At 54.6% G+C, this 57,671-nt stretch carries 37 protein-coding genes and 2 pseudogenes (2 of these 39 only partly in view); 27 read left to right on the top strand and 12 right to left on the bottom strand.

Annotated elements, in window-relative coordinates:
• The 9 genes from J4617_RS14895 to shdA form a co-directional block, all read left to right on the top strand.
• Positions 1–73, top strand: the final stretch of a protein-coding gene (locus J4617_RS14895; protein ID WP_000409190.1) for a YfgM family protein. The gene continues 548 nt to the left of window position 1, outside the view; 73 of the gene's 621 nt are visible here — the last part of the coding sequence; its start codon lies off the left edge, out of view; the stop codon is at positions 71–73.
• A 10-nt stretch (positions 74–83) separates the two neighbouring features.
• Positions 84–1,262 carry an outer membrane protein assembly factor BamB gene (gene bamB, locus J4617_RS14890; protein WP_001177072.1) on the top strand — a complete coding sequence of 393 codons (1,179 nt, stop codon included), beginning with the start codon at positions 84–86 and terminating at the stop codon, positions 1,260–1,262.
• Between the two features lie 116 nt (positions 1,263–1,378).
• Positions 1,379–2,851: a ribosome biogenesis GTPase Der gene (gene der, locus J4617_RS14885; protein ID WP_000249411.1), complete on the top strand. Its 1,473-nt coding sequence runs from the start codon at positions 1,379–1,381 to the stop codon at positions 2,849–2,851.
• Between the two features lie 88 nt (positions 2,852–2,939).
• Entirely contained in the window at positions 2,940–3,161 is a 222-nt protein-coding gene (locus tag J4617_RS14880; RefSeq protein ID WP_017466002.1) for a zinc ribbon domain-containing protein, read from the top strand.
• A 345-nt stretch (positions 3,162–3,506) separates the two neighbouring features.
• Positions 3,507–5,699 carry an intimin-like inverse autotransporter SinH gene (gene sinH / locus J4617_RS14875; RefSeq protein WP_000252217.1) on the top strand — a complete coding sequence of 731 codons (2,193 nt, stop codon included), beginning with the start codon at positions 3,507–3,509 and terminating at the stop codon, positions 5,697–5,699.
• A 57-nt stretch (positions 5,700–5,756) separates the two neighbouring features.
• Entirely contained in the window at positions 5,757–6,716 is a 960-nt protein-coding gene (locus J4617_RS14870; RefSeq protein WP_001149065.1) for a SinI family autotransporter-associated protein, read from the top strand.
• A 119-nt stretch (positions 6,717–6,835) separates the two neighbouring features.
• Complete coding sequence (gene ratA / locus J4617_RS14865; RefSeq protein ID WP_071844044.1) at positions 6,836–12,433, top strand: DUF823/DUF824 repeat adhesin RatA; 5,598 nt, start codon at positions 6,836–6,838, stop codon at positions 12,431–12,433.
• Between the two features lie 165 nt (positions 12,434–12,598).
• A complete protein-coding gene (gene ratB, locus J4617_RS14860; RefSeq protein ID WP_017465999.1) occupies positions 12,599–19,906 on the top strand; it encodes a DUF823/DUF824 repeat adhesin RatB in 7,308 nt (2,435 codons plus the stop codon).
• Between the two features lie 660 nt (positions 19,907–20,566).
• Positions 20,567–26,719 carry a fibronectin-binding autotransporter adhesin ShdA gene (gene shdA, locus J4617_RS14850; RefSeq protein WP_071844045.1) on the top strand — a complete coding sequence of 2,051 codons (6,153 nt, stop codon included), beginning with the start codon at positions 20,567–20,569 and terminating at the stop codon, positions 26,717–26,719.
• 161 nt (positions 26,720–26,880) lie between these two features.
• Here shdA and xseA read toward each other — a convergent pair whose 3' ends face one another.
• Complete coding sequence (gene xseA, locus J4617_RS14845; RefSeq protein ID WP_017465489.1) at positions 26,881–28,230, bottom strand: exodeoxyribonuclease VII large subunit; 1,350 nt, start codon at positions 28,228–28,230, stop codon at positions 26,881–26,883.
• Between the two features lie 160 nt (positions 28,231–28,390).
• Here xseA and guaB point away from each other — a divergent pair, with 160 nt between their 5' ends.
• The 3 genes and pseudogenes from guaB to J4617_RS14830 form a co-directional block, all read left to right on the top strand.
• On the top strand, positions 28,391–29,857 hold the full coding sequence (gene guaB, locus J4617_RS14840) for an IMP dehydrogenase (protein WP_000944174.1): 1,467 nt from the start codon (positions 28,391–28,393) through the stop codon (positions 29,855–29,857).
• 69 nt (positions 29,858–29,926) lie between these two features.
• On the top strand, positions 29,927–31,504 hold the full coding sequence (gene guaA / locus J4617_RS14835; protein WP_000138296.1) for a glutamine-hydrolyzing GMP synthase: 1,578 nt from the start codon (positions 29,927–29,929) through the stop codon (positions 31,502–31,504).
• A gap of 123 nt (positions 31,505–31,627) precedes the next feature.
• A pseudogene (locus tag J4617_RS14830) lies at positions 31,628–31,957 on the top strand (DDE-type integrase/transposase/recombinase); the annotation flags it as partial.
• Positions 31,958–32,036: 79 nt separating this feature from the next.
• On the opposite strand, the gene J4617_RS14825 reads toward J4617_RS14830, so the two are convergent.
• A complete protein-coding gene (locus J4617_RS14825; RefSeq protein ID WP_023994424.1) occupies positions 32,037–32,366 on the bottom strand; it encodes a DUF1493 family protein in 330 nt (109 codons plus the stop codon).
• Entirely contained in the window at positions 32,351–32,812 is a 462-nt protein-coding gene (locus tag J4617_RS23195; protein ID WP_000381628.1) for an STM2901 family protein, read from the bottom strand. Before J4617_RS23195 ends, J4617_RS14825 begins: the two co-directional genes overlap by 16 nt.
• Before the next feature lie 139 nt (positions 32,813–32,951).
• Here J4617_RS23195 and J4617_RS23045 point away from each other — a divergent pair.
• A pseudogene (locus J4617_RS23045) lies at positions 32,952–33,071 on the top strand (hypothetical protein); the annotation flags it as partial.
• 77 nt (positions 33,072–33,148) lie between these two features.
• Here the strand turns inward: J4617_RS23045 and J4617_RS14815 are convergent.
• Positions 33,149–33,340, bottom strand: a complete 192-nt coding sequence (locus tag J4617_RS14815; protein ID WP_000075924.1) for a YfgG family protein — start codon at positions 33,338–33,340, stop codon at positions 33,149–33,151.
• 178 nt (positions 33,341–33,518) lie between these two features.
• Between J4617_RS14815 and J4617_RS14810 the strand changes: the two genes are divergently transcribed.
• Entirely contained in the window at positions 33,519–33,656 is a 138-nt protein-coding gene (locus J4617_RS14810; RefSeq protein WP_001540598.1) for a hypothetical protein, read from the top strand.
• A 96-nt stretch (positions 33,657–33,752) separates the two neighbouring features.
• On the top strand, positions 33,753–35,966 hold the full coding sequence (locus tag J4617_RS14805; RefSeq protein ID WP_000773647.1) for a sensor domain-containing phosphodiesterase: 2,214 nt from the start codon (positions 33,753–33,755) through the stop codon (positions 35,964–35,966).
• Between the two features lie 35 nt (positions 35,967–36,001).
• Here the strand turns inward: J4617_RS14805 and ppx are convergent, their stop codons facing one another.
• From ppx to purM, 4 genes are all read right to left on the bottom strand, one after another.
• A complete protein-coding gene (ppx, locus tag J4617_RS14800; protein WP_001123326.1) occupies positions 36,002–37,543 on the bottom strand; it encodes an exopolyphosphatase in 1,542 nt (513 codons plus the stop codon).
• Positions 37,544–37,547: 4 nt separating this feature from the next.
• A complete protein-coding gene (gene ppk1 / locus J4617_RS14795; protein ID WP_000529555.1) occupies positions 37,548–39,614 on the bottom strand; it encodes a polyphosphate kinase 1 in 2,067 nt (688 codons plus the stop codon).
• Between the two features lie 188 nt (positions 39,615–39,802).
• The gene (purN, locus tag J4617_RS14790; protein WP_001028589.1) at positions 39,803–40,441 is read right to left on the bottom strand and encodes a phosphoribosylglycinamide formyltransferase; all 639 of its coding nucleotides are present in this window, start codon (positions 40,439–40,441) and stop codon (positions 39,803–39,805) included.
• The gene (gene purM, locus J4617_RS14785) at positions 40,441–41,478 is read right to left on the bottom strand and encodes a phosphoribosylformylglycinamidine cyclo-ligase (RefSeq protein ID WP_000130477.1); all 1,038 of its coding nucleotides are present in this window, start codon (positions 41,476–41,478) and stop codon (positions 40,441–40,443) included. The genes purN and purM overlap by 1 nt, the downstream gene beginning before the upstream one ends.
• A 413-nt stretch (positions 41,479–41,891) precedes the next feature.
• Between purM and upp the strand changes: the two genes are divergently transcribed.
• The 3 genes from upp (at position 41,892) to J4617_RS14770 (ending at position 44,691) form a co-directional block, all read left to right on the top strand.
• A complete protein-coding gene (gene upp / locus J4617_RS14780; protein ID WP_000706208.1) occupies positions 41,892–42,518 on the top strand; it encodes a uracil phosphoribosyltransferase in 627 nt (208 codons plus the stop codon).
• An 87-nt stretch (positions 42,519–42,605) separates the two neighbouring features.
• Positions 42,606–43,895 (top strand): uracil permease, encoded by a 1,290-nt coding sequence (uraA, locus tag J4617_RS14775; RefSeq protein WP_000198337.1) that lies wholly within the window; start codon positions 42,606–42,608, stop codon positions 43,893–43,895.
• Between the two features lie 94 nt (positions 43,896–43,989).
• Complete coding sequence (locus J4617_RS14770; protein WP_061835882.1) at positions 43,990–44,691, top strand: DnaA inactivator Hda; 702 nt, start codon at positions 43,990–43,992, stop codon at positions 44,689–44,691.
• Between the two features lie 26 nt (positions 44,692–44,717).
• On the opposite strand, the gene arsC is transcribed toward J4617_RS14770, so the two are convergent.
• On the bottom strand, positions 44,718–45,077 hold the full coding sequence (gene arsC, locus J4617_RS14765) for an arsenate reductase (glutaredoxin) (RefSeq protein ID WP_000132650.1): 360 nt from the start codon (positions 45,075–45,077) through the stop codon (positions 44,718–44,720).
• Between the two features lie 39 nt (positions 45,078–45,116).
• Complete coding sequence (bepA, locus tag J4617_RS14760; protein WP_000489630.1) at positions 45,117–46,580, bottom strand: beta-barrel assembly-enhancing protease; 1,464 nt, start codon at positions 46,578–46,580, stop codon at positions 45,117–45,119.
• Between the two features lie 207 nt (positions 46,581–46,787).
• Here bepA and J4617_RS14755 point away from each other — a divergent pair, with 207 nt between their 5' ends.
• From J4617_RS14755 to J4617_RS14740, 4 genes are all read left to right on the top strand, one after another.
• A complete protein-coding gene (locus tag J4617_RS14755; RefSeq protein ID WP_000892056.1) occupies positions 46,788–47,855 on the top strand; it encodes an AI-2E family transporter in 1,068 nt (355 codons plus the stop codon).
• A gap of 276 nt (positions 47,856–48,131) precedes the next feature.
• Positions 48,132–49,319 (top strand): sugar diacid recognition domain-containing protein, encoded by a 1,188-nt coding sequence (locus tag J4617_RS14750; RefSeq protein WP_001533732.1) that lies wholly within the window; start codon positions 48,132–48,134, stop codon positions 49,317–49,319.
• 67 nt (positions 49,320–49,386) lie between these two features.
• Positions 49,387–50,655: an SLC13 family permease gene (locus J4617_RS14745; protein WP_000200859.1), complete on the top strand. Its 1,269-nt coding sequence runs from the start codon at positions 49,387–49,389 to the stop codon at positions 50,653–50,655.
• 5 nt (positions 50,656–50,660) lie between these two features.
• Entirely contained in the window at positions 50,661–51,800 is a 1,140-nt protein-coding gene (locus J4617_RS14740; protein ID WP_000706377.1) for a glycerate kinase, read from the top strand.
• 46 nt (positions 51,801–51,846) lie between these two features.
• Here the strand turns inward: J4617_RS14740 and bcp are convergent, their stop codons facing one another.
• Both bcp and J4617_RS14730 read right to left on the bottom strand, forming a co-directional pair.
• The gene (bcp, locus tag J4617_RS14735) at positions 51,847–52,317 is read right to left on the bottom strand and encodes a thioredoxin-dependent thiol peroxidase (protein WP_001068686.1); all 471 of its coding nucleotides are present in this window, start codon (positions 52,315–52,317) and stop codon (positions 51,847–51,849) included.
• A complete protein-coding gene (locus tag J4617_RS14730) occupies positions 52,317–52,889 on the bottom strand; it encodes a glycine cleavage system transcriptional repressor (RefSeq protein ID WP_000189061.1) in 573 nt (190 codons plus the stop codon). The genes bcp and J4617_RS14730 overlap by 1 nt, the downstream gene beginning before the upstream one ends.
• A 145-nt stretch (positions 52,890–53,034) precedes the next feature.
• Here J4617_RS14730 and dapA point away from each other — a divergent pair, with 145 nt between their 5' ends.
• From dapA to tmcA, 5 genes are all read left to right on the top strand, one after another.
• Positions 53,035–53,913, top strand: a complete 879-nt coding sequence (gene dapA, locus J4617_RS14725) for a 4-hydroxy-tetrahydrodipicolinate synthase (RefSeq protein WP_000494019.1) — start codon at positions 53,035–53,037, stop codon at positions 53,911–53,913.
• Between the two features lie 16 nt (positions 53,914–53,929).
• Positions 53,930–54,964 (top strand): outer membrane protein assembly factor BamC, encoded by a 1,035-nt coding sequence (gene bamC / locus J4617_RS14720; RefSeq protein ID WP_000331877.1) that lies wholly within the window; start codon positions 53,930–53,932, stop codon positions 54,962–54,964.
• Between the two features lie 174 nt (positions 54,965–55,138).
• Positions 55,139–55,852 (top strand): phosphoribosylaminoimidazolesuccinocarboxamide synthase, encoded by a 714-nt coding sequence (purC, locus tag J4617_RS14715; protein ID WP_001171630.1) that lies wholly within the window; start codon positions 55,139–55,141, stop codon positions 55,850–55,852.
• Between the two features lie 130 nt (positions 55,853–55,982).
• The gene (locus J4617_RS14710) at positions 55,983–56,846 is read left to right on the top strand and encodes a neutral zinc metallopeptidase (protein ID WP_001267523.1); all 864 of its coding nucleotides are present in this window, start codon (positions 55,983–55,985) and stop codon (positions 56,844–56,846) included.
• A 15-nt stretch (positions 56,847–56,861) separates the two neighbouring features.
• Positions 56,862–57,671 carry the beginning of a tRNA cytosine(34) acetyltransferase TmcA gene (gene tmcA, locus J4617_RS14705; protein ID WP_017465492.1) on the top strand. It continues 1,209 nt past the right edge of the window, so the window shows 810 of its 2,019 coding nt (coding positions 1–810); the start codon lies at positions 56,862–56,864; the stop codon falls past the right edge of the window.

Raw genomic sequence — 57,671 nt, 5'->3', positions numbered from 1 at the left:
GGGCGTCAATAGCGATGCTTCTCCGGCGTTGAGCGAAATGATGCAGATGAAAATCAATAATTTGTCCATCTGAGAGGGACCCGATGCAATTGCGTAAATTACTTCTGCCAGGGTTGCTTTCCGTTACCCTGCTCAGCGGCTGTTCACTGTTTAGCGGCGAAGAAGATGTCGTCAAGATGTCTCCATTACCGCAGGTTGAAAACCAGTTTACCCCGACCACTGTCTGGAGCACCTCTGTCGGTAACGGAATTGGCGAATTTTATTCTAACCTTCATCCGGTAATGGCAGATAACGTGGTCTATGCAGCCGATCGCGCGGGCGTGGTAAAAGCGCTCAATGCGGATGATGGCAAAGAGATCTGGTCTGTGAATCTGGGCGAGAAAGACGGCTGGTTCTCTCGTTCGTCCGCGCTGTTGTCCGGCGGCGTCACTGTCGCGGGCGGTCACGTCTATATCGGCAGTGAAAAGGCCGAGGTTTATGCGCTGAATACCAGCGACGGCACCACAGCATGGCAGACGAAGGTCGCAGGCGAAGCGTTGTCTCGTCCGGTTGTCAGTGATGGAATTGTCCTTATCCATACCAGCAACGGTCAGTTGCAGGCGCTAAATCAGGCGGATGGCGCCATTAAATGGACGGTGAACCTGGATATGCCTTCGCTGTCGCTGCGCGGCGAATCTGCGCCGGCAACCGCGTTCGGCGCGGCTATCGTTGGTGGCGACAATGGCCGCGTCAGCGCCGTGTTGATGCAACAAGGCCAGATGATTTGGCAACAGCGTATCTCCCAGGCCACTGGCCCAACGGAAATTGACCGTCTGAGCGACGTTGATACCACGCCGGTTGTGGTAAACGGCGTCGTTTACGCGTTGGCGTATAATGGTAACTTAACGGCGCTGGATCTGCGCAGCGGTCAGATTATGTGGAAACGCGAGCTGGGTTCGGTCAATGACTTTATCGTCGACGGCGACCGTATCTACCTGGTCGATCAGAACGATCGCGTGCTGGCGCTGACCACTGACGGCGGCGTAACGCTGTGGACGCAAAGCGATCTGCTGCACCGTTTGCTGACCTCCCCGGTGCTGTATAATGGTGATTTAGTCGTCGGCGATAGCGAAGGTTATCTGCACTGGATTAATGTTGATGACGGGCGTTTTGTGGCCCAACAAAAAGTAGACAGTTCCGGTTTCCTGACCGAACCGACGGTGGCGGATGGTAAACTGCTCATCCAGGCCAAAGACGGTACGGTCTACGCGATTACGCGTTAATCGTCACGGTTGTGCGTTTTAAAAAACGGCTCCTGGTGTAGGGGCCGTTTTCCTGTTTTTAACAATGGCGCAAAATGCGCGCGTTGTCTGATGATTTTTTTAATGAGGCTTTAAACATGGTACCTGTGGTCGCGCTTGTCGGGCGCCCTAACGTCGGAAAATCCACGCTATTTAACCGTCTGACCCGCACCCGAGATGCGCTGGTTGCGGATTTCCCGGGTCTGACTCGTGACCGTAAGTACGGTCGTGCGGAGGTTGAAGGCCGCGAGTTTATCTGTATCGACACCGGCGGTATTGACGGCACCGAAGACGGCGTCGAAACGCGGATGGCGGAACAGTCGCTGCTGGCGATTGAAGAAGCGGATGTGGTGTTGTTCATGGTGGATGCGCGCGCTGGCCTGATGCCGGCGGATGAAGCGATTGCCAAACATCTGCGTTCCCGTGAAAAACCGACCTTCCTGGTGGCGAATAAAACGGATGGTCTCGATCCCGATCAGGCGGTTGTCGATTTTTACTCGCTGGGATTAGGCGAAATTTACCCTATCGCCGCCTCACATGGTCGCGGCGTATTGAGCCTGCTGGAACATGTGCTTCTGCCGTGGATGGATGATGTCGCGCCGCAGGAAGAGGTGGATGAAGACGCGGAATACTGGGCGCAGTTCGAGGCGGAACAAAATGGCGAAGAAGCGCCGGAAGATGATTTTGACCCGCAAAGCCTGCCGATAAAGCTGGCGATTGTTGGTCGCCCGAACGTAGGTAAGTCCACACTCACTAACCGTATTCTCGGCGAAGAGCGCGTGGTGGTATACGACATGCCGGGCACCACTCGCGACAGCATTTATATCCCGATGGAACGCGACGAACGGGAATATGTGCTGATTGACACGGCAGGGGTGCGTAAGCGCGGAAAAATCACCGATGCGGTAGAAAAGTTCTCGGTGATTAAAACGTTGCAGGCGATTGAAGACGCTAACGTCGTACTGTTGGTCATCGATGCGCGCGAGGGGATCTCTGACCAGGACTTGTCTCTGCTGGGCTTTATCCTCAATAGTGGGCGCTCACTCGTTATCGTAGTCAACAAATGGGATGGCCTGAGCCAGGAAGTCAAAGAGCAGGTGAAAGAGACGCTGGATTTCCGTCTGGGCTTTATTGATTTTGCCCGCGTTCATTTTATCTCTGCGCTACACGGCAGCGGTGTCGGCAACCTGTTTGAGTCCGTACGCGAGGCTTACGACAGTTCCACTCGCCGGGTGAGCACTGCGATGCTGACCCGTATCATGACGATGGCGGTGGAAGATCATCAGCCGCCGCTGGTGCGCGGTCGCCGTGTGAAACTGAAATATGCCCACGCTGGCGGCTATAACCCGCCGATTGTGGTTATTCACGGTAACCAGGTAAAAGATCTGCCAGACTCCTATAAGCGCTATCTGATGAACTACTTCCGCAAGTCGTTGGAAGTGATGGGGACGCCGATTCGCATTCAGTTTAAAGAAGGGGAGAACCCGTATGCGAACAAGCGTAACACACTGACGCCAACGCAAATGCGCAAACGTAAGCGTCTGATGAAGCATATCAAGAAAAGCAAGTAATGCTTTTTCAGTAATATTCCAGGCCTGATAAGCGCAGCGCTATCAGGCCTTTCAAGGAAAAGCGAGTCACGCGCCTGAGGAGAATGTTATGGAAATAATCTGCCCTGTTTGCCATCACGCGCTGGAGCGCAATGGCGATACAGCCCATTGCGAGACATGCGCTAAAGATTTCTCGTTACAGGCACTTTGTCCTGACTGCCGCCAGCCGTTACAGGTTTTGAAAGCCTGCGGCGCAGTGGACTATTTTTGCCAGAACGGTCATGGTTTAATTTCAAAAAAACGGGTTCATTTCGTCATTTCCGATCAATAAAACCGCTGTCGACGTTGCGCCGCAGAGCAGAGGCGCCGACGTCTTATCCGGCTAAGGGCAAAAGCGTTATTCGATACTCCCGTAATATCAGCATAGTATCCTGCCCGGCGGTTATTTTATTCTTTTTATTGATTCAACTATTTATAGGGAATATTATTCCCGAAAATTAATATTAGAAATAAATAACAGCTTTCTTTTTATTTATTATATCAATATTATAAATCTGTTTCATATTAAACTTTTCTTTTTAGGAATATATTTAGGCCTGTTAGTTATGATTCCATCTGAATCATCCATATAATATCTTTTCATAGAGGCGTGTTTATTTAACGACAGGGATATCATATGGTGCGAAGGATTCGCATTCTGGTTTTGCTATTAGTGTCTGGAGTCTCAGTTGCGGCTTCTGGCGCAGATAACTCTGCATCTGCAAATGATGAAAGCCACTCCTCCCTGCCTGATTTAGCCAGCGAATCCGCGAAAAAAGAAGAACAGGAAAATAAAGGAAAGTCCTTTAAAGAACAGGGCGCTGACTACTTTATTAATTCCGCCACCCAGGGCTTTGATAATCTCACCCCGGAAGCGCTGGAATCCCAGGCGCGTAGCTATTTGCAAAACCAAATCACTTCCTCAGCACAGTCATATCTTGAAGGTGTAATGTCACCTTATGGCAAGATCCGTACCAGCCTGTCCGTGGGCGAAGGCGGCGATCTGGACGGCAGTTCGCTGGATTATTTTATTCCCTGGTATGACAACCAGAGCACGCTTTTCTTTAGCCAGATTTCGGCTCAGCGTAAGGAAGACCGCACCATTGGTAACTTTGGGCTTGGCGTTCGCCAGAACGTCGGCAACTGGCTGCTTGGCGGCAACGCATTCTATGACTACGATTTTACGCGCGGTCACCGTCGATTAGGTCTGGGAACCGAAGCCTGGACGGATTACCTGAAATTCTCCGGCAACTATTACCATCCTCTTTCTGACTGGAAAGACTCCGAAGATTTCGACTTTTATGAAGAACGACCCGCGCGCGGCTGGGATTTCCGCATGGAAAGCTGGCTGCCGTTTTATCCGCAGCTTGGCGCTAAATTAGTTTACGAACAGTACTACGGCGATGAAGTAGCGCTGTTTGGCACCGATAATCTGCAAAAAGATCCTCATGCCGTCACTTTGGGGCTGGAATATACGCCGGTACCGCTGGTCACGGTTGGTACGGATTACAAAGCCGGTACTGGCGATAGTAACGACTTTAGCGTTAACGCGACCGTGAACTACCAGATAGGCACGCCGCTGGCGGCGCAGCTCGATCCGGAAAACGTTAAAATTCAGCACTCCTTAATGGGCAGTCGCACCGATTTTGTCGATCGTAACAATTTCATCATTCTCGAATATCGCGAGAAAGATCCGCTGGACGTCACGTTGTGGCTGAAGGCTGACGCCACCAATGAACACCCGGAATGCGTGATTGAAGATACGCCTGAGGCCGCTGTTGGTCTGGAAAAGTGCAAATGGACTGTCAACGCGCTGATTAACCACCATTACAAAATTATTTCTGCCTCCTGGCAGGCGAAAAACAACGCCGCCCGTACGCTGGTGATGCCGGTGGTAAAAGCTAATGCGTTAACCGAAGGCAACAATAACAGCTGGAATCTGGTGCTTCCTGCCTGGGTTAATGCCGATACCGAAGAGCAGCGCACCGCCCTGAACACCTGGAAAGTACGCATGACGCTGGAAGATGAAAAGGGCAATAAGCAGAACTCCGGCGTGGTGGAAATCACCGTCCAGCAGGATCGCAAAATTGAGCTGATCGTCGACAACATTGCCGATACCGATCGCAGCGATCACAGCCATGAAGCCAGCGCGCTGGCCGATGGCGAAGACGGCGTGGTGATGGATCTGCTGATCACCGATTCCTTTGGCGACTCCACGGATCGCAATGGTAACGAACTGGTGGACGATGCCATGACGCCCGTGTTGTACGACAGCAATGATAAAAAAGTCACGCTGGCCCAGACGCCCTGCACCACGGAAACCCCCTGCGTGTTTATTGCCAGTCGTGACAAAGAAGCGGGGACGGTGACGCTTTCCAGCACCCTGCCGGGGACTTTCCGCTGGAAGGCGAAAGCAGACGCCTATGGCGACAGTAACTACGTTGATGTCACTTTTATCGGCGACAACCTGAGCGCGCTGAATGCGGTGATTTATCAGGTCAAAGCCGCCAACCCTGTCAACCTTATCGGCAAAGAAGATAAGCACCCTACGGTCAATAATGCTTACCGTTTCCTGCTGTGGCGCGACAAAAATAAAGACGGCGTATTCCAGATGTCCGAGCAGCTCACGGAAGAAGAGATGGCGCTGTACGACTACCAGTGGGAGTTTACCGGGCAGAGTACAAACGGACATACCGGCGCGCTGGCCAACACCATGAATGAAGATCTTGTCCTGCCAGTAACCAATAAAGAGGCGGCGCAGAAGTTTGCCGCCAATGTGGAAGATGGCGTTCAGGGTTACGGCATACGCGTTACGTATAGTCAGAAATAGCGTCAGCGTTGTGGCTGACCAGCCAGCCGCTGAATTTTGAGAAAAAGGAGAGTCTGAATGCAAGCAACAGTAAAACGGCGGCTGACGAAGGTCGCTTTAGCATTAGTAGTTGCCGGGTATTGCGCCGCGCCAGCGGTGGCGGCAAACGGTAATCTGAAATCGGGGCAGTGGCAGATTGTCTCTGAACAGACGGGCACCATTCAGGGTACGGTGCCGTGGATTACCCGTGCGGCGGATAAAACTGCGGATACCGACAAAGATCACGTAACGGTAACTATCGATCGCGGCGATCGTAAAATTGTGACCGAAGGCGATAAGCAGTTCCACGTTGGCGATAAGGTCACGGTGAACTGGGCGATTGGCGATACGGAAGGCGACCTGGACACCGACAACACGGCAACTAAAGCCACCGTGAAATGGGTGAGCTTTAGCGATCAGAATGGCAGCGACCCCAAAGATCTTGGTACTGGTGACAGTTATGAAATCCAGGCCGCTGATGCGGATCGTTATATCGGTATCAAAATCACGCCAACCACTACCACCGGTGACCCTGCCGTGGCAACCGAACTGCTGTTGAAAGACCTGTCGACCGATGCGGGCGGTGGTTCGGATGATGACGAAATTCCGGAAGGTCCGGTGGTGGATGAAAACGTCCATGTGGTTATTCATGAGAAAGATTCGAATACCAACCTGTTGAAGAATTCAGGGACGACACTCAAAACGAATACCACCTATCAGGTATTGCTGTGGAGCGATAAGAACGGCAACGGTACCTATGATGCCGGTGAAAACGTTACCGACCAGTATGACTACCGCTGGAAATTCGTCGGCACCAGTAAAATTGCAGGTACCGGTACCGGCGGTATCGTCAACGAAAGCTGGAACGATAAAGACCTTGTCATCCCTGTCACCAACGCCGAAGCGAAAATGGCGTTCGAGGGAGCAGACGGCGGCGTTACCGTGGGTAGCGACGGTGTCCAGGGCTTTGGTCTGTCCATCGACTACAAACGCAAATAAGTTGTCCTCAACATACCACTCCCCGCGGGGAGTGGTATTTTCCGCGCACTTTGCTTAGCCGCGCGCTAAGCAAAGTGGGTTGAATTACGACAGAGAATGAAAACGGGTGGCTATCGCTCATGGACAGGAATCGGCAAGTGAATAAAGTTGTACATTTCTTACTGACATTACTGATCATGTTTGCAGTGTCGATCGCACCTGCGCAGGCGCTATTGAAGGGCGGAACCTGGCAAGAGCTGAACTCAGTCACCGGTGCGGTTAACGGCACCGCGCCGCTGGCCGACGGCGCTATTATCCCCCTTTACCAGGGAAGTACGCTGCTTGACCCGAGCAAAACCCACGATATTGAATTCAGCGCCATGCCGCGCGATTTTAGCGCGGATGCTACCTCAACCTCGATGCGGGCGGTCAATTCCACCGATACCGAAGGCGATCTCTTTAGCGATCCGCCCACCATCGCCTGGGAAAACCGCCAGCCGCCCGCCATGGGCCTGGTATGGGCCGATGCCGCCACGCCCGACACGCCGCTCTCGCCGCAGCCGGTTCCGAACCTGACCTTTTGCGCCCAAAACCTCGCCGGGCGACAGCTGGTGGCCTGGGCGCAGGTGGAAGATGAAACCAACGTTCCCGCGCTGTGGCTCTTTACGCGTACCGGGGTGCCGAATTATGCGACCATTCCGCTGTTAAGCCCGAAAGTGGCGCTGAATATCAAACCAGCGGTGAGCGACCCTGTTTCTGTGAGCGGCGATCATGTCGATGCCAGTTTTGAAGCATCGAAAGTTAAGGTCGGAGAAAGTATTACTCTTACTGTCACCACCAAAGCGTGTGATGGCGAACCTGCGATCAATGCGCCGTTTGTGATCCGTCGCGAGGATGCAATAAATCGCCAGGGTGTGGTCAATAACGCTAACCCGGTGCGCGTTGGCAATACCGAGTTAACGACTGCGCAAACAGAATATCATGGTGTAACGGACGGGCAGGGCAACGCCACGGTGGTGGTAACGCAAGAGAACGGTCCGGGGGTAAAAACGCGACTTATCGTCTCTTCGCAAAACTATCCCACGCTGACCGACAATGTCGACGTCATTTTCACCACCATCACCAGCCCGGACAGCGATAAGGCCAGTATGTACGGCCACATGATAGAGAGCACCACCGCGACGCTGAACGGTATAACCTACACTTTTACCCGCCCGAAGCTGGCGGCGGAAGCGAGCGGCGCTGACAAAAGCGTCGTCGATACCAACGAAACCTGGGCGCTGTTCGACTGGAACGGCGCCGATAACCATTGCAATATTCTGCCGGACGCCGAACAACTGGTGCAGATGCGACATGAGCACAGCACGCTGGCAACGTACACCGGCTGGCCGGCGACGGACGATGCCGAATACTGGTCGTCGACCAAAGATCAGATGAGCGGCTACCACGCTGCCGTACATATGAACAGCGCATCGGTCGTCAGGGCCGCCGACAGCGACACGCTGCTGGTCAGTTGTGTGGATAAAGCCCAGCCTGCGGCGCACCCGCAGATTACTCTCTCCCCACAAGGGCCGTATAAAGCGCAGGTGGGGGAGTCGATTGATCTGACGATGACCGTAGTTGACCGGAACACGCAAAAACCGCTGCCTTACCGCTACATGGAGCTGTTTATCGACTCGGCGAAAAACCGCAAAGGGGAACATCAGGACGCATGGGATAACCTGCGGGTCACTGTTGATTCCGAAGGTATGAGCGCCTCGTCGCCGGAGCACTATACCGGCGTGACTGACGTCAACGGCCAGGCGCACCTGACGTTAAAACATAACAGCGGCCTGGGCGTCGAAACGCCCATCCGCATCGTGATGCCGGACGACGAAGGCGGCAACGTCGAGCTGCCCTTTAGCGTAATTTTCACCGTGGTCACCAGCCCGGACGTGGACGGCGCCAACATGTGGGGCCATATGCGCGGCGTGGTGGACGCGGGCAACCTGTACAAACGTCCGCTGCTGGCGGTGGAGGCCAGCCATAAAGACGGCCAATTCAGCGAAAATAACGAAGAGTGGGCGACGTTTAACTCCGTGGCGTCGGCCACCGCGCAGTGCGGTGTCGGCCAGGTGCCGGATCAGTCGTCGCTGGCGCATTTGTACAGCGAACATGCGGGCGGACAGATGGAAAGCGAGCACGGCTGGCCGACTGAAGATTATTTCATCGCCGCCGACAGCGACGCCTCCGGGACGGTACACGTCAACCTCGAAAACGGCGATAGCGGCAAATTTACCGATACGCCCAACTACCTGACCTGCTCGGCCAATGAAATGGTGGCGGTGCTGGACGTCTACTTCAACGACGACCCGGTGATCAAAAACGCCGACGCCAAAGTGGGTGAACAGGTTAAGATGAACATCCATTCGCGCAACGCCCTTAACGGCATGGCGATCGGCAATACCGACTTCACCATCACCATGGCGAACGGCAGGCGGCGTGACGGGCTGACGACCGGCTTTACCGATACCAGCAACGGCGAGATGCAGTTTGACGACGTGGGCTACGTTGCCGGGCAGGTTTATCACGGGATCACCGACGCTAACGGCGATGCGACCATTATCCTCACCCAGAAAAAGGGCGTGGGGCTGCTGACGCCGTTAAATATTGCGCCCGTCGATTCATTAATCAGCACGCCGGTTTCCCGCAGCGTGAAGTTTACCGTCGCCACCAGCCCGGATACGCCAGCGGCCAAAATGTGGGGCCATATGGCCGACACGATTACCGTGGGCGACTGGACTTTTGAGCGGCCCAAACTGGCGGGTGAAGTGAGCAACCCGCTGCGTACCCAGGACGAGAGCAATGAGACCTGGGCGCGCGTGGCCCATAGCGACGCGGTGGGCAACCCGGATGCGGGCGGCTGCGCGGCGAACCGCCTGCCGCGCATCGACCAGCTTGAGGCGCTGTATAACGCCAACAGCGGCGGCAAGATTCACAGCATTCAGGGCTGGCCGACCTATCTTAACTACTGGTCGTCCACCTACCAGAGCGCCACCACCTGGAAACTGATCGCGCTGACGAACGGCAGTGAATTTGCCAACAGCAACGTCTCGATTTACGCCAGCTGCCTGGCCAGCGATAACCCGGTGGCGGCGTCCATCACCATTGAACCGGTCAATCCGTCGCAGTGGTACGACGGCAGCGACGTCCACGCGGTCAAAGTGAAAAAGGGCGAGACGATGCAGCTCAAGGTGACGGTGAAGGACGCCAGCGGCAACCCGATCCCGGAAGCGCCGTTTGTGCTCACCCGCGGCGACGGTTACGATCGCCGGGGCGAAAAGTATACCGCTCAGGACGGTGACGATCTGCAAGGCATCGTGACGCCCGTGGTGATCGACGGCGAATCGCTGGCATGGACCACCACCAAAATGGGGTCGCAGACCGGCACTGACGGCACCCGTATCATCAGCGTCACCCGCCCGGACACCCACGGCACCCGCACCGCGATTAACGCGACGCTGTATGAAAATGCCGCCGTGAGTGCCAGCATCGACACTATCTTTACCGTCGTCACCAGCCCGGATGTCAGCGTCGCCCGCATGTGGGGGCATATGGCGCCATCGCTGACGGCGGCGGATGGCGCGGTGTACCAGCGCCCGCTGCTGTACGCTGAGCTGTCCAGTACGGACAATACTGCGTCTAAGCAAGAAACCAACGAAACCTGGGCGGTTTTTCATGGGCCAGCCAGTGAAGGGGCCAATCCGGCCCGTTGCGCGGCGGGCTATTACCCTGCCGTTGAGGCGCTGGATTCGCTCTACAGCAAATACCCGAGCCGAACGATAAATACCGCCCAGGGCTGGCCGGTCTACTATTCTTACTGGAGCGGATCGAACTCGACGTCATTTTCCAGCGGGGCAAAACTTGACTTCTATTACGCAGTCGATCTGGCTGATGGTTCGCGTCGGTCAGAAAACAGCGCGACCAGCACTGCCTGGCAGTATCAAATTTGCGCCACGACGCCGCTGCCGCAGGCCACGCAGATTACCCTCACCTCCCCGCAGGCGATGGATGACGCTATTCAGGCGGTGAAGGCGAAAAACAGCGAGTCGATCCCGCTACTCATCACCACTACCGATGCGATGGGCAACCCGGTGCCTTATGCGACTTTTTCGCTTAAACGCGACGCCGGGAAGGCGCGCAACCCTGACTATAATAAATTTGTAGCCACTAACGGCACCAACATGACGGTGACGCCGCTCACCGGTGCGCAGCAACAGTTTTACTATGCCACATCGGTTCTGACCGGCGCCACCGGCGCGGATGGTACGCTGGCCCTGACGCTTGCCGAACCCGGCGGCATAGGGTTGAAAAACCAGCTGACCGCGAATCTGAACGATACGCCGACGGCGACCTCATCGCTGCCGGTGGTGTTCACCGTCCTCACCAGCCCGGACAGCGACAAGGCCAACATGTACGGCCATATGCCGGAGACCTTCACCGCCAGCAACGGTGCGGAGTTTAAGCGCCCGCTGGTGGCAGGCGAGCCCTCATCGGAGGCGCACACGGATACCTATTTCGAAACCAATGAAAACTGGATCATGGTGAATAGTTTTAATACCGACAATTACGGCGGGTGTCCGATGAACCAGATGGCTGCGATAGATGATTTCACTGCGCTGTACAACGATCACCCAAGCGGCAAGGTGGCGACCGATATTGGATTGCCCGTCGGGAAGCGGTGGTGGGCGGGGGATAGCCTGCTGAAAGGCTCAACCCTTTACTGGCAGTATAAAGATCTCAAGACGGGGAAAAACTACAGCATGTCGGAAAACCCGGGTAACTACTACTTACAACTCTGCCTGACAACATCGCGCAGCGGGCTGAATATCGCGCTCTCTTCCGACGCATGGAACGCCGATAAATCGGCGGCCGTGGCGAAAAAAGGCGAAACGATACCGATGACGGTAACGGTGACTAACGACGCCGGGCAGCCGCAGGCCGGGGTGGCCGTACTGTTGACGCGTGATTACGCTTATTCGCGCGGTGCGGTGGATAAGCAATACATTGAACCAGGCGTGATTGGCGAGCCGGTTCCGTTTACAACTTCGCCTGCGAATATGATGCTGACGCCGGTTGCACCTGCGGGTACGGCAGTGGCGTTTAATAACCAGAATGGCCTCAGCACAAAATGGTCTGGCTTCACCGGCGATGACGGTAAGTTGCGGTTTACGTTAACTCAGGATAAATCGCTGGGGTTAAAAACGTCTGTCACGGCGGCGCTTGCGAATCAATTTGATGAGGCGGCGAGCGTGGATGCAATCTTTACGGTACAAACCAGCCCGGACACGCCGTATGCGTCATACTGGGGTCATATGCCGGATACCGTGCAGGTGAACGGCGTTACGCTGCGCCGCCCGTACCTGAAAGCCGAGCTCTCTGCCGCGCCCCGGGATACCTGGCCGTTTAATAATGAATTCTGGGGGACGAACTATTATTATCAGTCCGAACACGTGGAAACGTCGTTGACGCATCTTTGCGGATCGCAGGAAAATATAGCCTCGCTGGACGATCTGAAAGCGTTGCAGAGCGTTATCGGCACGTTGCAATGGCCGACGACATCATCCTGGGACTATGTGTCGCAAGATGAAGGTCAAAGCAATAAGTACTACTGTTCATTTAACGAAACGACCGGCCAGACAACCTGTACTCGTGAAAAAGCGACGACCTCGGGCTTAGGCTCGTGCCGGGTGCCGTAGTGAATGGGGAATGGGGCCGGGAGCGCGTTTGAATGTTGGGTGACGCTTTGCGGCGCCCAACCTGGGTATCCCTTGTAGCTGGCGCTGTTCCGGTAGCGATGTATTTTTACGTTTTTGTATTCATGGAATGAACTGCAACGAAATGGACTTTTCTCAGGTACGTCAGTGAAATCGAAAAAGTGTGTCGGTTTTTTACCCTGGCTGCTGCTATGCGCCCTCAGTTTAACGCCTTTCTTCGCGCAGGCCGTGCGAAGCAGCGGCGCATGGCAGGAACTCACTGAGCAAACTGCGGCTATTAATGGCACTCCGCCTCAGGCCGACAGTGTAACGATCCCGGTATATCAGGGCAGCGTGCAGTTGCGCTCTGATGCGGCGAATCCTGTTGACTACTCCGCGAAGCCCAGCCAGTTCAGCACCAGTGATGCTGGCAGCGCGCTGACCTTAACCAATCCGCACGACACCGAAGGCGATATCTTCGCCGTGCCGCCGCTGGTCTGGCAGGCTGAACGCGCGCCCACCGTCACGCTGGTGTGGGCCGACGCCGCCACGCCGGACACGCCGCTTGATCCACAACCCGTCAGCAATATAAGTTTCTGCGCGCAGAATCTGGCGGGCCGCCATCTGGTGGTCTGGTCGCAACTGGATACCTCAACCGCCATACCGCCGCTGTGGTTGCTTACCCGCACCGGCGTGCCTTATAACACGGCGGTCGAAGTGCTTGATCAAAAGTTTGCCGTGGATATCGCGCCCGCCGTGGGCGACCCGGTAACGCTCGCCGCCGATCATCTGGATGAGTCGCTCAACGCCGCGAAGGTCAAAGCGGGCGAAAGCATCATGCTGACGGTAACGACCAAAGACTGCGGCGGCGAACCGGAGGGCAACGTTGATTTCGTAATTACCCGCGGCGACGCGCAAAACCGCCAGGGCGTGGTAAACAATGCCGCGCCGGTGCGCGTCGGCAACACCGAACTGACCACCACCGCCACGGAATATCACGGTACGACCAACGCCGAGGGCGTGGCGACCGTGGTCGTCACCCAGGCGAACGGCCCGGGCGTTAAAACGCCGCTGATAGCGCACCCGTCGAGCGCGCCAGCGCTGAAAGCCAGCGTGGACGTGATTTTTACCACCCTCACCAGCCCGGACAGCAGCAGCGCCAACATGTACGGTCATATGGCAGAGACGTCCACCGCCACGGTGGACGGCGCAAGCTACACCTTTTACCGCCCCAAACTGGCGGCGGAAACCGACGGTGAAGACCGCACCGCCAGCATCAACAATGAAACCTGGGCGCAGTTCAACTGGGGCCACGCCGACGCGCACTGCGATATTCTGCCGGATGCGCGCCAACTGGAAGGGTTAAAAATTGCGCGCGGCGATCTGGCCACCACCCTCGGCTGGCCGGTGGGACTGACATCCGGTGACGAAGAGTACTGGTCCTCCTCCCAGGGATCGATTGCCACTGACCATATCAGCATTGATATGCGCAGCCGCAGCCTCACGCAGATGCCGGACGCCACGCAATCGCTGGTTAGCTGCGTGGATAAAGCCCCGCCTGCGGTCACGCCGAAATTAGTGATTAGCGCCGACAATTTTGATTCAACGGTCAATGCGGCGAAAGTGAAGGTGGGCGAGGAGATCAACATGAAGATCACCGTCACCGACAGCGCCACCAATAAACCGCTGCCTTATCGCTACTTTAACGTCTACCTGGGCGACGAGCAAAATCGCCAGAATCAAAAGAATGCCGATATTGACGCCGCCCATCAGTGGACGGATGAACCGGTGCTCATCACCAATCTGGCAGGCAGCGACGGCCACTATCATGGCGTGACCGACGCCAACGGCCAGTTCTCGCTGGTGTTGACTCAGGATAAGGGTGCGGGCGTATTAACCCCGGTGCGCGTGGTGCTGTTCGACGGCACGGAAGCGACGCAGAACGTGATTTTTACCGTCGTCACCAGCCCGGACGTGGCGCAGGCGCGCATGTGGGGCCATATGCAGGGCGTGGTGGAAGCGGGCAATATCTACAAACGCCCGCTGCTGGCAGAAGAGGCCGCGCAGGATACCGGTTCCGAATTTGAGAATAACGAATACTGGGCGACGTTTAACTCGGTAACGGCGGCGACGAACCAGTGCGGTACCGGCCAGGTGCCGGGGCAACTGCTATTGGATACGCTGTATCAGGCCCATTCCGGTAACGCGATGGAAACGACCTACGGCTGGCCGACGCAGAAACACAGCTATATCGCGGCGGATACTGATGGTTCCACCACCGCGCACGTCAACCTGGCGACCGGCGCGGACAGCATGTTCAGCGGCGCCGAACCGAACTATCTCTCCTGCTCCGGCAATGAGTTGGTGACCAGTCTGGACGTTTACTTTAATGGCGATGAGTCGTTACGTAATGCGGTAGCCAAAGTCGGCGAACAAATCACGATGAACGTCCATTCCGTTAATGCGCTGAACGGGTTAAGTGTGCCCAACGCCAGCTTTACCGTCACCATGTCGCACGGCAAAAATCGCGACAACGCCACCACGGGCTTTACCGATCCCAGCGACGGAACGCTGGTGATGGGCGGAACGCCTTTCGGCTCTTCCCAGGCGTCGATGACGTACCAGGGCATGACCGATGCCGAGGGCAACGCCACGCTGGTGATTGAACAGCCGCAGGGCGTGGGCTTGCTGACGCCGCTGACCGTACTGCCGGTTAACTCGCTGATTACCACGCCCGTCAACCGCAGCGTGAAATTTACCGTTCCCACCAGCCCCGATACGCCGGAGGCGCAGATGTGGGGCCATATGGCGGACACGCTCACCGTGGGTGGTATGGAATTCCAGCGGCCAAAGCTGGCGGCGGAAGCGACTGCCGCCACCCGTACCCAGGAGCAGGATAACGAAACCTGGGCGCGCGTCAGCCACGCCGACGCGCTGAATAACCCCAACGCCGGGGGCTGCGAGGCCGGCCATCTGCCGCGCGCCGATCAGCTTGCCGCACTGTATGCCTCCAGCGACGGCAATAAAATCCACACCGTATCCGGCTGGCCGACGACGTATGACTACTGGTCTTCCACCTTCGCCAGCGCCGCTACATGGCAGGCGGTATCACTGGCTGCGGGCGGCTATACCGCTTCCGGCGATGCGTCGGACTACGTGAGCTGTCTGGTCAGCAAAAATCCGACGGCGGCGTCTATCACCATTGAGCCGGTGGATGCGGCATTGTGGTATAACGCAAACAGCGAACACGCGGTGAAGGTGAAAAAGGGCGATACGCTCCAGCTTAAAGTGACGGTAAAAGACGCCAGCGGCAATCCGCTGCCGCAAGCGCCGTTCGTGTTAAGCCGCGGCGACGGCTATACCCGCCAGGGGGAGAAACATATCGCCGGTAGCGGCGACGGCATCGTCTCGGCGGTGGTGATTGACGGCGATTCGCTCAACGACAGCGCCACCCAAATCGGCGGTATGACCGGTGAAAACGGCAGCAAAATCATCAACGTCACCCGCCCGGATGCCCACGGGACGAAAGTCGCGATTACGGCGGCGCTGTACAATAACGCCAGCGCGACGGCCAGCATCGATACTATTTTTACCGTGGTCACCAGCCCGGACAGCGACAAAGCCAAAATGTGGGGCCATATGTCGGAAACGACGACGGCGGCCAACGGCGAGGTGTTTAAGCGCCCGCTGTTATCGGCTGAAATCGCCAGCGGCGTTACCCACGGCGACAATACGGAAAACAACGAAGCGTGGGGAATCGTCGATTTTGAAATGGCGAACGACGCCTGCGGCGCGGGATACGTGCCGACCCTTGCCGATATGCAATCGCTGTACGACGCCAGGCCCGGCGGCGCCATGAATACCCAGCAGGGCTGGCCGCTGGATGGTAAAAACTACCAGGACAGCACCGCCGATTTGAGCCGGAGTACGCAAAACCGCTACGTTAAGTCGATTAATCTGCGCGACGGCGGCGTCGGTTCGCTATTGTGGAATGAACAACTCTATTTTGTCTGCCTGCAAAACGCCCATCCGGCGGCGACGCAGATAACGCTCACTTCGCCTGTGTATAACGACAGCGACGGATTCGCCAAAGCGAAAGTCGGCGAGACCATCCCGGTCATCATCACCACGCGGGATGCCCAGGGCAACCCGGCCGCCGACACGCCGGTTATCTTTACGCGCGGCGACAGCGTCGGGCGCGCGAATCAGGAGGTGAATAGCTCGGCGGCGGCGGATATACAGATAAACCACAGCGACGGGCGTAGCAGCGGCGCTAACTATTACACCGCCACGGGCGCCGACGGCACGCTGACGCTGAATATCAGCCAGGACAGCGGCGCGGGCTTTAAAACGCCGCTGACGGCGGCGATAGAGCACAACGGCGTAACGAGCGCGCCACTGCCAGTCATCTTTACCGTGGTCACCAGTCCGGACACGCCGAAGGCCAACTACTGGGGCCATATGGCGGAAACGCTGACCGACAGCAGCGGCGTGGCGTACAGGCGTCCGCTGCTGGCCAGCGAGTTTAGCGCTACGCCCGGCAAAACGCTGACCATCGCCAACGGCTACTACGACAAAGGCGAAACCTGGGGCATGATAACCGTCGATAAAGCCTGGAACGGCACCGGTGGCGGCTGTGGGCGCGACACGCTACCGACCGTAGCCAACCTCCAGACGCTGTACGGGACATACCCGGATAACGCCATGCGCAGCCGTAACGGCTGGCCGATGACCAGTTCAGGCAACAACAACGTCAGCCGCTACTGGTGGGCGGGGGATTACGTGATATCGTCAGACGGCACGAAGTCGCTCTACGCGGCGGTCAACCTGTTTAACGACGGCAATGATGTCAAAACGACGACCAGCACCTCGATGTACTACATGCAGACCTGTCTTGCCTCGCCGCGCAGCGCCGCCGCCAGCCTGACGCTGACGCTGGCAGGCCAGGATGAAACCACCGGAAGCGCAAAGGCGAAGAAGGGCGAGCAGATGGCCGCCACCATCGACGTGAAAGACGCCGCAGGTCAGCCGATGAAAAACGTGATGGTGAAAATCAGCCGCGGATCTTCGTACAATCGCGCCAACAGCGCCACATCGTCCTCAAGCGTCACAGACGATATTACGCTGCGTAATGTGATGCCGTCCGGCCTGGCGACATACCTGCTGGATACCTCGGCGAAATATCTGTATGCGCAAACTGATGCCCAGGGACAGGTGACATTTACCCTTGCGCAGGACAGTACCGCCGGTTTAAAAACCACTATCAGCGCCGCCACGATGGACGGCAGCAACCTGACAGACAGCAAAGACGCAATCTTTACCGTAGTGACCAGCCCGGACAGCGATAAGGCCAAATACTGGGGCCATATGCCGGAAACCTTTACCAACAGTAAGGGGGTTGAATTTAAGCGACCGCTGCTGCGCGCTGAACTTTCTTCAACGGCGGACACGTCGGGTTATACGGAAAATAACGAGACCTGGTATACCTGGAGCCGTTATCCGAATATGTATCAGGATTCCGCCAGCCCGTGCGATCGGCTGGGGTTGCCGACGGTAAATGATTTACAGACGCTATATACCGATTATCCCAATGGCGCACTCACGACAACGCTTGGCCTACCGGTGGCATCAGGAAAATATTGGGGGGCGGGTAACTCAGTACCGGATGCCACGCACTCAGACAGTCAGTTCCAGTATGTCAGACTCAGCGATAATAATACGCTGACAACCAAAGCCAATACCGCCACGGCGCAGCTTTGTCTGGCAAAGCGCCGGGAATTGTCGATAGAACTCACCTCCAGCGCCATGGATGCGGATAAAGGCGCTCCAGTGGCGAAGAAGGGCGAGAGCCTGCCGTTGACCGTCACTGTGAGGGATGGTTCCGGCACGCCGCAGCCCAATACCACTATCCGTTTGGGACGAACGCTTTCGATAGACCGGGCGGGTGTCGTTGATGGCAGTTCCGGCGGAGGCATGGTACTCACATCGGTTGCGCCGTCTACGGGCTCAATGACGTTTAACTGCACGGTATCTTCGTGCACAAGTTATTGGTATGGCATTACGGATGAGGATGGTAAAGCGCAACTCGAAGTGACGCAGGATGATTCCCGTGGCCTGAGAACACCGCTGCAGGCGATGCTTATCGACGATCCGCTGACAGTTAGCGATATGGACGTCATTTTCACCGTCATTACCAGCCCGGACAGCGATAAAGCCAAATACTGGGGACACATGCCGGAAACCGTGACCAACAGCGCGGGCGTGAAGTTCCGGCGTCCGCTGCTGGCGGCGGAGATGACGTCGAATAGCGGTACTTACCTGGTTAACAATGAAACATGGCCCTTAGTCACCGCAGCGAACACTGAAAAAGCGGGCGCAACCGGCTGTGATGCGGAATACCAGCCGTTGTCGGGCGATCTGCAAACGTTGTATAGCGACAATCCTAACGGCGCAATCGGTACAAATTACGGCTGGCCGGTGGCGGGGAACAAATCCTGGTGGGCGGCGGATCGTGCGCCGAATACCGGATATTACCAATTTATAAACCTGAATAGCGGCGGTAAGGGCACCGCCAGTTCATCGACTGCCACCGGCGCTCAGGTGTGTCTGGTCGAGCCGCGTACTTCTACTCCTGCCAGTATTACGCTGACCTCGACGGCGATGGACAGCGCGAAAAATGCGGCGGTAGTGGCGAAGGGAAGTGCGATGCCGTTAACGGTGACGGTAAAAGATAGCAGCGGTAACCCGGTCGCCAACGTCGGTTTTACGTTGTCACGTGGCGATTCGAAAAATCGGGCAGGTATGGTGATAACGGATGGCGACGTGGCAGCGGATGCCGGAGCAGACGATCTCATGCTTAAAGAGCTGACTCCCGCAAGCGCCAGCCAAAGTATGACCACCACCGGGATTGTCTTTACCGGCACTACCGGCAGCGACGGTACGGCAACGTTTACGCTTAATCAGGATAAAAGCCTGGGGTTGAAAACGCCACTCACGGTGAAAGTGACGGACAATACGACTCTTCACGCATCGCTGGATGTGATTTTTATGGTACTTACCAGCCCGGATACGGATAAAGCGTTGTTCTGGGGAAATATGTCGGATACGACATCCGTCAACGGAAAAACGCTGCATCGTCCGTGGCTTCAGGCTGAGATGCTGTCAGGCGTAACGCCAGTATTTACCAACGGAGTGCATGCAAATAACGAGTACTGGGCGATGGCGCATACGGTGGACAACACGAAATGGGATATTGCCAAACAGTGCGGTAGCCTTAGCAAAGCACCGGATAATAACGACCTGTTGACGCTGTATCATTCAATTAGCTCGTTAGGCTGGCCGACGCTGGGCTATCCCTATTTATCTAAATCAACCTCGAGCGGCGGCATGTATTGCGGCGTAGATGAGAATACCAAGAGTCAAAACTGCGCCATTAAGCCGGCAGGCACAGCGGGTTATGCGACGTGCGTGGAGTAACGTATTATGCGTCTGGCACGAAAATAATCTGCTTTTCACATTCAATTGAGCTTCATGAAAAAGTGAAAGTAGCATTCATTGAAAAGTATATGTTCTGCTAATTGGCGTCACCACCGTTTGCCACGCGTGTGTAAAAGCGCCGTCTCCCTTCTGCAACCCGGCATCTGGCGCTACGTATATACTCTAAATAATTCGAGTTGCAGGAAGGCGGCAAGCGAGCGAATCCCCGGGAGCTTACTAAAGTAAGTGACTGGGGTGAGGGAACGCAGCCGCAGCACATGCAACTTGAAGTATGACGAGTATATTTAAAATAACGCCAGGTGTCGCATGATAATCACACCTTTTTGTTTCACGCATTTATTTATTTTAATATATGAAGTTATTAAATGTTATTCACGACATAAATATTTATTAAATGGATGAATTTATTTATATCAATTATAAATCAACCAGAAATTGACCTGGCATTGAAATAAGCCTTGAAATTAGTTAATAATTTGGCTTGGATAATATATTGTTTCAGGTGATTGCAACCATTCATAGAGCTGTATTTTTGTTATTTATTATTTAACTCATTGATAATGTAGCATTTAAAGGCTATTTGTAGCCCAATCAAAATCCAGTTTGCTTCGTGAACGTTATTAAAGGGAAATTTAAAAATTGAACAGGACTTACAGTATTGTCTGGAGCGCCGTGCGAAATATGTATGTCGTGGCTTCAGAATTGGCGCGAGGCCACAGCAAAGTTAAAGCGCAAGTATGCGCGAGTGAAATCCATTCTCCAAACCAAAAGTCCGAATATGGACAAATAATAAAAGCAACGCGCGCGGCGCTGGCTTGCGCCGTGGCTGCGGCACTCGGATTTTTCAGCCCGCTGGCTATGGCCGATAATCAGGTATCATATGCTGATGCGCAGCCCCACGTTCTGGATGCGTCAACGCCGCCGATGAGCTATTCGGGCACCGATGAAGGCTCGGCGCTATATGTCTCGGGTGTCGCCACCGTCGGCTGGCAGCCCACCACGGTCACAGGGACTGGGCTCGTCATTGAAACAAGCGGAGGCGGGGCTGATGATCCGGATGGCGGTAAGTATGTTTCCAACGCCATTTCGCTGGATCATTACGCTATCCTTGAGCTTACCGACGCGAAGATAACCACTACGGGTATTTATACCCAGGGTATTTCCGCAGCGGATGGCAGCAAACTGACGTTAACAGACAGTACGCTAACGATTGACGGCAATTTCGGCGTAATGACGTTGTATACGGGTTCAGAAGCAACGCTGGACGGTACCATCGTTGAGGCAGCTAACAGCAGCAGCGCGCAGGTGCAACAAGGCAGTACGCTGAACGTGCTGGACGGTAGCACAATCACCCTGGCGCAAGGCCAGATAAACGTTGTTGCCGGAAACACCGCGACAGACGAGGGTTCCACCCTGAACCTGTCTGATAGCTCGGTCAGCTCTGCAGGTACGATGAGCACCATCCAGGGTACCAATAAGGCCGCTCTTAATCTCACCAACGCGACCATAACACATACCAATGCCAGCGGCGCGGCGGTACAGGCCAATAACGCCACTACCCTGGATATTTCAGGCGGCAACATTACCTCTGCCGGTATGGGCGTGTATATTCTGGCGTCGGACGCCAGGATCGACGGCGCCACCATCAACGCCGACGGCGACGGTATCTTTATCACCAGTAAAAAGAGAAGCACCTCGTATGAGGATCTCAACGCGCTCACGGTCAGCGACGCAAACGTCACCTCAAAAACTGTCGCACTGAACATTGATGGCAGCACGACCATTAACGACCCCATTGAGCTCACCAACAGCACCTTTACGGCGCCGACCGCGATCAAATTAGGCAGCAAAGCGACTATTCAGGCCGAAAAAACGATGCTGACCGGCAACATTGTCCAGACTGACGCGTCATCGTCATCGCTCTCTTTAAGCCAGGGGTCCACGTTAACCGGTAGTGTAGATGCGATGTTTACTACGCTGTCGCTCGACGACACCAGCCAGTGGAACATGACCGACCCGTCAACCGTCGGCAATCTGACCAACGACGGCGATATTACGCTGGGCAACGCGAGCGGTTCGACAGGTACGCTGCTGACGGTGGACAATACCCTGACCTTGCAGGACTGCAGCCAGATAAACGCGACGCTGGATACCGCCAACAGCTCGCCAATTATCAAAGCCGCCAACGTCACGCTGGACGGGACGCTGAACCTTAGCTCAACGGCCACCTTTGTCGCGCCCGAAACCGACGAACACTTTGGATCGATCACGCTGATTGATTCGCAAACTGCGATCACTACCGATTTTGACAGCGTAACGCTGGATGCCGACACCTCCGCTATGCCGGATTACCTTACGATCAACGCGGGCGTTGATGCGAATGATAATACCAACTACGAGCTGTCTACGGGCTTGAGTTGGTACGCGGGCGCAAAATCTGCGCGCGCTGCGCATGGCACTTTTACCGTTGATGCAGGCAGTACCTTTACCGTCACCAGCGAACTGGACGAAACCACGGCGACCTCCAACTGGAACGGCAGCAAGCTAACCAAACAAGGCGACGGCACGCTGATCCTCAGCAACACCGGCAACGACTACGGCGATACTGAAATTGACGGCGGCATTCTGGCCGCCAAAGACGCCGCCGCGCTCGGCACTGGCGATGTGACGATTGCAGAAAGCGCAACGCTTGCGCTGAGCCAGGGCACGCTGGATAACAACGTGACCGGCGAGGGCCAAATTGTCAAAAGCGGTAGCGATGAGCTGATCGTGACCGGCGATAACAACTACAGCGGCGGCACCACTATTTCCGGCGGTACGCTGACGGCTGACCATGCGGATTCGCTGGGCAGCGGCGATATCGACAACAGCGGCGTGCTTAAGGTGGGCGAAGGCGAGCTGGAAAACATCCTTTCCGGCAGCGGCTCGCTGGTGAAAACCGGTACCGGCGAGCTGACGTTAAGCGGCGACAACAGCTACAGTGGCGGCACCACCATTACCGGCGGTACGCTGACGGCTGACCATGCGGATTCGCTGGGCAGCGGCGATATCGATAACAGCGGCGTGCTTAAGGTGGGCGAAGGCGATCTGGAAAATACGCTTTCCGGCAGCGGTTCGCTGGTGAAAACCGGTACCGGCGAGCTGACGTTAAGCGGCGGCAACGATTACTCCGGCGGCACCACCATTATCGGCGGTACGCTGACGGCTGACCATGCGGATTCGCTGGGCAGCGGTGATATCGACAACAGCGGCGTGCTTCAGGTCGGCGAGGGCGAGCTGAAAAATACACTTTTCGGCAGCGGCTCGCTGGTGAAAACCGGTACGGGCGAACTGACGTTAAACGGCGATAACGATTACTCCGGCGGCACCACCATTGACGACGGTGTGCTGATTGCTGACAATGCGGATTCACTGGGGACCGGAGCTGTTGCCAACAACGGCGTGCTTCAGGTCGGCGAGGGCGAGCTGAAAAATACGCTTTCCGGCACCGGTTCGCTGGTGAAAATCGGCACGGGCGAGCTGACGTTAAACGGCGATAACGATTACTCCGGCGGCACCACCATTACCGGCGGTACGCTGATTGCCGCCAGCGTCAACGCGCTGGGCAGCGGCGATATCGACAACAGCGGCGTGCTTCAGGTTGGCGAGGGCGAGCTGAAAAATACGCTTTTCGGCAGCGGCTCGCTGGTGAAAACCGGTACGGGCGAGCTGACGTTAAGCGGCGATAACACTTACTCCGGCGGCACCACTATTTCCGGCGGTACGCTGATTGCCGCCAACGTCAACGCGCTGGGCAGCGGCGATATCGACAACAGCGGTACGCTGATACTGGATGCCAACGGCGCATTTGAGCTTGCGAACGTCACCACCCATAGCGGCGCCACTACCGCGCTGGCAGCGGGCAGCACCCTTGACGCGGGCCAGTTCACCCAGGAAGACGGCAGTACGCTAAGTATTGACCTCGGCGCGGCCACCGACGACGCCGTGATTACCGCCGACAGCGTCGCGCTGGGCGGCACGCTGAATGTTACCGGCATTGGCAGCGTTACAGACAGCTGGACGCCTGAGGCATACACCTACACGCTGATTGGCAGCGACAGCGCCATTACGACCGATTTCGACGATCTGACCGTCGCGGGAATGAATAGAGAAGATGTTGACTTCCTGACTATCGACGGAAAAGTCGATGAAGCAGACAACACCCACTATGATCTGACGGCCTCCCTCTCCTGGTATGCGGACAGAGACAACGCCACTACCAACGCCCACGGCACCTTTACCCTGAGCGACCCTGACGGCGGCTTTAACGTTGCGGCTACACTGACAGACGTTGATGACACGCTGGATCCGGGTAGCAGATGGGACGGTAAATCGCTGACCAAAGAAGGCGCAGGCACGCTGATCCTCTCCGGCGACAACGACTACAGCGGCGGCACCACCATCAATGAAGGTACGCTGGTCGCCGCCAGTACGACGGCGCTGGGCACCGGTCTGGTAGACAATAACGCCACGCTGGTGCTGGACGTAGACGGTGAAGTCAGCGCGGTGGGCGGCATCACCACTCATAGCGGCGCGACGACCCAACTGGCGCTCGGCACCTCGTTGGATCTCGGCGACAGCGCGTTAATTCAGCAAGATGGCAGTACGCTGAACGTTGAGCTGAATAGTGACTCAGTGCAACCGCTGATCACCGGCGGCAGCGCCACGCTTGGCGGCGATTTGGTCGTCAGCGACGCCAGCCTGCAAGCGCGCGCCTCCGACGCGGAGTTCCAGTCCTTTAAACTGATGGATATGGACAGCGATATCAGCGGCGACTTTACCAGCCTGACGATGAACCTCACTGACCAGCCGGACTATCTGACCGTAACCGGGACAATCAATCCTGCAGATGCGTCAGAATATTTGCTTACTGAAGGGCTGAGCTGGAATGCGACCGCCACGTCAGCGACGCCAGCACACGGCACGTTTACCCTGAGCGCAGGCGACAGTTTTGAAGTCACCAGCGTACTGGGCGATAAAACCGGCAACGGCGACTGGGACGGTAAATCGCTGACCAAACTGGGCGCGGGTAAACTGACGCTGAGCGGCGCGAACACCTATAGCGGCGATACCAACGTACAGGAAGGCACGCTGTGGCTGACCGGCGCCGGCACGATTGGCGAAGTGGGCAGCCAGCAGGCGGTGAACGTCGCTTCCGACGCGACCTTTGGCGGCAGCAACGGTACAACCGTTAACGGTAAGGTGACCAATGAAGGGACGCTGGTCTTCGGCGACAGCGAGGAGACAGGCGCTATCTTCACCCTCAATGGCGATCTGATCAACATGGGGACAATAACCAGTGGCAGCAGCTCCAGCACGCCGGGCAATACGCTTTATGTTGACGGCGATTATACCGGTAACGGCGGCTCGCTTTACCTGAATACCGTCCTGGGCGACGATGATTCGGCGACCGATAAGTTAGTCATTACCGGCGATGCCTCCGGCACCACCGATCTGTACATCAACGGCATCGGCGATGGAGCACAGACCACTAACGGTATTGAAGTGGTGGATGTTGGCGGCGTATCGACCAGCGATGCGTTTGTGTTAAAAAATGAAGTTAACGCCAGTCTGTATACCTACCGTCTGTACTGGAATGAAAGTGACAACGACTGGTATCTGGCGTCAAAAGCACAGTCTGATGATGACGACAGCGGCGGTGATGACACGCCTTCGGATGGCGGTGACGATGGCGGTAATGTCACGCCTCCGGACGATGGCGGCGATGGCGGTAATGTCACGCCTCCGGACGACGGCGGCGACGGCGGCGATGTCACGCCTCCGGACGATGGCGGCGATGTCGCACCGCAGTACCGTGCGGATATCGGCGCGTACATGGGCAACCAGTGGATGGCGCGCAACCTGCAAATGCAGACCCTCTATGACCGCGAGGGCAGCCAGTATCGTAATGCCGATGGCAGCGTATGGGCGCGCTTCAAAGCGGGTAAAGCGGAATCCGAGGCTGTCAGCGGCAATATCGATATGGACAGCAACTACTCCCAGTTCCAGTTAGGCGGCGACATTCTGGCCTGGGGCAACGGCCAGCAGAGCGTTACCGTTGGCGTCATGGCGAGCTACATCAACGCCGACACCGACAGCACCGGTAACCGTGGCGCGGACGGTAGCCAGTTCACCAGTAGCGGCAACGTAGACGGCTACAACCTCGGCGTCTATGCCACCTGGTTTGCCGATGCCCAAACGCATAGCGGCGCGTATGTCGATAGCTGGTATCAATACGGTTTCTACAACAACAGCGTAGAGAGCGGTGATGCGGGATCTGAATCTTACGATTCAACCGCTAACGCCGTCTCGCTGGAAACCGGTTATCGCTACGATATTGCGCTTAGCAACGGTAATACTGTCAGTCTGACGCCGCAGGCGCAGGTTGTCTGGCAGAATTACTCAGCGGATAGCGTGAAGGATAACTACGGCACCCGGATCGATGGTCAGGATGGCGACAGTTGGACAACGCGTCTGGGTCTGCGTGTTGACGGCAAGCTGTACAAAGGCAGCCGTACGGTTATCCAGCCGTTTGCTGAAGCTAACTGGCTGCACACCAGCGATGATGTGTCGGTATCGTTTGATGATGCTACGGTGAAACAGGATCTTCCGGCTAACCGTGCGGAGCTGAAAGTGGGTCTGCAGGCAGATATCGATAAGCAGTGGAGCGTTCGCGCTCAGGTTGCCGGGCAGACTGGCAGCAATGACTTTGGCGATCTGAACGGTAGCCTCAATCTGCGCTATAACTGGTAAGTTAGACAAAACCGGGCGGGTGTTCCCTGCCCGGTTTTGAGGCGAATGACAAACCGGTTGATCGTCAGATTATGGCTACACCTTATCCGACGTGGCGCGTAGGTTGGCTGAGGCGAAGTCGAAACCCAACATCGCGCTGCAAAGGGTGGGGGAGTGTTGGATTACGTGCCCGGCGTGACGGATTTGACTTCACTTTCAAGCCAGCCGTCCTCCAGTCTCGTGGTCATGATATCGCCTGCTTTGACCTGTTTGATCTTTTTCAGCACCTTGCCGTCCGTTGTCGTCGAAACCGTATAGCCGCGCGCCAGCGTGGCTAACGGGCTGACCGCTTCCAGATGCGTGACCGCGTTGCCAAAACGCTCGCGCTGTTCGCTTAACCGTGAGCGGATATTCTCCGTCAGACGATATTCCAGCTGTTGGATGCGCGACTGCGCGCGGTGAATGCGCGGCTGCGGATTTTGCTGGCTCAGGCGTTGACTTACGCGCTGTTGGCGTTGATTGGCCTGCTTAATCCTGGCCTCAAGCGCAAATCCCATCCGTTGGCGTAGACGTTCCAGCGCGGTTTGCTGACGGGCCAGACGCAGTTGCGGATGTTGCTGTTGCAGACGGTGAAAAATCTGCGTGAAACGGCGGCTGCGGTTGGCGAGGTAGTAGTCCATCGCCATGCCCAGACGCTGCTGGGCGGACTGGATCTGACGCAACAACTCCTGCTGGTTACGGCTGACAATTTCTGCCCCTGCTGATGGCGTCGGCGCGCGCAGGTCGGCGACAAAATCAGCTATCGTGACGTCCGTTTCGTGACCGACGGCGCTGACCACCGGAATGCGGCTGGCAAAAATCGCCCGCGCCACGCGTTCGTCGTTAAAACTCCACAAATCTTCCAGCGAACCGCCGCCGCGTCCGACGATCAGTACATCACATTCGCCGCGCGCGTTCGCCAGTTCGATAGCACGAACGATCTGCCCCGGCGCGTCGTCGCCCTGGACCGCGGTTGGATAGATAATAACGGGCAGGGATGGGTCACGACGCTTTAGCACGTGGAGAATATCGTGCAGCGCCGCGCCGGTTTTCGAAGTGATCACCCCCACGCAGTGGGCCGGGGAGGGCAACGGCTGTTTATGCTGCTGATCGAACAAGCCTTCGGCCTGGAGTTTGGCTTTTAGCTGCTCATATTTCTGCTGCAACAAGCCTTCGCCAGCCGGCTGCATACTTTCGGCGATGATTTGATAATCGCCGCGCGGCTCGTACAGCGTAATGTTGGCGCGTACCAGCACCTGCTGCCCGTGCTGCGGACGGAACGTCACCCGGCGGTTGCTGTTACGGAACATCGCACAGCGCACCTGAGCGGTATCGTCTTTGAGCGTAAAGTACCAGTGGCCCGACGCAGGCTGCGTGAAATTAGAAATCTCGCCGCTGATCCATACCTGTCCCATCTCCTGTTCTAACAGCAGACGAACCGTCTGGTTAAGGCGGCTTACGGTAAAAATTGAGGAAGTTTGAGAGGATAACATGTGAGCGGGATCAAATTCTAAATCAGCAGGTTATTCAATCGATAGTAACCTGCTCACGGGGGATCGCAAGCACTATTTGCAAAAAAATGTAGATGCAACCGATTACGTTCTGTATAATGCCGCGGCAATATTTATTAACCTCCCAGGTGAGATATTGCCCATGCTACGTATCGCTAAAGAAGCCCTGACGTTTGACGACGTCCTCCTTGTTCCCGCTCACTCCACCGTTTTGCCGAATACTGCCGATCTCAGCACGCAGTTGACGAAAACTATTCGTCTGAATATTCCTATGCTTTCTGCGGCGATGGACACCGTGACGGAAGCGCGCCTGGCAATTGCCCTGGCCCAGGAAGGCGGCATTGGTTTTATCCACAAAAACATGTCCATTGAGCGCCAGGCGGAAGAAGTTCGCCGCGTGAAGAAACACGAGTCCGGCGTAGTGACCGACCCGCAGACCGTCCTGCCAACCACCACGTTGCATGAAGTGAAAGCCCTGACCGAGCGTAACGGTTTTGCGGGCTATCCGGTGGTGACTGAAGATAACGAGCTGGTGGGTATCATCACCGGTCGTGACGTGCGTTTTGTGACTGACCTGAACCAGCCGGTGAGTGTCTACATGACGCCGAAAGAGCGTCTGGTGACCGTTCGTGAAGGCGAAGCCCGTGAAGTCGTGCTGGCAAAAATGCACGAAAAACGCGTAGAAAAAGCGCTGGTCGTTGATGATAACTTCCATCTGCTTGGCATGATTACCGTAAAAGATTTCCAGAAAGCGGAACGTAAACCAAACTCCTGTAAAGATGAGCAGGGCCGTTTACGTGTCGGCGCGGCGGTCGGCGCAGGCGCGGGTAACGAAGAACGTGTTGACGCGCTGGTTGCTGCGGGCGTTGACGTACTGCTGATCGACTCCTCTCACGGTCACTCTGAAGGCGTGTTGCAACGTATCCGTGAAACCCGTGCTAAATATCCTGACCTGCAAATCATCGGCGGCAACGTCGCCACTGGCGCAGGCGCTCGCGCACTGGCGGAAGCCGGTTGCAGCGCGGTGAAAGTGGGTATCGGCCCTGGCTCTATCTGTACGACTCGTATCGTGACTGGTGTGGGCGTTCCGCAGATCACCGCTGTTTCTGACGCGGTGGAAGCGCTGGAAGGCACCGGAATTCCGGTTATCGCTGACGGCGGTATCCGTTTCTCCGGCGATATCGCCAAAGCCATCGCCGCAGGCGCGAGCGCGGTAATGGTGGGCTCTATGCTGGCCGGTACCGAAGAATCGCCGGGCGAAATCGAACTCTACCAGGGCCGTTCGTACAAATCTTACCGCGGCATGGGCTCGCTGGGCGCGATGTCCAAAGGCTCTTCTGACCGTTACTTCCAGAGCGACAACGCCGCCGACAAACTGGTGCCGGAAGGTATCGAAGGCCGCGTAGCCTATAAAGGTCGCCTGAAAGAGATCATTCACCAGCAGATGGGCGGCCTGCGCTCCTGTATGGGGCTGACCGGTTGTGCTACCATCGACGAACTGCGTACTAAAGCGGAGTTTGTGCGTATCAGCGGTGCGGGTATCCAGGAAAGCCACGTTCACGACGTGACCATCACCAAAGAGTCCCCGAACTACCGTCTGGGCTCCTGATTTTCTTCGCCCGACCTTCGCGTCGGGCGATTTATTTAATCTGTTTCACTTGCCTCGGAATAAGCGTCAATGACGGAAAACATTCATAAGCATCGCATCCTCATTTTGGACTTCGGTTCTCAGTACACTCAACTGGTTGCACGCCGCGTGCGTGAGCTGGGTGTTTACTGCGAACTGTGGGCGTGGGATGTGACAGAAGCACAAATTCGTGACTTCAACCCAAGCGGCATTATTCTTTCCGGTGGCCCGGAAAGCACCACCGAAGAAAACAGCCCGCGCGCGCCGCAGTATGTCTTTGAAGCAGGCGTGCCGGTATTTGGCGTCTGCTACGGGATGCAGACCATGGCGATGCAGCTTGGTGGTCATGTAGAAGGTTCTAATGAGCGTGAATTTGGTTACGCGCAGGTCGAAGTGCTGACCGACAGCGCGCTGGTTCGCGGTATTGAAGATTCCCTGACCGCCGACGGCAAACCGCTGCTGGACGTGTGGATGAGCCACGGCGATAAAGTGACGGCGATTCCGTCCGACTTCGTGACCGTCGCCAGCACCGAGAGCTGCCCGTTCGCCATCATGGCTAACGAAGAAAAACGCTTCTACGGCGTACAGTTCCACCCGGAAGTGACTCACACCCGCCAGGGGATGCGCATGCTGGAGCGTTTTGTGCGTGATATCTGCCAGTGTGAAGCGTTGTGGACGCCGGCGAAGATCATCGACGACGCCGTGGCGCGCATTCGCGAGCAGGTAGGCGACGATAAAGTGATCCTCGGTCTCTCCGGCGGTGTGGATTCTTCCGTCACCGCGATGCTGCTGCACCGCGCGATCGGTAAAAATCTGACCTGTGTATTCGTCGACAACGGCCTGCTGCGTCTCAACGAAGCCGAGCAGGTGATGGACATGTTTGGCGACCATTTTGGCCTGAATATCGTTCACGTTCCGGCGGAAGAGCGCTTCCTGTCCGCGCTGGCTGGTGAGAACGATCCGGAAGCCAAGCGTAAGATCATCGGCCGCGTTTTCGTTGAAGTGTTCGACGAAGAAGCGCTCAAACTGGAAGACGTGAAATGGCTGGCGCAGGGCACCATCTACCCTGACGTTATCGAATCTGCGGCGTCTGCAACCGGTAAAGCGCACGTCATCAAATCTCACCACAATGTCGGCGGCCTGCCGAAAGAGATGAAGATGGGTCTGGTTGAACCGCTGAAAGAGCTGTTCAAAGACGAAGTGCGTAAGATTGGTCTGGAGCTGGGCCTGCCGTACGACATGCTGTACCGTCACCCGTTCCCGGGGCCGGGCCTCGGCGTACGCGTACTGGGCGAAGTGAAGAAAGAGTACTGCGACCTGCTGCGTCGCGCGGACGCTATCTTCATTGAAGAGCTGCGCAAAGCGGATCTGTACGACAAAGTCAGTCAGGCGTTTACCGTCTTCCTGCCGGTCCGTTCCGTAGGCGTGATGGGCGATGGTCGTAAGTACGATTGGGTGGTCTCCCTGCGTGCCGTCGAAACCATCGACTTTATGACCGCGCACTGGGCGCACCTGCCGTATGACTTCCTCGGTCGTGTTTCCAACCGCATCATCAATGAAGTCAACGGGATTTCCCGTGTGGTGTATGACATCAGCGGTAAACCACCGGCTACCATTGAGTGGGAATAAGTCGATAACCCTTCCTGTGTTTTCATGAACAGGTAAAAGTGAATTTAACCCTCTGTTTTTGCAGAGGGTTTTTATTTATGCGCATAGATGAGTTTTCTGTGTAGTGCACAGCTCCTGACGGCAAATTTGACGTAATTACGAACCCACGAAGGTTGGCTGTATCTTGCCGTGGTCGTTGATTTGTTCTCGTGCAAAGTTATCGGTTGGTCAATGCAACCACGAATGACAAAAGATATTGTCCTGAATGCGCTTCTGATGGCCGTGTGGCGACGTCATTCCCAAAAACAGGTGCTGGTTCATTCTGATCAGGGTGGTCAGTACACCCGCTATGAATGGCTGAAATCGCACGGACTGGAGGGCAGTATGAGCCGTCGTGGCAACTGTCATGACAATGCGGTTGCAGAAAGCTTTTTCCAGCTACTGAAGCGTGAACGGATAAAGAAAAAGATCTACCAACGACTCAGAAGTGCCCAGGTTATCCGTGGCGATTCAGCCCAAATAAGGGGTATTTAAAATATAATAACTTTATTCTTCAACTATATAACCAACGTCCAGCTTTAGCACTTTCAACGAGCATACCAACCGTTAGTGGCTTACGCGGATCAGGCTCTTTACTTCCAAAGTACTCTGGATTCAGATAGTTGAGTATGTCAAATCCTTCTGGATCTACATTCCAACGCTTGAAGTACTCTTGTAGAAGTTCTTCACTATCTTCAAAAACGAGTTTAAGATCATCCCTAATACTGGTATCAAGCGTGATGGTTCGCTTTGGCCCACAGAGAAAGTACTTTTTAGTGTTATATTCCTGATCGATAAAATCGATAATTTCTTTCTTAATATCTCTCATTAGAAGTACGTCCACTGAATGCGATCTTTAGGAACCGCCACACGATTAAATGTATCTTTAATATCACGCTGGATATCATAAATCGTAGTGAATGTCATAACCCAACCGAGCCAGGGTACATTACGACCAACGAAACGACCTAAATTATTCGTTGAGCTTAGCTGTAATGAGTTGATGGTTTTGCCTGTCAACGTTGGTAATCTGATCCCAGGTGGCAGTTTATAGTTCAACCAATTACTGATGTACTTAGAAGCAATTGATGTTCCTGGAGTTGTCCCACGAGGTTTACCCCTCGTAGGTAGAACTGGTTGCCCTGAGATAACCAGTGCAGCATCGACCGCTGAGATCCCCAGATGATCGCTCACAACGGCGATGGTGATAGCCCACCATAGTTGTTGTGGTGTCAGGTTGGATAACCCGCCGTAGAAGTACGTACCATTCAATGTTTCAGTAGTGTCCATTTACTCACCCCTTCTAACCATGACCAAAAATTATACAACACCTAATCTCTTTGTTCTAACTAATAATTACGGGGTAGTAAGCGATTCACCTCTTTGAAAAAAAAGATCATCGGGGTTGTTTTGCAGTACATGATAGGGGCACGCTGAAGGCTATCGGATTTTGTATTCAGTCGAGGGAATCTTAGTAACCGCGCATGTGATCTTATCACCCAGGCTGGATATCCCGCGGTTGCTCTTTAAGCGTCTGATCATGGCCTGAACCCATTGAGTGGGTTGTCTTTTTGCGTTAACGCTAAAGCTTCTTTTTCTTGCGCGGGCTTTTTAACGGATAACAGCTTAACGTTGTCCCGGTGTGGTGACAGAAAGCGATGACTGTTGCGCTTCTTTTTTATCCTGATGGTGCTGCCAGGCGCCGATAGAAGAGTAGACGAAACGTCCAAAGAAGAAGAGAAAACTGATAAGCAGTACGATACGGGTCATGCGAGTGTTAAATCGATGTCGTTTTCGCATACTGTTGGCCTGACTCACAAAGGGTTCCTTAACGTTGGCCCAGCGGTATGGGCGGGATCAGGCTGGGTTCTTCAAGGGTATTATCAAGGCGAAGAACGTAACAAGCCTGCGTTCACTCTACATTAAGGCATACTGCGAACCGATGGTCAATTCCTCTTAATGTAAAATTGCGTCAGTTGATTTATCTTATATTGTTATGGAAGATAATTTTAGTATTTACATTAATAATAAATTAATGATAACAAAGAATAAAAAGGCGAATAAAGGCTGCAGGAGAAAGGTAATAATTGACTTAAATCAAATGTTACTTTTGTTTAATAATTACAATCGATGACTATCGTGTGATGTATATCGCATCATCAATTTAAAGTCAGGTGGGATGCCTGTCTGTTAACGCCCCTTTGGGATTGGGGGGTTCTGCTGAGCATCTATGAAACTAAATAAAACTTATATAAATATCAGAGATAAATGGTGGGGACTACCGCTCATCCTTCCTTCGATTTTACTACCTGTTTTAAGTAGCGCAAATACTTATGCGCTTACCAGCACTGGAAATGTGGTTCTTTTTTACCTGCCGTTAGCTTTTATGCTTAGCCTGATGCTCTTTTTCGGCTGGGCAGCACTGCCGGGCATTGTGCTTGCTATCTTCTGGCGCAGATACCCGCAGACAGGGCTGTATGAAACCCTTTCCGTGACGATGCACTTTATCATCACTATCGTGCTAAGCTGGGGCGGCTATCGTGTCTTTTCCCCCCGGCGAAACAATGTTTCCCACGGCGACGCCCACCTGTTGTTTCAACGAATATTCTGGCAGGTATTTTGTTCTGCAACATTATTTCTGGTCATTTACCAGTTTGCCGCTTTTGTTGGCATGTACGAAAGCAAAGCCAGCCTGATGGGGGTAATGCCCTTTAATATCAACACGCTGATTAATTACCAGGCGTTACTGGTCGGTAACCTTGTCGGCGTGCCATTGTGCTATTTTATTATTCGTACTCTCCGCAATCCGCTGCACCTACGGGGGTATTATCAGCAATTAAAGCTACAGATTGATAGCAAGGCCACTAAAAAAGAGATCGTTATTTGGCTGGCCGTATTGACTACACTAATGTTTATACTGTGTATGCCATTGACTGATAATAGTTCAATATTTAGTACCAACTATACGCTTTCGTTATTATTGCCGGTCATGCTGTGGGGCGCGATGCGCTATGGCTATAAGTTTATTTCAATTATCTGGGCCGTCGTGTTAATTACGTCGATTCATTATTATCAGCGTTATATGCCCTGGTATTCAGGTTATGATACGCAATTAGCGATTACCTCTTCGAGCTATCTGGTTTTTTCTTTTATTGTTAATTATATGTCTGTACTGGCCACGCGTCAGCGCGTAGTGAGTGGTCGCGCACGGCGGCTGGCCTATCTTGACCCGGTTGTACATCTTCCCAATTTACGTGCGTTAAACCGCGCGCTCCAAAATGCGCCCTGGTCTACGATCTGTTTTTTACACGTGCCGGGCCTGGAGCTATTGGGTAAAAATTATGGCGTCATGCTACGCATCCAGTATAAGCAAAAGCTCTCTCACTGGATTACGCCGATGTTGGCCTCAAATGAGTGCGTCTACCAGATGTCAGGGCACGACCTGGTGCTGCGTCTTAATACAGAGGCGCATCAGCAGCGTATTGAAGCGCTGGATAAACATATTAAGCAGTTTCGGTTTATCTGGGACGGACTGCCGCTACAGCCGCCTGTCGGCGTGAGCTACTGCTGCGTGCGTTCTCCGGTTAGCCACCTTTATCTTCTGCTGGGCGAATTAAGCACCAGTTCCGATCTTTCGTTGACGACTAACGCGCCGGAGGATTTACAGCGGCGCGGCGCAATGCACCTGCAGCGCGATTTGAAGGGCAGAATTGCGATGATGAATCGGCTGCAACAGGCGTTGGAGCACGATCATTTTTTCCTGATGGCGCAGCCTATTTTCGGCGTTCGTGGGGACGTTTACCATGAAATTTTACTGCGACTCAGGGATGACAACGGCGACGTTATCAACCCGGACAATTTTTTACCCGTGGCGCATGAGTTTGGATTGTCTTCCGCTATCGATCTCTGGGTGATTGAAAACACGCTGCGGTTTATGGCGGCCAGCCGGGAATATATGCCCGCGCATCGTTTTGCCATTAATCTGTCGCCAACATCGGTATGCCGCGCTCGTTTCCCTGCAGAAGTTAAGCAGTTGCTTACGCAATATCAGGTTGAACCCTGGCAACTGGTTTTTGAGGTAACGGAAAGCAACTCTCTCACCAATGCTGAGCAGGCGCAGTTGACGCTGGGACAGCTACAGCAGTTTGGCTGTCAGATAGCGATTGATGATTTCGGTACTGGCTACGCCAGCTATGCGCGGCTGAAAAACGTTGACGCCGATATTCTTAAAATTGATGGCAGTTTTATTCGCAATATAGTGTCAAACAGTCTCGATTATCAGATTGTGGCTTCTATTTGTCATTTAGCGCGAATGAAAAATATGCAGGTCGTCGCGGAGTATGTCGAGAGCGAAGAAATACGAAGCGTCGTGCTCTCGTTGGGGATCGACTATCTTCAGGGATATTTAATTGGCGAGCCGCAGCTATTATCTGAGATTCAGTAAAGACAGACGCCGCGGCGCGGCGTCTGATCCACAATTTACGCGGCGATCTCCGGCGAGCTTTCTTCCTCAATATTGAGACGCCAGCCAGTTACCGCTTCCCAGTACTGCTGTTCTTTTTCCAGATCAAGCAGTACCAGCGCATTCTGGCTGAACCAGTCATGCGGAAAACATAACGTCCAGTGGCTGTCATCGGTCGTTAGTCGCAGCGTCGGCGGCGTAGTGGTCGCCTGCCGCTGGTTGTTCAGTAATACGCCCAGACGAAGTAGCTGAATTAACGGCAGATACTGTTTTTTCTTAAACAGCGTAAAGCGGGGCATATCATCCAGTTTTATGGCTTTACGATGGTAACGCACCAGCGTCGCCATCATCATTTGCTGCTCCTGATTAAAGCCGGGCAAATCGCTGTGTTGCAGAATATAAGCCGAATGGCGATGTAAACCGCTGTGATTAATATTCAGTCCAACCTCATGCAGCATTGCCGCCCAGCGGAGCAACGCTTCAAGCTGCGGATGCGCCAGTTTTGGCTGCTGGGCCTGCCACTGCTCGTACATCTGCATGGTGGTTTCCAGCACGCGTCTGGCCTGTTCTCTGTCAATGTTATATTGATTGGCCAGACTTTTTGCGGTACGGCTGCGAACATCCTGATGGCGGAAGCGGCCTTCCATTTCATACAGTACGCCTTCGCGCAACGCGCCGTCGGAAAGGCGAAGCTCGCGGATAGCCAGAGCATCAAAAACGCCGCACAGAATCGCCAGGCCCGGCACAAAGACCGCTTTTCGTTCTTCAGACAGACCCGGCAGGCTGAGCGCATTAAAGGAGCGGTGCTTCAACACTTCTGACTTCAGTTTATCGAGGCGATCCGGCGTAATGAAGCCATCTTTCTCACCCAGCGCCAGGAGAACTTCATGAGCGGCCTTAATCGTACCGGAAGCGCCCATCGCTACGTTCCAACCCTGAATACGATACTGCCAGGTTAAGGTTTCCAGTTTTTGCGCCGCCGCCATTCGGGCGCGCTGGAAGTTTTCTTTATTGATAACGCCGCCGGGAAAGTAGAGCTGCGCGAAGCTCACGCAGCCCATACGACGGCTTTCAACCAGCCTGGGTTCGAAGTTTTCGCCAATGACCAGCTCTGTTGACCCGCCGCCGATATCGATCACCAGCTTGCGGCCTTTTTCCGGCTGCGTATGTTCTACGCCCATAAAAATCAGGCGCGCTTCTTCGTTACCGGAAATAATCTCTATCGGGTAGGGAATAACCTTTTCCGCGCGTTTGAGAAAATCAGCGGCATTTTGCGCCTGACGTAACGTATGGGTGCCTACGATACAGACGCTGGAAGGGGAGAAACCTTGTAAGCGTTCAGCAAACAGCGACAGACAGCTAAGCCCCCGTTCCATGGCTTCTTCGCTGAGTTTGTTATCTGCGCCCAGCCCGTCCGCCAGATGGACGCGCTGTTTTAAACGGCCGATAATCTGCATTGCGCCGTCAACCACGCGGGCAATAACCATATGAAAGCTGTTTGAGCCGAGATCGACCGCAGCGAACTCCTGCGGGCGGGGGGATTTATCGTAAATTGGCATAGCGTTAGTCTGGTTGCTCGAGTGATTTGATGTAGTCATAAATTGCCAGCTGCGCCTGGACTTTACGGCGATTGCCGCGCGGTACGTAGCGGTTGCTGAGTTCTTTATCGATAAAACGCGCTTTTACCGTGTCGCTAAACAGAATGTCAATGATATCCAGGACGCGTTGTTTAAGCCGCGGGTCGAGGATAGGCGTAGCGACTTCGATACGGTAGTCAATATTACGCGTCATCCAGTCAGCTGAAGAGAGCCAAACTTGCTTATCACCGCCGTTTTCGAAAATATAAACCCGATCGTGTTCAAGATAGCGATCCACGATGCTAATCGCGCGAATATTATCGCTAATGCCTTCCAGTTGCGGAATAAGAGAACACATACCGCGCACCAGCAGATTGACCTGGACGCCCGAACCCGACGCGGCGTATAGCCTGTCGACCAACCCTTTATCGACCAGGTTGTTAAGCTTTAAGGTAATCCCTGACGGTAAGCCTTGCTGGGCATTGGCGATTTCACGATCGATCATCTCATACAGCAGACGCCGTGAGTTTTGTGGAGAAACCATCAAATAATCGAAAGTGACCGGGCGATAGGGGTTTTCAATAAAATTAAAGACCCGACGCACTTCATTGGTAATGCGCGCATCGGCGGTCAGCAGCGAATAATCGGTATACAGCCGCGCCGTTTTCTCGTTGAAGTTACCGGTGCCGATATGCGCATAACGCACCACGTCATCGCCCTCTTTTCGTGAGATGAGAAAGAGTTTGGCGTGAATTTTCAGCCCGGGCGCAGAGAAAATAACGTGGACGCCCGCTTCGGTTAACCGCTTGGCCCAGTGAATATTCGCCTCTTCATCGAAGCGCGCCTGCAACTCCACCACCACGGTGACTTTTTTGCCGTTATGGGCGGCATGGATCATCGAGTCAATAATGCGCGAGTCTTTCGCTACGCGATAAATATTGATTTTGATCGCCAGCACGCTTGGGTCAAACGACGCCTGACGCAGCAGTTCCAGCACATGTTCAAAGGTGTGATAAGGATAATAGAGCAGCACATCACGTTCACGAATCGCGTCGAAACCGTTACGAAACTTCTCTTTATCAAACCAAAGATGGCGTAACCGCGGTAACGGTTTATTGACCAGGTTGGCTTTACCGACATTCGGAAAATTAATAAAGTCTTTAAAATTGTGGTAGCGCCCGCCGGGTACGATTGAGTCATACCGGGAGATCGTCAGTTTTTCCCGCAGCACGTCGACCAGCGCGGCGGGCATATCGCGTTGATAGACAAAGCGCACAGGTTCAGCGGTCAGGCGCTGCTTCAGGCTGGAAGACATCAGCTCCATCAAACTGGATTCCATCTCATGCACCAGGTCATATTCGGCATCGCGGGTCATTTTCATCGAATAGGCATTGAGCGCGTCATAGTCGAAGAACCCTTTAAAAATGTCATCCAGGCAGTAGCGCAGAATATTATCCAGCAGGATCATCGGCTTGCGTCTGCGCGGTGTTTCCGGCGGCAGATTAACGAAGCGTGGGACTTTGTCGGACGGTATCTCCAGCAGCGCATAGTTGATGGTATCGCCGCGGATAATCTCCACCGCCAGATAGGTGTAATCATCTTTTAAAAACTGAACAAGATCCGTCTCCCGGTTAATGAGAATCGGGGTAATATGCTGGCGCAAATAGTGCTTAAAATAGTGGCGCAACCAGCTTTGTTGGTTCACCGAGAGCTGACGCTCGTTGATCAGAAAGATTTGATTACGCGCCATTTCCAGCAGTAATTCGTTGTACAGGCCGTCGAACTCCTGGTCTGCTTTCAACACACGGGACTGAATTTTGCCTAACAAATGGCGTGAATGAGAATTTGAACCCTGTTCTTCGCTGATAATAATGCGTCGTTTCAGTTCAGCGAAACGCACTTTGTAGAACTCGTCGAGGTTATTAGAATAGATTCCCAGGAACCGCATCCGCTCAATCAACGGGTTGGATTTGTCCGCCGCTTCCTGTAACACGCGTTCGTTAAATGCTAACCAGCTCAGTTCTTTCTCGATATATAGCTTTTCCTGACCCATTACTACCTATACTCCGTTTTATTCACGGGACACTGCCTGATAATTATGGCGAGCATTACGCGTTAATGTCCAACTGCGCCAGAAAAATATGACAATAAACTGATAGCATAAAGGAAGGGAAAAGAGTAGGCCGGATAGGCATTTATGCCGCCATCCGGCAAGCAGACGCAGTCCTGTCCGATGACATATTATTCGTCAGACGCATAACCTTGCGGCGGCAGACGACGCCCGTCCAGCCAGGCGGCGTTATCGCGCATCTTTAGACGCCCCTGCGCAAACCAGCTAATCACCAGCGGATAAATCGCATGTTCCTGAGTCTGTACGCGTGCGGTGATATCATCTTCGCTGTCGTCGGCAAAAACCGGCACCTTCGCCTGGAGAATGACCGGGCCGCCGTCGAGTTCGTCTGTCACGAAATGTACCGAAGTACCGTGCTCCTCATCGCCGTTTTCCAGCGCCTGGCGATGGGTATGCAACCCCGGATATTTTGGCAGCAGGGAAGGGTGAATGTTCAGCAGACGCCCGTAGTAATGCGCGACAAACATCGGACTCAGAATACGCATAAAACCGGCCAGCACGACCACATCGGGCGCATACGCGTCTATCTTGCGAATCAACTCGCGATCGAAGGCGTCGCGGCTGTCAAACCGATCGGCAGTCAGCGCTTGCGCCGGAATACCGGCTTCTCTGGCGCGTTCAAGGCCGAACGCGTCGGCCTTATTGCTGAATACTGCCCTGAGGGTGCCTTTAATTTTCTTCGCTTCGCAGGCATCGATAATCGCCTGTAAATTGCTTCCATTGCCGGAAATCAGCACCACAATATTCATTATTCAATAACCACACGCTGTTCGGAATCAGAGGCTTTGATGATACCGATTTTCCATGCGTTTTCACCTTTCTCGTTTAGCAGAGCAAGCGCTTTGTCCGCTTCCGGAGCGGAGAGCGCAATCACCATGCCGACGCCGCAGTTAAAGGTACGGTACATTTCATGTCGGCTGACATTACCGGCGGTTTGCAGCCAGGTAAAGATGGCGGGCCACTGCCAGGACGACTCATTAATTACCGCCTGGGTATTCTCCGGCAGAACGCGCGGAATATTTTCCCAAAAACCCCCGCCGGTGAGGTGGGCGATAGCGTGTACATCGACGTTTTCAATCAGTTCCAGAACCGATTTTACGTAGATACGGGTCGGTTCAAGCAGATGATCGGCCAGCGGCTTCCCTTCCAGCAGAGTGGTTTGTGGGTCGCAGCCGCTAACGTCAATAATTTTCCGCACCAGCGAATATCCATTCGAATGTGGGCCGCTGGAGCCGAGCGCAATCAGCACGTCGCCTTCGGCAACCCGGGAGCCGTCGATGATTTCTGATTTTTCGACTACGCCGACGCAGAAACCCGCCACATCGTAATCTTCGCCGTGATACATGCCCGGCATTTCCGCCGTCTCGCCGCCGACCAGCGCGCAGCCGGATTGCAGGCAGCCTTCGGCAATACCGTTGATCACGCTGGCGGCGGTATCGACATCCAGTTTACCCGTGGCATAGTAATCGAGGAAAAACAGCGGTTCCGCGCCCTGAACGACCAGATCGTTTACGCACATTGCCACCAGATCAATACCGATAGCGTCGTGGCGCTTTAAGTCCATCGCCAGGCGAAGTTTGGTGCCTACGCCGTCAGTGCCGGAAACCAGTACCGGTTCACGATATTTTTGCGGCAACGCGCACAGCGCACCGAAACCGCCCAGACCGCCCATAACCTCCGGGCGGCGAGTTTTCTTCACTACGCCTTTGATTCGATCAACCAGAGCGTTACCCGCATCAATATCGACGCCGGCATCTTTATAGCTAAGAGAGGTCTTATCGGTCACTGCCTGGTTCCCCACGTTTTTTCTTGCGGTAAAAGTTAAATTCGGCGCAATTCTAACAGGGAAAGCAAACGTTTGCGAGCGTGGTCTGCGCCCTGGTTATCCGGGCGATTTTTTTTGCATGGTTTCGGTCGCTGCTTGAAAATTTCCCTGTTGGTAAAAAAGAAAAGGATATCCAGCACTTGGTTTACGACAGGCGGTCGGGACAGGTCATTCACCCTTAAAATTGCTAATATTCAAACGGTTGTTAGCCTTTATCGCCTGTTTCAACGTGAGTGATTTATACTCACTTTTCCGCTATCAGCGCTTTTGGTTGATCCAGGTCAAGCATACATTGTGTTGCGTCAGAGAGGAAAAGCGGTATAATCCGGCGATTTTTTTTGTGGTTGCCAGTCATCTGAGGATAGGAGAAGAGTATGAAGATCGTGGAAGTCAAACACCCACTCGTCAAACACAAGCTGGGTCTGATGCGTGAAAACGACATTAGCACTAAACGCTTTCGTGAACTCGCCTCAGAAGTAGGCAGCCTGCTGACGTATGAAGCGACAGCCGACCTGGAAACGGAAAAAGTCACCATCGAAGGCTGGAATGGCCCGGTGGAAATCGACCAGATCAAAGGTAAAAAAATTACCGTTGTGCCAATTCTGCGCGCGGGTCTGGGCATGATGGAAGGCGTTCTGGAAAATGTACCGAGCGCGCGTATCAGCGTAGTCGGGATGTACCGTAACGAAGAGACGCTTGAGCCAGTACCTTATTTCCAGAAACTGGTATCGAACATTGATGAGCGCATGGCGCTGATCGTCGACCCGATGCTGGCGACCGGCGGTTCTGTCATCGCGACCATCGACCTGCTGAAAAAAGCAGGCTGTAGCAGCATTAAGGTGCTGGTGCTGGTCGCCGCGCCGGAAGGCATTGCGGCGCTGGAAAAAGCGCACCCGGACGTTGAACTGTACACCGCCTCTATCGATCAGGGGCTTAACGAGCACGGATACATTATTCCGGGGCTTGGCGATGCCGGCGATAAGATTTTTGGTACCAAATAAGTGAATAAATAATTAAAAGCCGACTTTAAGAGTCGGCTTTTTTTTGAATAAAACCACTCATAACAAACACACTTAGAGGAAAACACTATGACGCGCCGTGCTATCGGGGTGAGTGAAAGACCGCCGCTTTTACAGACAATCCCGCTTAGTTTACAGCACCTTTTCGCCATGTTTGGCGCGACCGTGCTGGTGCCAGTTCTGTTTCATATCAACCCCGCGACGGTGCTGTTGTTTAACGGTATCGGAACACTGCTGTATCTCTTTATCTGCAAAGGTAAAATTCCGGCCTACCTCGGATCGAGCTTTGCCTTTATTTCCCCGGTACTACTGTTGTTGCCGCTGGGTTATGAAGTGGCGCTGGGCGGTTTTATTATGTGCGGCGTGCTGTTCTGTCTGGTCTCTTTCATCGTTAAAAAAGCGGGCACCGGCTGGCTGGATGTGATGTTCCCGCCTGCGGCAATGGGCGCAATCGTTGCCGTCATCGGTCTGGAGCTGGCTGGCGTCGCGGCGGGGATGGCCGGATTACTGCCTGCGCAAGGGCAGTCGCCGGACACGAAAACAATTATTATCTCCATGGTCACGCTGGCGGTGACGGTGTTCGGCTCCGTACTGTTTCGCGGTTTCCTGGCGATCATTCCGATTTTGATCGGCGTGCTGGCGGGCTATGCGCTGTCATTCGCGCTGGGGGTGGTCGATACCACGCCGATTGCCCAGGCACACTGGTTTGCGCTGCCGACCTTCTATACGCCGCGTTTTGAATGGTTCGCTATCCTGACGATTCTGCCCGCGGCGTTGGTCGTGATTGCCGAGCATGTCGGTCATCTGGTGGTGACGGCGAATATCGTCAAAAAAGATTTAGTGCGCGATCCCGGTTTGCACCGCTCGATGTTCGCTAACGGATTGTCGACGATCATTTCCGGTTTCTTCGGCTCCACGCCGAATACCACCTATGGGGAAAATATTGGCGTCATGGCGATCACCCGCGTTTACAGTACCTGGGTTATCGGCGGCGCGGCGATTTTCGCCATTCTGCTTTCCTGCGTCGGCAAACTGGCGGCGGCGATTCAGATTATCCCGTTACCCGTGATGGGCGGCGTCTCGCTGCTGTTGTACGGCGTTATCGGCGCGTCGGGGATTCGCGTCTTGATCGAATCGAAAGTCGACTACAACAAAGCGCAAAATCTGATCCTCACCTCGGTGATTTTGATCATCGGCGTGAGCGGCGCGAAAGTGCATATCGGCGCGGCAGAATTGAAAGGGATGGCGCTGGCGACCATCGTCGGGATTTGCCTGAGCCTGATTTTTAAACTGATTAGCCTGTTGCGTCCGGAAGAAGTGGTACTGGAGGCAAATGATGCGGAGTCTCCGCATCAGTAACGGGTTGCCGGGCAGCGATGCTGCCCGGTTCTATCTCAAGGGAATTATGTGGTAAACTCAGCGCGATTTTATGTCATCCTGGGTTGAGGTATCTCTGAACACACCGGCACAGCTCTCTTTGCCACTTTATCTTCCTGACGACGAAACTTTCGCAAGTTTCTGGCCGGGGGATAACGCCTCTCTACTGGCCGCGTTACAAAACGTGTTGCGCCAGGAACATAGTGGATATATCTACCTTTGGGCGCGTGAAGGCGCGGGCCGCAGCCATTTACTGCACGCCGCCTGTGCTGAACTGTCGCAGCGTGGAGATGCGGTAGGCTACGTCCCGCTCGATAAACGTACCTGGTTCGTGCCGGAAGTGCTCGACGGTATGGAACACCTCTCGCTGGTGTGTATTGATAACATTGAGTGTGTCGCTGGCGATGAACTGTGGGAGATGGCGATCTTTGATCTCTATAACCGCATTCTGGAGTCCGGTAAGACGCGGTTATTGATCACCGGCGATCGTCCGCCAAGACAGTTAAATCTGGGCTTGCCCGATCTCGCTTCCCGTCTGGACTGGGGGCAAATCTATAAACTCCAGCCTCTTTCCGATGAAGACAAACTTCAGGCGCTACAGTTGCGCGCCCGGTTACGGGGGTTTGAACTGCCGGAAGATGTCGGGCGGTTTTTGCTCAAACGTCTTGATCGCGAAATGCGTACGCTGTTTATGACGCTGGATCAGCTCGATCATGCGTCGATCACTGCCCAGCGAAAACTGACGATCCCGTTTGTCAAAGAGATCCTGAAACTGTAATACGCCGCGACGGCGGCGTTCAACGGTTAACCGAGGATGTCCAGCACCTGCTCAGGTGGTCGGCCAATGCGCGCCTGACCATTTGCCACCACAATGGGGCGCTCCATCAGTTTAGGGTGTTCAACCAGCGCCTGGATTAACGCCTCTTCACTCAGCTGGCTGTCCGCCAGGTGAAGCGTCTTATAGAGATCTTCTTTCTGGCGCATCAGTTCGCGCGCGCTGGACATGCCCAACATACGCAGCAGTTCACGCACGGTGGCGGCATCGGCGGGCGTATCCAGATAAAGCACCACTTCCGGTTCCACGCCGTTAGATTTCAGCAGGTTCAGCGTGTCGCGGCTCTTCGAGCAGCGCGGGTTATGGTAGATTTTAATCGTGTCGGTCATGAGTTCTCCTTGTGACGCCATCCGGCTAATAAACGGCGATTACATTTTCGTGTATGGCTTGAAGCGTTCCTGTAACTGGCGCAACTGGTCGATACGCGCATCGTAACGCGCCTGTTGCTGGCTACCCAGTTTTGCCTGGGCGCTGGCGCTACTGAGCAGTGAAATTGCCTGATCCAGTCGTCCCGCCAGCGCATAACTTTCAGCGCGCGCCGCCAGCTCCTGATCGCGGTTGTTCAGCGCGGCTTCGGCCTGAGCAAGCAGATCCCAGCCGTTACCGTCATCTTTATGGCTAAAGGTGTAGCGATTCAGAATGGTTTCCGCCGCTTTCGGCTGGCCTCCCTGGAGGTACGCATTGGCGAGGTTTAACTGCAGCACAGGATTAACGCGCAGATCGCGGGCATTTTTCAGGCGATTAATCGCGTCGTTGGCTCTTTTCTGCCCCAGGTCAATATCGGTGGCGAGGTCAAGATACCAGGCATTATTCGGTTCCGCGCTTAATAGCGGCTGCAACGTTTTGCGCGCTTCATCGTACTTGCTCGCTTCCATCGCCTGCAACGCCCGGCCATATTGCGCCGCATGTTGCTGACGCACGTTGCCTTTAGACCACTGATCCAGCAGGTCGCTGGTGAGCTGGTTACGTCCGGAATTGTACATTCCCAGGGCGCGCGCTTTGGCGAAATAAAAGTCGGCGGAAGATTGCACCACGACCGGGCGCATCTGGTTGGCACGGTTGCGGGCATCCGCAAGGCGGCTTTCCGGTAAGGGGTGAGTGAGCAAAATTTCAGGCGGGCGCGTGGAGTAACGCGCCTGGTCGAGCAGTTTTTCGAGGAAAGAGGGCATCGCCTGTGGGTCAAATCCGGCGCGTTGCAGTACCTGAATACCAATACGGTCGGCTTCTTGCTCATTTTGCTGGGTGAAACTTATCATTCCCTGGCGCGTTCCCGCCAGAGTACCGGTTAGCGCCGCCATACCGGCCTGTGGGCTGGCCATGGCCAGCAAAATGGAACCCAGCGCGCCCACCCAGGTAAGCGGCGCGCTGCGCTTTTGATCTTCCATCGCGCGCGCCAGGTGGCGCTGCGTCACGTGGGAGATTTCATGCGCCATGACTGAAGCTAGCTGGCTTTCGTTATCCGCGTAGCGAAAAAGCGCCGAGTGCAGCACCACATTGCCGCCAAAGAACGCGAACGCGTTGATTTCGTCATTATTGATCAAGAAAAAATGGAAGGGCGTTTTGACGGAGTCAGCGTGCGAGACCAGACGCATACCCAGCGCGTTAATGTATTGCACCAGCAGCGGATCGTTGATTAACGGCGCGCTGCCGCGTAGCTGGCGCACATAAAAGTCGCCCATTTGCATCTCTTGTCCAATAGAAAGCGTGCTTCCTGCCGAGGTTCCCATATCGGGCAGCGTGTCGGCAGGGTCGGCAAATGCGGGCGCGACCTGACCGAGAGCCAATGCTGCAATGAGGGTTGCCACCAGGTTTTTTTTCAACTGCCTGAACATAACCTCTATCCTGTTGTTTTGAGATAGCCCTTTGACCAACGTCGTGAAATATCGTTCCACGCTCCGACACTTCATAAGTGTAACTGTGATGAGCACAGACTCACTATTTTAGTTTCCTGAATCAACGATAAAAAGCGAAGTCTTTTTTGTGACATTTCGATACAATTCGGCATCACAATCCCGCAGTTGAGTTCTGGGAAGGGTTTTATGCTCGAAATGTTAATGCAATGGTATCGCCGTCGCTTCAGCGACCCGGAGGCGATTGCCTTGCTGGTCATTCTGGTGGCTGGTTTTAGCATCCTCTTTTTCTTTAGCGGCCTGTTAGCGCCGCTGCTGGTCGCAATCGTACTGGCCTACCTGCTGGAGTGGCCGACGGCGCGCCTGCAGGCGATTGGCTGTTCCCGGCGCTGGGCAGCCTCCATTGTCCTTATCCTCTTTGTCGGCATTCTGTTATTAATGGCGTTTGTGGTGATGCCGATTGCCTGGCAGCAGGGTATTTACCTGATTCGTGATATGCCCGGTATGCTGAATAAACTGTCCGATTTTGCCGCGACCTTGCCGCGACGCTATCCGGCGCTGATGGATGCGGGCATTATTGATGCGATGGCGGAAAACATGCGTACCCGGATGCTTAACATGGGCGATTCGGTGGTGAAGTATTCGCTGGCTTCGTTAGTCGGGCTACTGACGCTGGCGGTATATCTGGTGCTGGTGCCGCTGATGGTCTTTTTCCTGGTAAAAGATAAAGAGCAGATGCTGAATGCCGTGCGCCGCGTGCTGCCGCGTAATCGCGGGCTGGCGGGGCAGGTGTGGAATGAGATGAATCAGCAGATCACCAACTATATCCGCGGAAAAGTGCTGGAGATGGTAGTGGTGGGCGTGGCGACCTGGCTGGGCTTTTTGTTGTTTGGCCTCAACTATTCGCTACTGCTGGCGGTACTGGTGGGCTTTTCGGTCCTGATCCCCTATATCGGCGCCTTTGTGGTGACAATTCCGGTGGTGGGCGTCGCGCTGTTTCAGTTTGGTCTGGGGACGGAATTCTGGAGCTGTTTTGCCGTTTATCTGATTATTCAGGCGCTGGATGGCAATTTGCTGGTACCGGTACTTTTCTCCGAAGCGGTGAATTTGCATCCGCTGGTGATTATTCTGTCAGTGGTGATTTTCGGCGGTCTGTGGGGTTTCTGGGGGGTGTTTTTCGCCATTCCATTGGCGACGCTGATTAAAGCCGTTGTCCATGCCTGGCCGGATGGTCAGGTGACGGATGCCTCATCCTGAGCGGTCTGTACAAAAGTTGTAAAGCGTGAACGACATCATAGTGCCCTGCCGCCATTTTGCGCACGCCTGATGAGGGACAAGCGCTTAGAAAGCCGCTCTTTTTTTTAATGCCGCACCGTGTTGCGGCATTTTTATTGTCGGAACCTACAAAATTCTCGCTGTAAAGCCGCCAAAATTTGGTGACTTAGCCTAAGCATTCTTCTGAGAAATTCGTTAATAAGTGACATCATTGATGCGAGATTGTTTTTTTAATGTGAAGCGATAACGAAACAGGGAATGAGTGTGTTGAGAAAACATTACTTGAAAGGGTATACCGCGCGGCAAATTGTACAGCGAGCCATGAAAATTATTCCTTACTCGGTAAACGTCATGGATGAGCATGGCGTCATTATCGCGTCTGGCGAACCTTCGCGGCTTCGCCAGCGTCACGAAGGGGCCATTCTGGCGCTGAAGGAAAACCGTATTGTAGAAATTGATTCCGCTACCGCCAATCAGCTAAAAGGCGTGCGATCCGGCATTAATCTTCCCATCTCTTTTCATGAACAGCTTATCGGCGTGGTCGGCATTACCGGCGAACCGGAGGAGGTTCGCGCGTATGCCGAGCTGGTTAAAATGGCGGCGGAGCTGGTGATCGAGCATATGGTGCTGATCGAACAGCGACAGTGGGATAAACGCTATCGCGAAGAGCTGATCAACCAATTGATTTTGCGAGAAAATTCAACAGAGTCGTTGCGCTCCATGGCGGCCTATCTGGGCATTGATCTGGCGGTTCCCAGAGTGGTGCTGATTATTGAACTTTCCCAGCCGGATCGCGAAGCGTTGCGCAATGTAATGGATTATTTCGAGAATCACGCGCGCAACCATTTGGTGACGTTTACCGAATTTAATGAATTAATCATTATTAAGCCTATCACGTTAAAAGAGGGAAAGTGGAATACCCGCCAGGAAATGGGCGAATTGCAGATTTTTAAATCATGGGCTGCATCATCGGGCTTTAGCCGTATTTTGGTTGGGGGTTATTTTGCCGGCGAGACGGGATTGCACCGATCTTTGCTCACTGCGAGAGCCACGCAGGCGATGGCGAAAAGACAAAAGCTGCGCAGCCAGTACATTTTTTATCATGACCATGCGCTTCCCGCGCTGCTAAGCGGGCTGTCTGAAAGTTGGCAAGTGCAGGAGTTATCGCGTCTGTGGCTGCAACTGGCGCAACATGACGCGAAAGGCGTATTGCAACAGACGCTGCGGACTTGGTTTGAACATAATTGTGACCTGACGCAAACGGCCAAAGCATTGCATATTCATGTGAATACATTGCGCTATCGCTTACAGCGCTGTGAGGATATTACGCACATAAAAATCAACGAGTTAAAAAGTACGCTTTGGCTTTATATCGGTATGGAGCTCCAGGCCGAATCTGTACCGTCCGACAAGTTACCGCTGCCAGGTCGAATCGAAATTTGTTGAAAGCTCCAGCGGATTTTTAGGCGGGTTTTTCCATACTGCGCGCTCCATGTTAAAGGAGGCGCAGTATATGACGTCGATATCCACCCTGGGAGCCATTGCCGCATTGGTTGTGGCCATCGTATTAATTTTAAGAAAAGTGTCGCCAGCCTACGGCATGATGGCGGGCGCGCTGGTCGGCGGTTTGATTGGCGGCGCCGATCTTCTGCAAACCGTGTCGCTGATGGTGTCAGGCGCGCAGGGCATCGTTAATGCCGTATTGCGTATTCTGGCCGCAGGCGTACTGGCGGGCGTATTAATTGAGTCCGGGGCGGCGAATACGATTGCTGAGACGATTGTCCGCAAAGTGGGGGAAACCCGGGCATTATTGGCATTAGCCATTGCCACACTATGTTTGACCGCCGTCGGCGTATTTATTGATGTGGCGGTGATTACCGTCGCGCCGATTGCGCTGTCGATTGCGCGTAATGCAGGCCTGTCAAAAAGCGCTATTCTGCTGGCGATGGTTGGCGGCGGCAAAGCGGGTAACGTGATGTCACCCAACCCGAACGCTATTGCCGCCTCTGATGCGTTTCATGTTCCTCTTACCTCTATTATGCTGGCGGGCGTGGTTCCGGGCATCGTTGGGCTTATTATCGCCTATCTGTTAGCGAAACGGCTGAATAATAAAGGCGCGGGCGTCGCCGATCATGAAGTGACTCACCATGATGACTCCGTCGCCAGACCCGGCTTTCTGGTGGCGATTAGCGCGCCGCTGGTCGCTATTTTCCTGCTTTCTCTCCGTCCGTTTGCCGGCATTTCCATTGACCCGTTAATTGCCCTGCCCGTAGGGGGATTGGTCGGTCTGCTGTTGATGGGACGCGCGCGCCACTGTAACCAGTACATGGTCGCTGGTCTGATGCGTATGGCACCTGTCGCTATTATGTTGCTGGGAACCGGTACGCTGGCCGGCATTATCGCTAATTCCGAACTTAAAGATGTCCTGATTCATGGCCTCACCGCTTCGGGATTGCCGTCCTGGCTGCTGGCGCCCGTGTCTGGCGCCATGATGTCAATGGCGACGGCCTCAACCACAGCGGGAACGGCGGTGGCGTCCGGCGTTTTCTCTCCCACGTTACTTGAACTTGGCGTTTCCGCCCTGGCGGGAGCCGCTATGATCCATGCGGGCGCCACGGTGCTGGACCATCTGCCGCACGGCAGCTTTTTCCACGCGACGGGCGGCAGCGTCAATATGCAAATTCATGAACGTTTAAAGCTAATGCCGTATGAAACGCTGGTGGGGTTAGCCATTACCTTTATTTCTACTCTGATGTTCGGTTTCTTTGGTTTTGCAGGATAATCCCTATGAAAATTGTTATTGCTCCTGATTCATTTAAAGAAAGTTTGTCCGCAATGGCGGTCGCTGAGGCGATAGAAAAGGGGTTCCGCGAAATTTATCCTGACGCCGACTATGTTAAAGTGCCCATGGCGGATGGCGGGGAAGGAACCGTACAATCAATGGTGGAGGCCAGCGGCGGGCGTTATGTCGACCAGTGGGTACAAGGCCCGCTTGGGCAACCGGTGGCCGCGCGCTGGGGAATGCTGGGCGATAGCGATACCGCCGTGATTGAAATGGCGGCGGCATCCGGGCTGCATCACGTTTCGCCTGAATTGCGCAACCCGCTTAATACCACCAGCTACGGCACCGGCGAGTTAATCGTCGCGGCGCTGGAGCGTGGCGTAAAGCGTATTATTCTGGGAATTGGCGGCAGCGCGACGAATGACGGCGGCGCGGGGATGATGCAGGCGCTTGGCGTTATATTGCGCGATAAACAGGGGCGCTCGCTTTCTCCGGGCGGCGAGGCGCTGGCGGCGCTGGCCTCTATCGATCTGTCCGGTTGTCACCCATTGCTGCGTAAGGTATCGATAACCGTGGCGTGCGATGTCAACAATCCGCTGTGTGGTCCCCAGGGCGCATCGGCCATTTTTGGCCCACAAAAAGGGGCGACAGCGGAAATGGTGAACACCCTGGACGCGGCGCTGGAAAACTGGGGCCGACATATTTATCAGGCTACGGGACGTGAGGTGATTAACGCTCCCGGCGCGGGCGCGGCAGGTGGAATGGGCGCCGCGCTTTTAGGGTTGCTCAATGCGGAATTACGCGCCGGCGTAGAGATTGTCGTGGAAACGCTACAGCTTGAGCAGGCGGTTAAAGATGCCGATCTGGTGATTACCGGAGAAGGGCGGCTGGACAGCCAAAGTATTTGCGGCAAGACGCCGATTGGCGTCGCCAGAGTGGCGAAGCGGTATCATAAACCGGTTATCGCGCTCGCCGGTGGGCTGCAACACGATCATCACGTTGTGTATCAACAGGGTATCGATGCAGCGCTGTCGATTTTGTCGCATATCGTTACGCTGCCGGAAGCCTTACACGAGGCGGAATATAACCTGAGCCTGTCGGCGCGCAATGTGGCGGCGATATGGCGTCTGGCGCGGCAAGCCTGACGGCGCATTCCCTTTCCAGGCCGCACATCAGCGCGGCCTGAGGCTTTTACGCGTTTTCTTTCAGCCAGTTCAGCACCACATCATGGTGATTGCTGGTTTTAAAATCATTAAAGACGTGTTCAATCTTACCATCAGCGTCAATCAAAAAGCTGATGCGGTGAATGCCGTCATACGTTTTGCCCATAAACGACTTTTCGCCCCAGACGCCGAACTGTTCACACACCTGATGGTTTTCATCGGACAAAAGGGTAAAGTTCAGCAGCTCTTTTTCAGCGAAACGGGAGAGTTTTTCAGGTTTATCGGTGCTGATGCCCAGCACGTCCACGCCTGCTTTTTTGAGCTCGTCCATGTTATCGCGTAAGCCGCAGGCCTGCACGGTACAGCCGGGTGTCATGGCTTTTGGGTAGAAATAAACCAGAACGCGCTGTCCCTGGAAGTCGGTCAAATTTACTTGTTCCCCGTCTTGATCCGGCAAGCTAAATTTCGGTGCGATATCACCGGCTTTCAGTGGATTCATTACTTAACTCCATCCTGTTCATCATGTTGTGAGTAATTGACGACGTTTATACTGCCTTGCGCATTGAGTTCTGTACATAGTGCTTTAAAGGCTTGCTCAATATTTGCGGAATTTTGCGACGCCGGGCTATGTGCGGTGATTTGAATAAATAATTGCGCAGCTTTATCACCTTCAGCCGGCTGCGTGCGGGAGACCAGCTCCGCAATATTCATTTCATGACTATTAAACAGCGCGGTGAATCGCTCAATTAAATGCGGGGAGTCGGCGACCTCAACCTGAACCCATACCGTCGCGGGCATTGCCGGGCGGGGGCGGTCGGACGTCCGTTTCATCACAATCAGCAGATCCAGCTCCGCGCCTTTTAACGGCAATGTCGATTCAATCAAGGTAATCGCGTTCCACGTGCCGGACAACAGCATAATAAACGTGAATTCATCGCCCAGCATCGCCAGTCGGCTGTCTTCGATATTACAGCCGCAACTGCTGACATGGCGAGTAATGGTATTCACAATACCGGGCCTGTCGGCGCCCAGCGCAGTGATAACCAAATAGTGTTGTGATGACGGTGTCAAACCAGTTATTCCTTTGAGCGGTGAGGTAATCTTAAGGAAACCATAAAAAAAACCTGCATACAACAATCAGAACGGCTTTGGTCGCTTGCTTTTATTGCCATACCAAACGTACCATTGAGAGACTTGTTTGCACAGAGGATGGCCCATGTTCACGGGAAGTATTGTCGCGCTTGTTACGCCGATGGATGAGAAAGGTAACGTCAGTAGGTCTTGCCTGAAAAAACTCATTGATTATCATGTCGCCAACGGTACCTCGGCGATTGTTTCGGTTGGCACTACCGGCGAGTCTGCCACGCTAAGCCATGATGAACATGGCGATGTCGTGATGATGACGCTGGAACTGGCTGACGGACGTATTCCGGTTATCGCCGGCACGGGCGCAAACGCGACCGCGGAAGCGATTAGCCTGACGCAGCGTTTTAACGATAGCGGCATTGTTGGCTGCCTGACGGTAACGCCGTACTACAATCGCCCCACGCAGGAAGGTTTGTTCCAGCATTTCAAAGCCATCGCGGAACACACTGACTTGCCGCAAATTCTGTATAATGTGCCGTCCCGTACCGGTTGCGACATGTTGCCGGAAACCGTGGGTCGTCTGGCGGAGATAAAAAATATTATCGCTATCAAAGAGGCGACAGGGAACTTAACCCGCGTTCACCAGATCAAAGAGCTGGTTTCAGACGATTTTATTCTGCTTAGCGGTGATGACGCGTCTGCGCTGGACTTTATGCAACTGGGTGGTCATGGCGTGATTTCCGTTACGGCTAACGTAGCGGCGCGCGATATGGCTGACATGTGCAAACTGGCGGCGGAAGGGCAATTTGCCGAGGCGCGCGCTATCAACCAGCGTCTGATGCCGTTACACAACAAACTATTTGTCGAACCCAATCCTATCCCGGTGAAATGGGCATGTAAGGCATTGGGTCTTGTGGCGACCGACACGCTGCGCCTGCCAATGACGCCTATCACAGACCATGGTCGTGACATCGTCAAAGCAGCGCTTCAGCATGCTGGCCTGCTGTAAAGTTTAGGGAGATTTGATGGCTTACTCAGTACAAAAGTCGCGCCTGGCGAAGGTTGCGGGTGTTTCGCTTGTTTTGCTGCTCGCTGCCTGTAGTTCCGATTCGCGCTACAAGCGCCAGGTAAGCGGCGATGAATCCTATCTGGATGCCGCGCCGCTTGCTGAACTTCACGCCCCGGCAGGAATGATCCTGCCGATAACGACCGGCGACTACGTTATTCCGGTCACGAAGGGGAGCGGCGCGGTTGGTAAGGCGTTGGATATCCGTCCGCCAGCGCAGCCGTTAGCGTTAGTGAGCGGCGCGCGTACCCAGTTCTCTGGCGATACCGCTACGCTATTGGTGGAAAATGGTCGTAGCAGCACGCTGTGGCCGCAAGTCGTCAGCGTGATTCAGGCGAAAAATTATCCGATTGAAAAACGTGACGATGCCAGCCAGACCCTGACGACCGATTGGGTGAACTGGAACCGCCTGGATGAAGACGAACAGTATCGTGGACGTTATCAAATCTCGGTGAAGCCGCAGGGCTATCAGCAGGCGGTAACGGTAAAACTGGTTAATCTGGAACAGGCTGGCAAGCCGGTCGCTGACGCGGCGTCGCTGCAGCGCTATAGCACGGAAATGATGAACGTCATTTCCGCCGGTCTGGATAAGACCGCTACGGATGCGGCAAATGCCGCGCAGAACCGTTCCGCCGCAACGATGGATGTGCAGAGCGCCGCTGATGATACCGGTTTACCTATGCTGGTCGTTCGCGGCCCGTTCAACCTCGTGTGGCAGCGCCTCCCGGCCGCGCTGGAAAAAGTGGGCATGAAAGTCACCGACAGCACTCGCTCTCAGGGCAGCATGGCGGTAACGTACAAACCATTGTCTGACAGCGACTGGCGGGATCTGGGCGCTAGCGACCCGGGCCTGGCATCCGGAGACTATAAATTGCAGGTCGGCGATTTAGATAACCGCAGCAGCTTGCAGTTTATCGATCCTAAGGGGCATACTCTGACGCAAAGCCAGAACGACGCGCTGGTTGCCGTCTTCCAGGCAGCGTTCAACAAGTAATTTAACAGGGCTGGAGTAATCCGGCCCTTTTTTCTGATAAGATACGCAAACGTGTGCGTCGGTACAAAAACGCGATTTAACCGCTATTTCGCACCACAATTACAGGCCGACGTCTCCGGCAGGCGTAGCAGGAAATGAATACTTATCGTTAATTCACACCCAGGAGTGTTAAAGATGCAAAAGCAAGCTGAGTTGTATCGTGGTAAAGCGAAAACCGTATACAGCACGGAAAACCCGGACCTGTTGGTGCTCGAATTCCGCAATGATACGTCAGCAGGGGATGGCGCGCGCATTGAACAGTTTGATCGCAAGGGCATGGTAAATAACAAATTCAACCATTTCATTATGACCAAACTGGCCGAGGCGGGCATCCCGACCCAGATGGAACGTTTGCTGTCTGATACCGAGTGTCTGGTGAAGAAGCTGGAGATGGTGCCGGTTGAATGTGTGGTGCGCAACCGTGCGGCTGGGTCGTTGGTCAAGCGTCTGGGCGTGGAAGAAGGCATGGAGCTTAACCCGCCGATATTCGATCTGTTCCTGAAAAACGACGCGCTGCACGACCCGATGGTGAATAGTTCCTACTGTGAAACGTTCGGTTGGGTAAGTCAGGAAAATCTGGCGCGTATGAAAGAGCTAACCTACAAAGCCAACGACGTACTGAAAAAACTGTTTGATGACGCGGGTCTTATCCTGGTGGATTTCAAACTGGAGTTTGGCCTGTATAAAGGCGAAGTGGTGCTGGGCGATGAGTTTTCGCCGGACGGTAGCCGCCTGTGGGATAAAGAGACGCTGGACAAAATGGACAAAGACCGCTTCCGCCAGAGCCTGGGCGGTCTGATTGAAGCCTATGAAGCCGTCGCGCATCGCCTGGGCGTGAAATTAGATTAATTCCGCTTCTGACCGGGGGGCAACCGCTCTCCGGTATCATCCTTTCCTCATTCTGATAGCGTTTATCTGTGGTAATCCTGCGCCTGACCGCCTACGATCATCTGTATAACAAAGAGAGAATGAGGTGATTATGCGCTGGCAAGGGCGTCGTGAAAGTAACAATGTAGAGGACAGACGTAATCGGCCAGGCGGCCCCTCGCTGGGTGGCCCAGGCTTTCGTCTTCCGCGCGGAAAAGGCGGCATCATTCTGTTGGTGGTGGTGTTGGTCGCAGGGTACTATGGGGTGGATTTAACCGGTCTGTTGACCGGCCAGCCGGTTTCGCAGCAGCAGTCGACGCGTTCGATAAGCCCCAATGATGATGAAGCGGCAAAATTTACCTCGGTGATTCTGGCGACGACCGAAGATACCTGGGGTCAACTCTTTCAAAAAATGGGGCGCGGCTATCAGCAGCCAAAACTGGTGATGTACCGTGGTATGACGCGCACCGGCTGTGGTGCGGGTCAGTCCGTGATGGGGCCGTTTTACTGCCCGGCGGACGGCACCGTTTATATCGATCTCTCATTTTACGATGATATGAAAAATAAGCTGGGCGCGGACGGTGATTTTGCCCAGGGTTATGTCATCGCCCACGAAGTCGGCCACCACGTACAAAAACTGTTAGGTATTGAGCCGAAAGTACGCCAGTTGCAGCAAAACGCGTCGCAAACGGAGGTGAATCGCCTTTCGGTGCGCATGGAGCTACAGGCGGATTGCTTTGCCGGCGTGTGGGGACACAGTATGCAGCAGCAAGGCGTACTGGAGGCGGGCGATCTGGAAGAGGCGCTCAATGCCGCACAGGCTATCGGCGACGATCGCTTACAACAACAGGGGCAGGGGCGCGTCGTGCCGGATAGTTTTACCCACGGCACCTCAGAACAGCGCTACAGCTGGTTTAAGCGTGGATTTGACAGCGGTGACCCGGCGCAATGTAATACGTTTGGCAAAAACTTTTGATAAACCGGGGCAGGGATGTCTGATATCGATGCGCTACGGGCGTTAACGTCGCAAATGACACAGGAAGGTATTCGCCGTTTACTGGTCATCAGCGGCGACGCGGCGTGGTGCCGGGAGCGGGCCGAGGCGATACGCGCTGCGCTGCCCGGTGACTGGCTGTGGGTCGCGCCTGACGCGCCCGCCCAGCCGTGCTGTACGCCACAGGCGTTACAAACGCTGCTGGGCCGTGAATTCCGTCATGCGATATTTGATGCCTGGCAGGGCTTTGACGCCGCAGCGTTTGCCGCTCTGAGCGGGACCTTGCAGGCCGGAAGCTGGCTGCTTCTGCTGATGCCGCCGTACGAGACGTGGGAAAGCCGGCCTGATACCGATTCACTGCGCTGGAGCGACTGCGCGCAGCCTATCCCTACACCGCAGTTTGCACAGCATCTTAAACGGACTCTTTCCCGCGATCCGCAAACGCTGCTTTGGCGACAGCGCCAGCCGTTTTGCTGGCCATCTTATCCTTTCCGTGGACGCTGGCGACCCGCCACCGGCGAGCCGCAGCCGGAGCAGGCGGCTATCTTATCGCGTTTACGTGAAATGCCGCCCGGCGTGGCGACGGTGATTGCCCCCCGTGGGCGCGGCAAATCGGCGCTGGCCGGGCAATTCATCTCCCGGATGGCGGGCACGGCTATCGTGACCGCACCGGCGAAAACGGCAACGGATATCCTGGCAGCGTTTGCCGGTGAGCGGTTCTGCTTTATGGCGCCGGATGCGTTGCTGGCGAGCGGGGCAAGAGCCGACTGGCTGGTGGTTGACGAGGCGGCGGCAATCCCCGCGCCG

Source organism: Salmonella sp. 32010601201800023SM (assembly GCF_017572235.1).
Taxonomy (GTDB): domain Bacteria; phylum Pseudomonadota; class Gammaproteobacteria; order Enterobacterales; family Enterobacteriaceae; genus Salmonella; species Salmonella enterica.
Note: the sequence above shows the minus strand (reverse complement) of the source record. Positions and strands in the feature narration are given on the sequence as shown.

Bases quoted from the DNA above. Each gene is read 5' to 3' on its own strand.
- ppk1 (WP_000529555.1), bottom strand. From the start codon at position 39,614: ATGGGTCAGGAAAAGCTATATATCGAGAAAGAACTGAGCTGGTTAGCA.
- uraA (WP_000198337.1), top strand. From the start codon at position 42,606: ATGACGCGCCGTGCTATCGGGGTGAGTGAAAGACCGCCGCTTTTACAG.
- xseA (WP_017465489.1), bottom strand. From the start codon at position 28,230: ATGTTATCCTCTCAAACTTCCTCAATTTTTACCGTAAGCCGCCTTAAC.
- arsC (WP_000132650.1), bottom strand. From the start codon at position 45,077: ATGACCGACACGATTAAAATCTACCATAACCCGCGCTGCTCGAAGAGC.
- bcp (WP_001068686.1), bottom strand. From the start codon at position 52,317: ATGAATCCACTGAAAGCCGGTGATATCGCACCGAAATTTAGCTTGCCG.
- J4617_RS14750 (WP_001533732.1), top strand. From the start codon at position 48,132: ATGAGTGTGTTGAGAAAACATTACTTGAAAGGGTATACCGCGCGGCAA.
- J4617_RS14870 (WP_001149065.1), top strand. From the start codon at position 5,757: ATGCAAGCAACAGTAAAACGGCGGCTGACGAAGGTCGCTTTAGCATTA.
- J4617_RS14810 (WP_001540598.1), top strand. From the start codon at position 33,519: ATGGAAGATAATTTTAGTATTTACATTAATAATAAATTAATGATAACA.
- bamC (WP_000331877.1), top strand. From the start codon at position 53,930: ATGGCTTACTCAGTACAAAAGTCGCGCCTGGCGAAGGTTGCGGGTGTT.
- ppx (WP_001123326.1), bottom strand. From the start codon at position 37,543: ATGCCAATTTACGATAAATCCCCCCGCCCGCAGGAGTTCGCTGCGGTC.
- sinH (WP_000252217.1), top strand. From the start codon at position 3,507: ATGGTGCGAAGGATTCGCATTCTGGTTTTGCTATTAGTGTCTGGAGTC.
- J4617_RS14755 (WP_000892056.1), top strand. From the start codon at position 46,788: ATGCTCGAAATGTTAATGCAATGGTATCGCCGTCGCTTCAGCGACCCG.
- ratA (WP_071844044.1), top strand. From the start codon at position 6,836: ATGGACAGGAATCGGCAAGTGAATAAAGTTGTACATTTCTTACTGACA.
- guaA (WP_000138296.1), top strand. From the start codon at position 29,927: ATGACGGAAAACATTCATAAGCATCGCATCCTCATTTTGGACTTCGGT.
- purC (WP_001171630.1), top strand. From the start codon at position 55,139: ATGCAAAAGCAAGCTGAGTTGTATCGTGGTAAAGCGAAAACCGTATAC.
- J4617_RS23195 (WP_000381628.1), bottom strand. From the start codon at position 32,812: ATGGACACTACTGAAACATTGAATGGTACGTACTTCTACGGCGGGTTA.
- bepA (WP_000489630.1), bottom strand. From the start codon at position 46,580: ATGTTCAGGCAGTTGAAAAAAAACCTGGTGGCAACCCTCATTGCAGCA.
- dapA (WP_000494019.1), top strand. From the start codon at position 53,035: ATGTTCACGGGAAGTATTGTCGCGCTTGTTACGCCGATGGATGAGAAA.
- J4617_RS14710 (WP_001267523.1), top strand. From the start codon at position 55,983: ATGCGCTGGCAAGGGCGTCGTGAAAGTAACAATGTAGAGGACAGACGT.
- bamB (WP_001177072.1), top strand. From the start codon at position 84: ATGCAATTGCGTAAATTACTTCTGCCAGGGTTGCTTTCCGTTACCCTG.
- J4617_RS14880 (WP_017466002.1), top strand. From the start codon at position 2,940: ATGGAAATAATCTGCCCTGTTTGCCATCACGCGCTGGAGCGCAATGGC.
- guaB (WP_000944174.1), top strand. From the start codon at position 28,391: ATGCTACGTATCGCTAAAGAAGCCCTGACGTTTGACGACGTCCTCCTT.
- purN (WP_001028589.1), bottom strand. From the start codon at position 40,441: ATGAATATTGTGGTGCTGATTTCCGGCAATGGAAGCAATTTACAGGCG.
- upp (WP_000706208.1), top strand. From the start codon at position 41,892: ATGAAGATCGTGGAAGTCAAACACCCACTCGTCAAACACAAGCTGGGT.
- J4617_RS14805 (WP_000773647.1), top strand. From the start codon at position 33,753: ATGAAACTAAATAAAACTTATATAAATATCAGAGATAAATGGTGGGGA.
- J4617_RS14745 (WP_000200859.1), top strand. From the start codon at position 49,387: ATGACGTCGATATCCACCCTGGGAGCCATTGCCGCATTGGTTGTGGCC.
- der (WP_000249411.1), top strand. From the start codon at position 1,379: ATGGTACCTGTGGTCGCGCTTGTCGGGCGCCCTAACGTCGGAAAATCC.
- J4617_RS14740 (WP_000706377.1), top strand. From the start codon at position 50,661: ATGAAAATTGTTATTGCTCCTGATTCATTTAAAGAAAGTTTGTCCGCA.